The organism is Fusobacteriaceae bacterium (assembly GCA_031272775.1).
Taxonomy (GTDB): domain Bacteria; phylum Fusobacteriota; class Fusobacteriia; order Fusobacteriales; family Fusobacteriaceae; genus JAISST01.
The window spans coordinates 1-57,671 of the sequence record JAISTB010000027.1; the positions used below are offsets into that span (position 1 = coordinate 1).

The 57,671-nt window shown below is 51.9% G+C and carries 53 protein-coding genes (1 of these 53 running past the window's edge); 29 read left to right on the top strand and 24 right to left on the bottom strand.

Going from position 1 to position 57,671, the window contains the following annotated elements; genetic code table 11:
* Nucleotides 1–199: 199 nt before the first annotated feature.
* The 10 genes from LBQ97_06515 (at nt 200) to LBQ97_06560 (ending at nt 10,958) form a co-directional block, all read left to right on the top strand.
* Nucleotides 200–1,753: a sigma 54-interacting transcriptional regulator gene (locus LBQ97_06515; protein ID MDR1832363.1), complete on the top strand. Its 1,554-nt coding sequence runs from the start codon at nt 200–202 to the stop codon at nt 1,751–1,753.
* A 228-nt stretch (nt 1,754–1,981) separates the two neighbouring features.
* Nucleotides 1,982–3,349 carry a DUF1446 domain-containing protein gene (locus LBQ97_06520; GenBank protein MDR1832364.1) on the top strand — a complete coding sequence of 456 codons (1,368 nt, stop codon included), beginning with the start codon at nt 1,982–1,984 and terminating at the stop codon, nt 3,347–3,349.
* 1 nt (nt 3,350) lies between these two features.
* Nucleotides 3,351–3,683 carry a hypothetical protein gene (locus tag LBQ97_06525; GenBank protein ID MDR1832365.1) on the top strand — a complete coding sequence of 111 codons (333 nt, stop codon included), beginning with the start codon at nt 3,351–3,353 and terminating at the stop codon, nt 3,681–3,683.
* An 18-nt stretch (nt 3,684–3,701) separates the two neighbouring features.
* Nucleotides 3,702–4,982 (top strand): hydroxymethylglutaryl-CoA reductase, degradative, encoded by a 1,281-nt coding sequence (locus LBQ97_06530; protein ID MDR1832366.1) that lies wholly within the window; start codon nt 3,702–3,704, stop codon nt 4,980–4,982.
* Nucleotides 4,983–5,066: 84 nt separating this feature from the next.
* Complete coding sequence (locus LBQ97_06535; protein MDR1832367.1) at nt 5,067–5,483, top strand: MaoC family dehydratase; 417 nt, start codon at nt 5,067–5,069, stop codon at nt 5,481–5,483.
* Nucleotides 5,484–5,515: 32 nt separating this feature from the next.
* On the top strand, nt 5,516–6,289 hold the full coding sequence (locus LBQ97_06540) for an enoyl-CoA hydratase/isomerase family protein (GenBank protein MDR1832368.1): 774 nt from the start codon (nt 5,516–5,518) through the stop codon (nt 6,287–6,289).
* 140 nt (nt 6,290–6,429) lie between these two features.
* Nucleotides 6,430–7,914, top strand: coding sequence for a hypothetical protein (locus tag LBQ97_06545; protein ID MDR1832369.1), 1,485 nt, complete (start codon nt 6,430–6,432; stop codon nt 7,912–7,914).
* A gap of 25 nt (nt 7,915–7,939) precedes the next feature.
* Complete coding sequence (locus LBQ97_06550; GenBank protein MDR1832370.1) at nt 7,940–9,139, top strand: CoA transferase; 1,200 nt, start codon at nt 7,940–7,942, stop codon at nt 9,137–9,139.
* A gap of 38 nt (nt 9,140–9,177) precedes the next feature.
* Nucleotides 9,178–10,047 carry a transketolase gene (locus tag LBQ97_06555; GenBank protein ID MDR1832371.1) on the top strand — a complete coding sequence of 290 codons (870 nt, stop codon included), beginning with the start codon at nt 9,178–9,180 and terminating at the stop codon, nt 10,045–10,047.
* A complete protein-coding gene (locus LBQ97_06560; protein ID MDR1832372.1) occupies nt 10,035–10,958 on the top strand; it encodes a transketolase family protein in 924 nt (307 codons plus the stop codon). Before LBQ97_06555 ends, LBQ97_06560 begins: the two co-directional genes overlap by 13 nt.
* Nucleotides 10,959–11,201: 243 nt before the next feature.
* Here the strand turns inward: LBQ97_06560 and LBQ97_06565 are convergent, their stop codons facing one another.
* The 15 genes from LBQ97_06565 to LBQ97_06635 form a co-directional block, all read right to left on the bottom strand.
* A complete protein-coding gene (locus LBQ97_06565; protein ID MDR1832373.1) occupies nt 11,202–13,073 on the bottom strand; it encodes an FAD-binding protein in 1,872 nt (623 codons plus the stop codon).
* A gap of 374 nt (nt 13,074–13,447) precedes the next feature.
* A complete protein-coding gene (locus LBQ97_06570; protein ID MDR1832374.1) occupies nt 13,448–13,642 on the bottom strand; it encodes a hypothetical protein in 195 nt (64 codons plus the stop codon).
* A gap of 52 nt (nt 13,643–13,694) precedes the next feature.
* Nucleotides 13,695–14,945: a peptidase T gene (gene pepT / locus LBQ97_06575; protein ID MDR1832375.1), complete on the bottom strand. Its 1,251-nt coding sequence runs from the start codon at nt 14,943–14,945 to the stop codon at nt 13,695–13,697.
* 83 nt (nt 14,946–15,028) lie between these two features.
* Entirely contained in the window at nt 15,029–15,394 is a 366-nt protein-coding gene (gene acpS / locus LBQ97_06580; GenBank protein MDR1832376.1) for a holo-ACP synthase, read from the bottom strand.
* Between the two features lie 9 nt (nt 15,395–15,403).
* Nucleotides 15,404–16,165: a TatD family hydrolase gene (locus LBQ97_06585; protein ID MDR1832377.1), complete on the bottom strand. Its 762-nt coding sequence runs from the start codon at nt 16,163–16,165 to the stop codon at nt 15,404–15,406.
* Between the two features lies 1 nt (nt 16,166).
* Nucleotides 16,167–17,060 carry an Hsp33 family molecular chaperone HslO gene (gene hslO / locus LBQ97_06590; protein MDR1832378.1) on the bottom strand — a complete coding sequence of 298 codons (894 nt, stop codon included), beginning with the start codon at nt 17,058–17,060 and terminating at the stop codon, nt 16,167–16,169.
* Nucleotides 17,061–17,074: 14 nt separating this feature from the next.
* Entirely contained in the window at nt 17,075–17,611 is a 537-nt protein-coding gene (locus tag LBQ97_06595; protein ID MDR1832379.1) for a helix-hairpin-helix domain-containing protein, read from the bottom strand.
* Nucleotides 17,608–18,288 carry a cysteine hydrolase gene (locus LBQ97_06600; protein MDR1832380.1) on the bottom strand — a complete coding sequence of 227 codons (681 nt, stop codon included), beginning with the start codon at nt 18,286–18,288 and terminating at the stop codon, nt 17,608–17,610. Before LBQ97_06600 ends, LBQ97_06595 begins: the two co-directional genes overlap by 4 nt.
* 53 nt (nt 18,289–18,341) lie before the next feature.
* Complete coding sequence (locus LBQ97_06605; protein ID MDR1832381.1) at nt 18,342–19,292, bottom strand: ABC transporter ATP-binding protein; 951 nt, start codon at nt 19,290–19,292, stop codon at nt 18,342–18,344.
* Nucleotide 19,293: 1 nt separating this feature from the next.
* Entirely contained in the window at nt 19,294–20,298 is a 1,005-nt protein-coding gene (locus LBQ97_06610) for an ABC transporter ATP-binding protein (protein ID MDR1832382.1), read from the bottom strand.
* A gap of 30 nt (nt 20,299–20,328) precedes the next feature.
* Nucleotides 20,329–21,237, bottom strand: coding sequence for an ABC transporter permease (locus tag LBQ97_06615; protein ID MDR1832383.1), 909 nt, complete (start codon nt 21,235–21,237; stop codon nt 20,329–20,331).
* A gap of 17 nt (nt 21,238–21,254) precedes the next feature.
* On the bottom strand, nt 21,255–22,193 hold the full coding sequence (locus tag LBQ97_06620) for an ABC transporter permease (protein ID MDR1832384.1): 939 nt from the start codon (nt 22,191–22,193) through the stop codon (nt 21,255–21,257).
* Nucleotides 22,194–22,196: 3 nt separating this feature from the next.
* Nucleotides 22,197–23,780: an ABC transporter substrate-binding protein gene (locus tag LBQ97_06625; GenBank protein MDR1832385.1), complete on the bottom strand. Its 1,584-nt coding sequence runs from the start codon at nt 23,778–23,780 to the stop codon at nt 22,197–22,199.
* A 198-nt stretch (nt 23,781–23,978) separates the two neighbouring features.
* Nucleotides 23,979–25,409: a coproporphyrinogen III oxidase gene (locus LBQ97_06630; protein ID MDR1832386.1), complete on the bottom strand. Its 1,431-nt coding sequence runs from the start codon at nt 25,407–25,409 to the stop codon at nt 23,979–23,981.
* 3 nt (nt 25,410–25,412) lie between these two features.
* A complete protein-coding gene (locus LBQ97_06635; protein MDR1832387.1) occupies nt 25,413–26,432 on the bottom strand; it encodes a PilT/PilU family type 4a pilus ATPase in 1,020 nt (339 codons plus the stop codon).
* Nucleotides 26,433–26,610: 178 nt separating this feature from the next.
* Here LBQ97_06635 and LBQ97_06640 point away from each other — a divergent pair, with 178 nt between their 5' ends.
* The 4 genes from LBQ97_06640 to LBQ97_06655 all read left to right on the top strand — a co-directional run bounded on the left by LBQ97_06640 (nt 26,611) and on the right by LBQ97_06655 (nt 32,314).
* Entirely contained in the window at nt 26,611–27,795 is a 1,185-nt protein-coding gene (locus LBQ97_06640) for a hypothetical protein (GenBank protein MDR1832388.1), read from the top strand.
* 38 nt (nt 27,796–27,833) lie between these two features.
* On the top strand, nt 27,834–29,447 hold the full coding sequence (locus LBQ97_06645; protein ID MDR1832389.1) for a gamma-glutamyltransferase family protein: 1,614 nt from the start codon (nt 27,834–27,836) through the stop codon (nt 29,445–29,447).
* 377 nt (nt 29,448–29,824) lie between these two features.
* Nucleotides 29,825–31,648 carry a glutamine--fructose-6-phosphate transaminase (isomerizing) gene (glmS, locus tag LBQ97_06650; GenBank protein ID MDR1832390.1) on the top strand — a complete coding sequence of 608 codons (1,824 nt, stop codon included), beginning with the start codon at nt 29,825–29,827 and terminating at the stop codon, nt 31,646–31,648.
* Nucleotides 31,649–31,765: 117 nt separating this feature from the next.
* Entirely contained in the window at nt 31,766–32,314 is a 549-nt protein-coding gene (locus tag LBQ97_06655; protein ID MDR1832391.1) for an NADH peroxidase, read from the top strand.
* A gap of 73 nt (nt 32,315–32,387) precedes the next feature.
* Here the strand turns inward: LBQ97_06655 and LBQ97_06660 are convergent, their stop codons facing one another.
* The 5 genes from LBQ97_06660 to LBQ97_06680 all read right to left on the bottom strand — a co-directional run bounded on the left by LBQ97_06660 (nt 32,388) and on the right by LBQ97_06680 (nt 36,793).
* Nucleotides 32,388–32,984, bottom strand: a complete 597-nt coding sequence (locus LBQ97_06660; protein MDR1832392.1) for a hypothetical protein — start codon at nt 32,982–32,984, stop codon at nt 32,388–32,390.
* Nucleotides 32,985–33,161: 177 nt separating this feature from the next.
* Nucleotides 33,162–34,394, bottom strand: coding sequence for a hypothetical protein (locus LBQ97_06665; protein MDR1832393.1), 1,233 nt, complete (start codon nt 34,392–34,394; stop codon nt 33,162–33,164).
* 214 nt (nt 34,395–34,608) lie between these two features.
* Complete coding sequence (locus LBQ97_06670) at nt 34,609–34,809, bottom strand: transposase (protein MDR1832394.1); 201 nt, start codon at nt 34,807–34,809, stop codon at nt 34,609–34,611.
* A 35-nt stretch (nt 34,810–34,844) separates the two neighbouring features.
* Nucleotides 34,845–35,537 (bottom strand): hypothetical protein, encoded by a 693-nt coding sequence (locus tag LBQ97_06675; protein MDR1832395.1) that lies wholly within the window; start codon nt 35,535–35,537, stop codon nt 34,845–34,847.
* 110 nt (nt 35,538–35,647) lie between these two features.
* Nucleotides 35,648–36,793 (bottom strand): PLP-dependent aspartate aminotransferase family protein, encoded by a 1,146-nt coding sequence (locus tag LBQ97_06680; protein ID MDR1832396.1) that lies wholly within the window; start codon nt 36,791–36,793, stop codon nt 35,648–35,650.
* An 846-nt stretch (nt 36,794–37,639) separates the two neighbouring features.
* Between LBQ97_06680 and nifH the strand changes: the two genes are divergently transcribed.
* The 8 genes from nifH to LBQ97_06720 all read left to right on the top strand — a co-directional run bounded on the left by nifH (nt 37,640) and on the right by LBQ97_06720 (nt 46,499).
* On the top strand, nt 37,640–38,518 hold the full coding sequence (nifH, locus tag LBQ97_06685; GenBank protein ID MDR1832397.1) for a nitrogenase iron protein: 879 nt from the start codon (nt 37,640–37,642) through the stop codon (nt 38,516–38,518).
* Entirely contained in the window at nt 38,515–39,702 is a 1,188-nt protein-coding gene (locus LBQ97_06690) for a radical SAM protein (GenBank protein ID MDR1832398.1), read from the top strand. The genes nifH and LBQ97_06690 overlap by 4 nt, the downstream gene beginning before the upstream one ends.
* A 35-nt stretch (nt 39,703–39,737) precedes the next feature.
* A complete protein-coding gene (cysK, locus tag LBQ97_06695; protein ID MDR1832399.1) occupies nt 39,738–40,667 on the top strand; it encodes a cysteine synthase A in 930 nt (309 codons plus the stop codon).
* Between the two features lie 12 nt (nt 40,668–40,679).
* Nucleotides 40,680–41,999, top strand: a complete 1,320-nt coding sequence (locus LBQ97_06700; GenBank protein MDR1832400.1) for a hypothetical protein — start codon at nt 40,680–40,682, stop codon at nt 41,997–41,999.
* 12 nt (nt 42,000–42,011) lie between these two features.
* A complete protein-coding gene (locus LBQ97_06705; GenBank protein ID MDR1832401.1) occupies nt 42,012–43,529 on the top strand; it encodes a hypothetical protein in 1,518 nt (505 codons plus the stop codon).
* A gap of 23 nt (nt 43,530–43,552) precedes the next feature.
* On the top strand, nt 43,553–44,572 hold the full coding sequence (locus LBQ97_06710) for an ABC transporter substrate-binding protein (protein MDR1832402.1): 1,020 nt from the start codon (nt 43,553–43,555) through the stop codon (nt 44,570–44,572).
* 186 nt (nt 44,573–44,758) lie between these two features.
* Nucleotides 44,759–45,730, top strand: a complete 972-nt coding sequence (locus LBQ97_06715; protein ID MDR1832403.1) for an ABC transporter permease subunit — start codon at nt 44,759–44,761, stop codon at nt 45,728–45,730.
* Nucleotides 45,720–46,499 (top strand): ABC transporter ATP-binding protein, encoded by a 780-nt coding sequence (locus LBQ97_06720; GenBank protein MDR1832404.1) that lies wholly within the window; start codon nt 45,720–45,722, stop codon nt 46,497–46,499. Before LBQ97_06715 ends, LBQ97_06720 begins: the two co-directional genes overlap by 11 nt.
* A gap of 12 nt (nt 46,500–46,511) precedes the next feature.
* On the opposite strand, the gene LBQ97_06725 is transcribed toward LBQ97_06720, so the two are convergent.
* Entirely contained in the window at nt 46,512–47,900 is a 1,389-nt protein-coding gene (locus LBQ97_06725; GenBank protein MDR1832405.1) for a tryptophanase, read from the bottom strand.
* 233 nt (nt 47,901–48,133) lie between these two features.
* On the opposite strand from LBQ97_06725, the gene LBQ97_06730 reads away from it, so the two are divergent.
* The 5 genes from LBQ97_06730 to nusB all read left to right on the top strand — a co-directional run bounded on the left by LBQ97_06730 (nt 48,134) and on the right by nusB (nt 51,716).
* The gene (locus tag LBQ97_06730) at nt 48,134–48,574 is read left to right on the top strand and encodes a hypothetical protein (protein MDR1832406.1); all 441 of its coding nucleotides are present in this window, start codon (nt 48,134–48,136) and stop codon (nt 48,572–48,574) included.
* Nucleotide 48,575: 1 nt separating this feature from the next.
* Nucleotides 48,576–49,925 carry an acetyl-CoA carboxylase biotin carboxylase subunit gene (accC, locus tag LBQ97_06735; GenBank protein MDR1832407.1) on the top strand — a complete coding sequence of 450 codons (1,350 nt, stop codon included), beginning with the start codon at nt 48,576–48,578 and terminating at the stop codon, nt 49,923–49,925.
* 92 nt (nt 49,926–50,017) lie between these two features.
* On the top strand, nt 50,018–50,428 hold the full coding sequence (locus LBQ97_06740; protein MDR1832408.1) for an Asp23/Gls24 family envelope stress response protein: 411 nt from the start codon (nt 50,018–50,020) through the stop codon (nt 50,426–50,428).
* Between the two features lie 49 nt (nt 50,429–50,477).
* Nucleotides 50,478–51,293, top strand: a complete 816-nt coding sequence (amaP, locus tag LBQ97_06745) for an alkaline shock response membrane anchor protein AmaP (GenBank protein ID MDR1832409.1) — start codon at nt 50,478–50,480, stop codon at nt 51,291–51,293.
* Nucleotides 51,294–51,296: 3 nt separating this feature from the next.
* On the top strand, nt 51,297–51,716 hold the full coding sequence (gene nusB, locus LBQ97_06750) for a transcription antitermination factor NusB (protein MDR1832410.1): 420 nt from the start codon (nt 51,297–51,299) through the stop codon (nt 51,714–51,716).
* 16 nt (nt 51,717–51,732) lie between these two features.
* Here the strand turns inward: nusB and LBQ97_06755 are convergent, their stop codons facing one another.
* From LBQ97_06755 to murI, 3 genes are all read right to left on the bottom strand, one after another.
* Nucleotides 51,733–52,728 carry a lactate dehydrogenase gene (locus LBQ97_06755; GenBank protein ID MDR1832411.1) on the bottom strand — a complete coding sequence of 332 codons (996 nt, stop codon included), beginning with the start codon at nt 52,726–52,728 and terminating at the stop codon, nt 51,733–51,735.
* A gap of 122 nt (nt 52,729–52,850) precedes the next feature.
* Nucleotides 52,851–54,185, bottom strand: a complete 1,335-nt coding sequence (gdhA, locus tag LBQ97_06760; protein ID MDR1832412.1) for an NADP-specific glutamate dehydrogenase — start codon at nt 54,183–54,185, stop codon at nt 52,851–52,853.
* A 69-nt stretch (nt 54,186–54,254) separates the two neighbouring features.
* Complete coding sequence (murI, locus tag LBQ97_06765; GenBank protein ID MDR1832413.1) at nt 54,255–55,049, bottom strand: glutamate racemase; 795 nt, start codon at nt 55,047–55,049, stop codon at nt 54,255–54,257.
* 294 nt (nt 55,050–55,343) lie between these two features.
* Here murI and LBQ97_06770 point away from each other — a divergent pair, with 294 nt between their 5' ends.
* Together LBQ97_06770 and metG are read left to right on the top strand one after the other, a co-directional pair.
* A complete protein-coding gene (locus LBQ97_06770) occupies nt 55,344–55,988 on the top strand; it encodes a lysophospholipid acyltransferase family protein (GenBank protein ID MDR1832414.1) in 645 nt (214 codons plus the stop codon).
* 46 nt (nt 55,989–56,034) lie between these two features.
* Nucleotides 56,035–57,671 carry the 5' portion of a methionine--tRNA ligase gene (metG, locus tag LBQ97_06775; GenBank protein ID MDR1832415.1) on the top strand. The gene runs 289 nt beyond the window's last position, so 1,637 of the gene's 1,926 nt are visible here — the first part of the coding sequence; its start codon is at nt 56,035–56,037; its stop codon lies beyond the right edge, outside the window.

Below are 57,671 nucleotides of genomic sequence, written 5' to 3' on the forward strand. Positions count from 1 at the left end.
CGGTGAAAGGGATTGTCGTTTGCGTTTTTTCTTCCCATAGTATAGCGGATTTTTCCGGATTTGTCCATGAATTTATCGCAAATCAAGCGGTTGTTGAAATAAAGTCATGGACATTTCCGCCGGCCTCATGTAAAATATAGATAAATCAAAGGGCGGCCGCCGCGTGACAGCGGAAAAAGCGCGCTAAGAGGGGGAGAATATGAAACTTGCGGAAATCGTACGACCCAAAAAAGATCTTCCTGTCAGAAAATCCAAACTCTGGGGCAACCTCGATATCATGGAGCTCTCGGAGGAGAGCCTCCGCGGCCCCGCCGATGTCGTTTCCGTCCTCAACGACGCCGGGGAGGTTATCGGCGAGATCAACCGCGAGGACCTCATTTATCTCGCAAAACGGAACCAGGTCACAAGATTCGCCAAAGTTCTGGATTACATGGACGAAGGCGTCGTGGCGATCGACGACAAAGGGAGGATTTTTTATCTGAATAACGCCTATTCCCAAATATTGGGTATTCCACGCTACAAAGTCATCGGGAAATATATGCCTCAGATCGAAACCGGAGCGCTTTTGAACAAAGTGCTTGAAACCCATGAGTCCATCTCCAAGGACAAGCAACTGATTTCTTCGATCAACAAATATGTTTCCATGAGAATTTTTCCCCAATTTTCCGGGGGAGCCTTCGCGGGCGCGATTTCCATTTTCAAAGACGTCACGGAACTCAATACGATGAATCACGAAGTCCAGCGGATGAGCGACGTGATCAAGGAAGTCACCCGGAAACTGGACTATCAGGAGGCCTTCAAAAACCTCGGGATTATTACGCAAAACAGCGAATTTATTAAGGTACTGGAAGTCGCCAATATCGCGGCCAAAACCGACGTCACGGTACTGATCCGGGGAGAAAGCGGCGTCGGGAAAGAAGTCATGGCCAAGTTGCTGCATTCCGGAAGCAACCGGAACAATTCCCCGCTGATCACGGTAAATTGCGCCGCGATTCCCGAGCATCTCTTTGAGAGCGAGCTTTTCGGCTATGAAGCCGGCTCCTTTACGGGCGCGAGTAAATCGGGTAAAATCGGGAAATTTCAGCTGGCGGACCAGGGAACGCTTTTCCTCGACGAAATCGGCGACCTGCCGTTACCGATGCAGGCGAAACTCCTGCGCGTCCTGCAGCAGGGGGAGATCGAAAAGATCGGAAGCGCCAACGCGATCCCGGTGGATGTCCGGATCATCACGGCGACGAACAAGCCCCTTGAGGACTTGATGAAAGCGGAGAAATTCAGGGAGGATTTGTTTTTCCGCCTGAACGTCATTTCCCTGAATATTCCGCCGCTGCGTGAGCGAAAAGAGGATATTCCGCTCCTCGCCAATCATTTTCTGGGGATTTACAACAAACGCTACAAAAAATCCCTGACGATCTCCGCCGAAGAATACAGCGACATGATGCAATATGACTGGCCCGGCAATATCCGACAGTTGCAGAATTATCTCGAGAGAAGCGTGATCCTGGGAACCGCGACCATGGGAGACATGATCCTCAAACCCGAAAACGGAGCTACTCCGGATGCGGGTTCGCACGCCGCCCACCCCGTCGACCGCTCGCTTTCGCTCAAAGATCAGCTCAAACGCTGTGAGAAGGAAATTATCGAGCAGACTTTGCGGGAGCAAAACGGCGACCGGCAGAAGACCATAGAAGCGCTGAAAATCAGCAGGCGTACATTCTACCGGCGCTACGGGCAACTGAAGCAGGCGCCATGATTGACACTAATGACAGTTTTGACACTGAAAAATGCCATATTTGGCATTTTTTCTTTTTTTTGCCGCCGATGGAGCGTTTTTCTCTGTGAATTGAACTGCCTGATTTACGGGATTTCGGCCGATATGGCCGACAAAACGCCGATTGGTATAAAAATTGCTTTATCTGAATATAACAGATGTTTCTACCGAAAATAAAGCCAAAGGAAAAGACGGAATCAAGGAGGTCCCATGAAAACAATTCGTATCGGCGGCGGTCAGGGGTTTTGGGGGGACAGCCCGGACGCCGCCATTCATATGGTCCGCGCGGGCGACATTCAGTACCTCGCCTGTGACTATCTGGCGGAGCTGACCCTCTCGATCATGCAGCGGCAAAAGCTGAAAAATCCGAAAGCGGGCTTTGCCAGCGATTTCACCCAGCTGATCCGGGAAATCGGTAAAGAGGCCTATGAAAAAAAGATCCGTATTCTCTCCAACGCCGGCGGCATGAATATTCAGGGCGCCGTCGACGCCCTCCGGAGCATCGCGGAAGGGCAAAACATGCGCGGTTACAAGATCGGCTACGTGACCGGCGACGATCTTCTTGAAAAGCTGCCGGAATTGCTGCGGGAAGGACGGACATTCCCCAATATGGATGACGTCGGGGATTTCGATGAGATCAAGGACAAAATCGTCAACGTCAATGTGTATTACGGCAGGGAGCCGCTGATGGACTGCCTGCGGGAAGGGGCTGATCTGGTCATTACCGGACGCGCCACCGATTCGGCGCTGTTTCTGGCCCCGCTGGCCTATGAATTCGGCTGGGGGGACAAGGATCTGGACGATCTCGCCCGCGGCATCATGGTGGGTCACCTGCTGGAATGCGGCGGGCAGGGCGCCGGCGGCAATTTTGACTACGATTGGCGGTCCGTACCCGCTATGGACAATCTGGGCTTTCCGATAGCCGAAGTGACCGAGGATGACCTGCACATTACCAAAGCGCCGGGTTGCGGGGGATTGATCTCCGAACAATCGGTCAAAGAACAATTTTTGTACGAAGTGCATGATCCCGCCAATTATATTACGCCGGACGTGACCGTGGACATTTCCCGCGCGACGATTGTCAATGACGGCGACAATTCCGTCCGGATCGGCGGCGTCAGGGGAAAGGAAAAGCCCGAAAAACTCAAGATGTGCATCGGCTACCACGCGGGATACAAAGTGGCGACCTACCTGCCCTTTGCCTGGCCGGACGCCTATGAAAAAGCGCGATACGCGGCGGAAATCCTCATGAAGAAAATGAAAAGAAAGAACCTCCGCTACGAGGATATCCGCATTGATTATTTGGGTCTCAACGCCCTTCATCTCGATGTCGCCGAATATGATGAGGAGTTGATCAAGCGGCTGAATGAAGTGGTTCTCCGGATCGCGATCCGCGTGAAAGACAAGGAAGAAGCGAAGAAGCTGATCCCGGAAATCTCACCGCTTCAGCTGAACGGCCCCCCCGGCGCTTCGTTTTTCGGGGGGCGATCCCAAATCCAGGATGTCATCGGCCTGTGGCCCGCGCTGATCGACAGAGACCTCGTCACCCTCACGTCGCATATGCTGGAGGTGAAATGATATGGCTCTCGTCTATTTGAACACGCTGGCCCACGGCCGCTCCGGCGACAAAGGCGACACCAGCAATGTGTGCGTTTACGCGAGGGACCCGAAGGACTATCCCTTGCTGAAACGGGTGCTGACGGCCGAGCGGGTGAAAGAATACTTCGGCGACATGGTCAGGGGAGAAGTGATCCGCTATGAGGTGGAGACGCTGCACGGCTTCAACTTTGTGATGAAACACGCGCTGGGCGGCGGGGCGACCCATTCCCTGCGCCTGGATTCCCTCGGAAAATCCATGGGATCGGCGTTTATGCGAATGAAAATCGATACGGACGATCCGTCCGGAACCTGAATGAGGAGGCAGAAAATCATGAGTACCAGTATCATTCCCGGATTTTATCAGATGACGCCGGCGGAACGGGCGCTGAAAATCGGTGAACTGACCGGCCTTTCCGCGGACGAGCTGCGGCTGATCACGGAAAAAGACGCCTTATCCCTTGATTTGGCCGATCATATGATCGAAAACGTCATCGGGACATATTCGTTACCGATGGGAATCGCGCTCAATTTTCTGATCAACGGAAAAGAAGTTCTGATTCCCATGGTGACCGAAGAGGCCTCGGTCGTGGCTGCGGCATCCAACGCCGCGAAAATGGCAAGGGCGGGCGGCGGGTTTTCCGCATCCTTCACCGGTCCCGTGATGATTGCGCAAGTCCAGATCATCAATGTTCCGGATCCCAACCACGTGAAGAATGTGATTTTGCAAAACAAGGAAACGATCAAAGAAATCTGCAACGCCAAAGATCCGGTTCTTGTGCAATTCGGCGGCGGGTTTCATGATCTCGACGTCCGCGTGATCGACACCATCCGCGGAAAAATGGTCATCGTTCATCTCCTCGTGAACGTGGGCGACGCCATGGGGGCAAATGCCGTCAACACCATGGCCGAGGCCGTGGCGCCTTATCTGGAGGAAAAAACCGGATACAAGGTGGATTTGCGGATTCTATCCAACCTCGCCGTATACCGCCTGGCCCGGGCGAGCGCGGTCTTTACGAAAGCCTCGCTCAGCAAGACCGGGGATCCGGCCGACGGCGCCGATGTCATTGAGAAAATCCTCGACGCCTACGCCTTTGCCGAAGCGGATCCTTTCCGAGCCGCGACCCACAACAAAGGCGTCATGAACGGAATCAGCGCCGCGGTTCTTGCCACGGGAAACGATACGAGAGCGATCGAATCGGGCGCTCACGCCTATGCCGCCTTCAAAGGCCGCTACACGACGTTGACCACCTGGGAAAAAACCGGCGGCGGAGATCTCACCGGGACGATCGAAGTCCCCATGGCCGTGGGCCTGGTCGGCGGCGCAACGAAAACCCATCCGGGCGCGCGGGCGGCGGTAAAAATTCTCGGCGTAAAAACGGCGGCCGAGCTGGCCATGATCTTCGCGGCCGTGGGATTGGCGCAAAACCTGTCGGCCATTCGGGCGCTGGCCACCGACGGCATCCAGAAAGGACACATGAAACTTCATGCCAGAAATATTGCGGCTTCCGTGGGAGCCGCGGGTGAGACGCTGGAAAAAATCGTGTCGCAAATGATCGCGGACAAGAACATCAACGCGGTATACGCGGCGGAACTTTACGCAAAATTCAAGTAAGCGGGTTCTTATCTGACGTCAAAAACCTTCATAACAGAAAAGTCAGGAGACAGGAGATGGAAAATGAAGATAGAATCATATAGTATGAACGAATTAACAATTGGCCAAAGCGCGTCTAAAACCAAAGTATTCAGAGAAGAAGACGTTCTGGTATTTGCGGGTTTTACAGGAGACATGAATCCGGTACATATCAACGAAGAATTCGCAAAAACTACTAAATTCGGGCGCAGGATAGTTCACGGTCCCTACGTATATACACTTGTCGGCAGCGTTTTGGGGCAGCAGCTTCCGGGGGGCGGGTCAGTTTATGTCAGTCAAACGCTGAAATTCAAATTTCCGGTTTTTGTTGGGGATACAATCACCTGTACGCTGACGGTTACGGATAAAAATATAGAACGGAATCGTTTGACTTTGAACACGCTTTTAACCAATCAAGATGGTGTTGTAGTAATCGAAGGCGAGGCTGTGACCATGCCCAGACTTGAAAAAAGCGATTCTTGATAAAAAGTTCCTGACTGAATGAGGAGGCGGACATGGCAGGTAAAGTCAATCTGGTTGTCGAAGGATTCATCGCGCTAATTACGATCAACAATCCTCCGATGAATCCCCTTGACATTGAAGTAATGGATGGAATTCGCAATTCTTTTGAGCATCTGTACCTGGAAGAGGACATCCGCACTGTAATAATCACCGGTAACGGCAAATCTTTTGTGGCCGGTGCGGATATCAAAGAGCTCAAGCGTTGGACGCCCGAATCTTCCATGATACTCAATGGAAAGGGACAGGCGCTGGTCAATTTGATAGAAAATTATCCTTCTCCGGTTATAGCCGCCATTAATGGATACGCATTGGGCGGTGGGCTGGAAATCGCTCTCGGTTGTGACATTCGATTGGCTTCCGAAAAAGCAAAGTTAGGTCTTCCTGAGGCCAAACTCGGTATTATCCCTGGTTACGGAGGGACAGCGCGCCTGTGCCGCGCTGTAGGAATCGGGCAGGCAAAAAAAATGATGTATACGGGTTCGCACATCACGGCCGATGAAGCGTTCGCTATCGGATTGGTGCAAGAAGTTCTTCCTTCCGAAAAGCTTTTAAGCCGCGCGATGGAAATTGCTCATGCGATAGCTGAAAATGCTCCGATAGCAGTTCGCGCCATAAAACGTATCGTCAACATTTGTCGCAACAAATCTGTTGAAGAGAGCCTCGCGGCTGAACTTTATGCTGCTCGGGACTGCTATGCATCTGCAGATAGCGGGATAGGGATTGATGCCTTTATCAACAAAGAGATCCCCAAATTTCACGGTAACTAATACATTATAAGGAGGAAAGTATGATATTGGGAATGCCTGCATTTACATTTTTCATCTTTTGTATTATTTGGCCGGCGCCGGTGATCATCTCGGCAATAATTGCTTTTAAGTCCAAAAAAGGGAAAAAATAGGAGGATTCAATGTTAACCATACAAATTGTAATGATCGTTTACATCGCCATTTGCGCCGGTATCGGCATTTATACTTCCAAGTATCAAACCAATGCCGAAGAGTTTTATGTCGCCGGCAAGCGTCTTGGCCCTGTTGTGCTTGGGCTTGCCATTTCCTCGACCATTATGAGTGGCATGGGTTTTGTCGGATCCATCGGCGGTATTTACCGTGACGGTTACGCACCAATGACAATAATGATTTTTGCGACTGTCGGCACGATGATTTCATACCTTTTGTTGGCGGAACCTTTGCGCAGGGTCTCAGGTAAATTTGGATATATTACATTGGCCGATTTCGCTTACAATCGCTTTGGAAAAAGCGAAGGTACCCGTCTTGTTGTTACACTATCGACAATTATTGCTGTTACCGGTTATATTATGACCAATCTGGCCGCTCTTGGTACTGTAGTTGCTCTTGTCACTGGTTGGAGTTATTTTACGTCTCTCACTGTAGGCGTTATCGTTGTTGGTGTTTATGTTCTTCTTGGCGGTATGCTTGCCGCAGCGCTAACCGATGCTTTTCAGAGCATTTTGATGATGTTTCTTGGCGTCGCTTTTGCCGTTGTCGCGATTTACAATTCCGGTGGTATGACCAGCATGAATGAGGTTCTTGGTCGGGTAAAAGACCTCAACACGTTTATCAGACCCGGGACTGGATACGGATGGATTTATTTTATCGGAACAGCCCTCATGTACGGATTTGGTGTAGGCGGCCAACCACATGTTGTCAATAAATTTTATCAGATTAATAAAAAAAGCCAATGGAAGACATCAATGTTTATAGCCACCCTGTCTTACTTTCTGGTTGGAGCGAGTCATATTGCCGGCCTTGGAGGCCGCGCCGGTACGATACTTGGTAAATTTCCGGATACGCTGGCAAACGTTAACAACATGTCTTCTATTTTTGCCATGCAATATTTTCCGCCAATCGTAGCGGGGATTCTGTTGTCGGCTATAGTCGCCGCCATGATGTCTACCTGTGACTCCCAAGTCGTTACCGTAACTTCGGCACTGTGCCGTGATTTCATTCTTCGATACATCTACAAAAAAAAGTTGTCGGATAAACAGGAGATGCTGGCCACCCGTATTTGTATAGGCGCTATAATTCTTATTTCATATCTGCTTGTTTTCCGCCCACCGACATTGATTATGTGGATGGGGAATGGCGCTTGGGGTATTGGCGCTTCTGTGCTGATTCCGATTCTCGTCCTCGGTTCTCGATGGAAGCGTGGCAACAGGATTGCCGCCATTGTAGCTGGATGGGTAGGTATCGCTGGCTCTTTCGGTCTGGTTGTATTGAGCTCGCTCAAGCTCATTGTTTTGCCGGTTAACGCGGCTGTTATCGGAACAATTTGTTCTACTGTCGTATACATCGTCATGACTTTTGCTTTGCCTGACGAACCCAATGAGCTGGTAACGATTCTCCATGACAAGAGCGAAGTGGATTCTGATTAATCAATACTTTTGAAGGGAGGAACGCATGAATGCCTTAGAGGATTTGACTGTAATTGATCTGACCCGTTTTGCGGCAGGCCCATTTTGTACTTTGCAGTTGGCGGATTTGGGAGCGAAAGTGATCAAAGTGGAATCGAAAGATTCCGCCGATGAAGCACGCAATTTTACTCCCTTTTTGGGAGAAGGAGATGAACGGATCAGCGGATATTTTGTTCAGTATAATAGAAACAAAAAAGGAATTACGCTTAATCTACGGAGTGACGAAGGAAAAAAGTTGCTTTTACGTATGCTGGAAAAAGCGGATGTTCTCGTAGAAAACTATCGTCCAGGCGTGATGAAAAAAATGGGACTCGATTTTGAAACCTTACATAAAATCTATCCGAAACTGATTTTCGTTTCCATCAGTGGTTATGGACAAACGGGTCCATATATTGACCGCCCTGCCTTTGACAATTGCGCGCAGGCCCTCAGCGGTATCTGGTCGACGACCGGATACCCTGACCGGCCGCCCTGCAGGGTCGGTACGATTATCGGTGATTTGGCCGCATCTCTTTATGGTTGCATCGGTGTGCTGGCCGCACTGCATCACGTAAAAAATACCGGCGAAGGACAATACGTTGACGTGTCGCAATTGGATTCGACGCTCTCCTTGACAGAGATGATGGTCGTCAACTATCTCGTAGCAGGGAAGATTACCCGTCCTCTGGGAAATGATCACCCCTTCGTTATGCCTTACAGCGCCTTTAAAGCAAAAGACGGGTATATTTTTGACGGTGGTTATACGGATAAATTTTGGCGATTGCAATGTGAATTTTTCGGCGAACCAGAATTGGCCGATGATCCCGAAATTGATACCATGGTCAAACGACATGTAAGGAGTACCTACGAGCGGCGCGTTAAGCCAAAGCTTGACGAATGGATTGCCCAATACACCATCGCGGAACTTATGGAAGGACTTGGAGATAAAATCCCTATGGCGCCGATATTGGATGTAACCGGCGTAGTGAAAGATCCTCAGATACTATCACGCAATATGATTATCGAAAAAGATTATCCCCAAGGCAAGGTAAGCGGTGTCGGTCAGCCGATCAAGCTCAGTCAAACTCCAGCGGATACTTCAGGGTCGGCGCCTGCTGTCGGCGAGCATAACAGGGAAATTTATCTTGACTGGCTGGGACTGAGTAAAGAGGATCTGCAATCCTTTGAAGAACGCGGTGTTATTTGACTGAAGTAATTTCTACAGGAAAAGTGGGAAGGTAAAACATGCAAAACCTAAAGACAAAGGAAGACTATATTGCATATCTTAAAGAAAAGGCCCGCGAAATACGGATAAAAGGCCTGAAGTTGATTACTGCGGGTAACATTGGTCATCCTGGGGCGACCCTCTCATCAGCGGATTTATTTGCAGCGTTATATTTTAGCGTACTTTCCATAAATCCTGCTAACCCCGCATGGGACGGAAGAGATCGCTTCATTTTGTCTAAGGGGCACGGATGTCCTCCGCTTTATGTTGCTCTTGCCATTAAGGGTTATTACTCTTGGGAAGAACTCCTTTCAACCTATGGAAAACTCCATAGCCGTTTCCAAGGACATCCTGACATGAAAAAGACGCCTGGCGTTGATATGACGACGGGGTCCTTGGGACAAGGTCTGTCCGTGGCGGTTGGGATGGCCCTTGCTGCCCGTCGCGACGGCAAGAAACACAGGGTTTATTGTATGCTTGGCGATGGCGAACTGGACGAAGGCCAGATTTGGGAAGCCGTAATGTCCGCCGCCCATTATAAACTGGACAACATAATTGCTATCGTCGATTACAATAAAATTCAAGCAAAAGGGCCGGTACACGAGATTATGGGACTTGAACCTCTGCCGGCAAAATGGGGATCCTTTGGATGGCAAGTGATAGAAATAGATGGTCACGATATGGAGAACATCCTCGACGCCTTTTATTTGGCCAAAAATCGATATAATAACGGCAAACCGATTGTCATTATAGCCCATACAGTAAAGGGGAAGGGTGTGTCTTTCATGGAGAATACTCCAGAATGGCATACACACGCCCCCAGCAAAGAACAGTTGGAAGCCGCGCTTGTCGAACTATCCGCATACGGAGATTATAGATGGAAGAATTGAGAGAAGTATTTGCTAGAGAATTGATCGAGTTGGGAAAAGAATTTCCCAATCTGTATGTCATTGATGCTGACCTCAAAACATCTACCCGGACTGTTTTATTTGAAGATGCCTATCCAAGGCGATTTATTCAGGCTGGAATTGCCGAACAAAATATGGTTGGCATTGCCGCTGGACTCGCTCTCGAGGGTAAAATTCCTATCGTATGTACTTTCGCCAACTTTCTAGCGTCAAGAGCTCTTGATCAGGTTTATACATCAGTCGCGTATCCAGGCATCAATGTCAAATTTGCCGGAGCTTATAGCGGCATTTTGACGGGCAAACTCGGGGCAACGCACCAAGCCATTGAAGATCTCGCAGTCATGAGGGGAATTCCGGGTTTGAGAATTGCCGCCCCCGCTGATAGTTGGGAATTACGATCGGTTATGCGTAAATCTGTCGAATATAATGGACCGGTCTATTTTCGTGTTGACAAAAACAAACCAGAACTGGAATTTACCATGGGCTTTCCTTTTGAATGGGGCAAAGGTCATGAAATTTTGCATGGAACCACGGCAACCTTAATCGGAACCGGCATCGCTTCCCGTTGGGCATTTGAAGCGGCAAGCGCTCTGCATGAAGAGGGAATAAATGTTCGTTTCTTGCACATGCCCTCGATCAAACCTTTTGATGATGAGTTGGTACTTAAAGCGGCAAAAGAAACAGGAATATTGATAACCATCGAAAACCACAGCATTATCGGTGGTCTTGGCGGCGCAGTATGCGAAGTGGCGTGCCGCGAGCAGCCAGCGAAGGTAGTGCGTTTGGGGGTCAAAGATATGTTTTGCGAAACCGGTTCGGACGTGGAATTGCAGGAAGAGTATAACCTTACAGCGAAGGATATCACAAAAACAGTTAAAAGTCTTTTAAAATGAATTTCGGAAAATCAACGGATTTATACTTGATTTAAGTGAGTCAATCCAGACCTTATTTATTGTGATGTTTCGATAGTCCATTTGCGCTATCATTTAATCCTCCGGCTTCCCCGGTCATTTGCTGATCGGGGAAGCTTTTTTCATCAAGACTAACGAAAAATTTTGAAAAAACCACAAGCCAAAATGGGGCAGTCAGTTTGATGGGCGACCCGGGGATTTGCTTAACTGATAGAAAATGACAACTTATTTTGCCTTATTGACGGCATCCTGAACTGCTTCCATGATCCCTTTACTTGTTATTGAAGCTCCAGCGATAACATCAACTTGATTGCTTTGAGCGGCAATAATGCGTTTTGGAATTTCCACGAGAGCTCTGTCGGCTATGCCAACAGTTTCGCTGTTGCTTACGACTTCGATTGCTCCTATTCTGCCGGAAGAATAGGTTATTTTTACGACTATTTCTCCGCCAATTCCAGTTCCTCTTCCGATGTATTCATCTTTTTGGGTATCGATCACTTGAACTACAGGTCTAAGGTCCACAGGTTTCTTTCCTGCCAGAGCACTGTCTGCCGGTGTATCATTTTTAGGCGTCGCTGCGTTTTTTCCGGCTTCGCGCCCTGTAAAAGCACATTCGCCCAAATTACCGCCGCCATTATAGATGTCTGTGTAAAAAGAGCCGAATTCACCTGCACTGTAAAGGTGGGGGATGGGATTACCCCAAACGTCTAAAACTTCGCATTTTGCATTCCGTTTAGCGCCACCTTGAGTATTTGTGAGGCTTGCCTGTAGCGGAAACGCATAATAAGGCGCTGTGGCAATCGGTTTCAGGTATTTAGAATCAACATGGAAATCCGGATCATAACCATCAGTGCAGTAATTATTGTAATCTTGCACAGTTTTTTCCAGTTTTTCTGCTGGGATACTCATTTTCTCCGCTAGCTCTTTTATTGTATTGGCTTTGATGACCCAGCCCTTCGCTAGTTCTTCCTTAAATCCGGAGCTCCAAGTGAAATAAGGAACTACACCGCTTGATCGTGCTGTTTCATCAAATATACACCAAGCGTTTTTCGGGACGAGGAGGCTGAAAAAGGTGCCGGATTTATTGACATGTCCGTGGCGGGGGGCCACGGTTTCACTCATAAAACGCGTTCCATCGGTTCCAACATTGATTGTATTGACACTTGTAAAACCTGTTGCAGAGCGAGATTTGACTGGGACAGTAAAATAATAGCCAGCCGCGACTTTCGTCTCTGGTACAATGAAATTTACATCTGGACCCGCGAGAGCGCTCATGTGCCAGAGATCAGCTCCAACGTCTATTGCCATTTTAACGCCATCACCAGTATTGTATCTCGCGGCTTTGGAAAAGGCGTTTTGAAGTTGAGCGTAATTTTCAAGCATTTCATCATTGTTTTCAAAACCGCCCATTGCCATGACGACGCCATTTTTTGCGCGAACATTGTAAGATTTGCCTTTGTTTTCAATTTTTACTCCGTGAACAATGCCGGTATTTTTATCTTGTATCAATCGGGACACAGGAGTGGAGTACCACACATCTATTTTATCAGCGCGGTCAACAACGTTTTTTCTTAAGAACTGCCAGAAAGATGAAGTCCACCAACCATCTATCGTATAACCTCCCATGCCCTTACCGCCAAACTCGGGAAATTCAATATAATCAAACCACACAAGTCTGGCGGGGTCAACTCCAAGTTTGATGAGCCAGTCTTTGTTTGCCATGAGGCCATCTACAATAAATTCAAGAACTTCGTCACTTTGGTTATTGTAATCCGATCTGAGCGCTTTATAGTAAGCAAGGGCGCTTTCCCTATCGGTCGGCGAAAGAATAAATTGACCGGCGTATTTTGTATTGCCACCTTCTTCTCCAAGCGGAGCCTTTTCCAAGATGAGAACTTTGGCGCCGAGATCAGCGGCAGTGATCGCCGTGACCGCACCAGCGCCTCCAAAACCAATAACAACCACATCATATTCGGCGTCCCATGGTAACGAACTTATAAAATTATCTTTGTTTGGAGCGGCGAAGGTGACAATCGCTAAGAATGTGAAAACAACCGATAACGTCCAGATGTTTTTAAAGATTTTGCAAATTTTCATACGACATCCCTCCTTGAAATAATGACTGCAAGATTCAAAGAAAAACCATAATTCCGCCAATAGCATATTACTATATATATGGCTTGATGTCAATATGGGCTTTTCGAAATTAGATTGAAAAAAAGTCATACGGTGAGTATCGAAAGTCGAATCATGATTGATAGAATGCACGCTTCATGATATAAAAAAAGGTTCAGTTCATCGTAGGGAAGCATTTTGTTGTGTATATTGAAAGGTGAAACGTCTTCAGAAAATTTCTTATCCAGCTGCGGCGGTGTGGCGACCACAGATAAATCCCCCTCAAAACGTAACCTTGAATCCCCGTAATAATTTTCCCCGACTGCGGCGCCGATTGAATCCTGATGGTTGACTGCTCAGTGGATGCCCGTCATCAAGTTGAAGGGCGCGATGGGCCCGTCGGAGCCGAAGCACAGCGGAATGCCATTTCTCAACATGGTTTTGTAGAGAGAGGCGTAAGAAGCGAGCTCCTCACCGACCTTTTCCGCAAGGCCCGAGGCGTTGTGCCGCAAGTTGTCCGGCTGCACAAGAACCGGAACGCGCCCTGCCACAAGCCTTCGCAGCTGATCGGGGAAGCTTTACGCCCATGCACAAAGCCGGATTTTACTTTCCAGCCGCCACATTCTCAATAATCCGTATAATCAGCGCCTTGGCCCGCTCCATGGCTTCCACGGTAATAAACTCATACTTCCCGTGATAGTTGTCGCCGCCGGTGAAGATATTGGGACAGGGCAGCCCCATATAGGAAAGCGTCGCCCCGTCTGTACCGCCGCGAATGGGTCGGATCAGGGGCGTTATCCCGACTTCTTCCATGGAGCGTTTGGCGAGCTCGACAATCTCCATGACGGGTTCGATTTTTTCCCGCATATTGAAGTAAGAATCCTTGAGTTCCAGCGTAATTTTCGCGTCTTTGTATTTTTGCGCCATATAGTTTACGGCCGCTGTGATCAGGGCCTTTTTTTCTTCGAATTTTGTCTTGTCATGATCCCGGATAATATAGCGGATTTGGGTATTTTCCACAGTCCCCGTGAATTTCATCATCAGGAAAAAGCCCTCGTAACCTTCGGTGTATTCGGGTCTTTGAGCGACAGGCAGCATGGCGTGGAGTTCCATGGCGATCATCATGGAATTGATCATCTTGTTTTTCGAGCGGCCCGGATGAATATCCCGTCCCACGATATCAATGACCGCCGAGGCCGCGTTGAAGTTTTCGTATTCAAGTTCGCCCGGCTCGCCGCCGTCCATGGTATAGGCGAATTGGCAACCGAAACCCGCCACGTCAAAGCGGTGGATGCCCGTCCCGATTTCCTCGTCGGGCGTAAAGGCGACCCGGACCTTGCCATGCTTGATTTCGGGATGTTCTTTCAGATATTTGACGGCCTCGATGATTTCCACGACCCCCGCCTTGTCGTCGGCCCCCAAAAGCGTAGTCCCGTCGGTGACAACAAGGGTCTGGCCTGATCTTTCGGGGAGTTTCGGGAAATCTTTGGGCGAGAGCACGATGTTTTCCTTTTCGTTGAGGACGACGTCCTTCCCGTCATAGTTTTCAATGACCCGGGGCTTGACGCCCAATCCGTTGAAGGTATGGACCGTATCCATATGGGCGATGAAACCGATGGTCGGAACGCCTTCGACGTTTCCTTCAAGAGTCCCTGTCACAAAACCGTTTTCGTCGACCTTTACCTCGGAAAGGCCTGTTTCCTTCAAGTCTGCGGCCAGTACCGCAGCCATCTCCAGCTGATATTTGGTGCTGGGGCAGGTTCCGCTTTCGGGGTCCGCCGGGGAATCAATCTTCACATAGCGCAAAAAGCGCTCCAGCAATTCTTTGTCGTAACTTGTGTTTTTCGTTGTCATCAGTCCTCCTGCATATAGTATACTAATATTGTATTTAATAATTCGATTGCTTAAAAATGGTATTTATCTCAGGCCGACCTGTTTCATTCCATCCAGGCGACGGCCGTCGCCACGGCGTATTCCTTCAAATGGGAGATCGTAACCTCGATCCGGATCCCGGGATAAAGCTCCGGTATGGGGCCGTGTAGCAAAACATAGGGCTTCCCCCGGCGGTCGTTCAGGATCTCGATGTCGTTCCAGCCGAATCCGCTGACGCCGGTTCCCAGCGCCTTGGCCACCGCTTCCTTCCCCGCGAATCTGCCCGCGTAGCCTTCATATTTCGTCTTCCGCGCTTCCATGACCGCAATCTCATTTTCCGTAAAGACACGCTTTTGAAAGCGCTCTTTCTGCACGGCCTTTTCGATGCGAGAGACCTCGATGATATCGTTTCCGATGCCGACAAGTTTCATTTTTCCTCCCTAGCCCTTGATCCCGTAGACGGCCCTGGCGTTTTCGTTGGTGATCCGCACGACGTCCTCATAGTCCATTTCCTTGATCCGGGCGATCTCTCGGGCCACGTATTCCGTGTACAGAGGCTCGTTGCGCTTCCCCCGGAAGGGAGCGGGCGTCAGAAAGGGGCAGTCCGTCTCGAGGACGAGCCGGTCAATCGGAGTCTTTTCGACGACTTCCCGCAGGTTTTTCGAATTGGGGAACGTGAGCACGCCGCCGATCCCGAAAGTAAAGTTTTTCAAGCGCGGGATTTCCGCGACGGAACCCGGGTAACAGTGCATGATGCCCCTTGTTTCCGGATAATCCGAAAGTACCCGGAGCGTATCCTCCATGGCTTCCCGGGTGTGGATCACGACAGGTTTTTTAACCTTTTCCGCGAGACTGAGCAGCTCCGCGAACACCTCCCGCTGGACTTCGGCGGGTTCCGTCATCCAGTGATAGTCGAGACCGATTTCTCCCAGAGCCACCACCTTCGGATGGGCGCAGAGTTTTTCAAGCTCCACTTCCCACTCATAGCAAAAGCCCGTGATGTCCGAGGGATGAATCCCCACGGCGGCGTAGACAAAGGGGTATTTTTCCGCAAGCCGGACGCTCTCCCGGGAGCTTTTCACATCGCAGCCAATGTTGACCACAAAGTCCATATTTTCTTTGATCCGCTCAAGCACTTCCGTCCGGTCCCGCCGGAACTCCCGCATGTCCAAATGGACATGGGTATCGGTCAATCCGCCCATATTATTCCTCCAAAAATGTTTTGAAATCATCCGCCCTGTAGAAATACTTCGTCTTGCAAAATTGGCAGACCACTTCCAGTTTTTCTTCTTTTTCCTCGCGGAAAATTTTGCGGAGTTCTTCTTTTCCGAGGGCCTCTATGCCTTTGAGGAAGCGCTCCCTGCTGCAATTGCAGCGGTATTCCGCCGTTTTTTCCTCGAGGATATCAAAATCCTCCACGCGCCTTTTCGGCTCGCTGCCCATATCATCGTAGAGGAGCTCCGCGATATCCCGGAGGGACATGCCGCCCTCAAGGAGTTCGGTAATCTCAAGGATCGCGTCAATTTTTTGTTCAAGCGCGGTAATAAAGCGCTCCTCCGCGCCCGGGAGCAGTTGCACGAGATAGCCGCCCGCCGTAAGAATCTTTCCTTCGGGCGAAAGATGCACGCTGACGCTGATGACGGTGGGCGTCTGTTCCGAAGTGAAGTAATAATAGGCGAGATCCTTGGCGATCCCGCCCGAGACGAGTTCCGATATGCCCACATAGGGCTCTTTGAGCCCGAGGTCTTTGATGACCCGGAGATAACCTTTCCCGATCAGGGCTGGAACATTGTACCTGCCGTCTTCCTGCCGGGGAAGATCGGCCCCGGGATCGGACACAAAACCCTTGACGGCCCCCGCGGCGTCGGCCGTTACGGTAATCGCCCGCAATGGTCCGTCGCTTTCGGTCTTTAAGGTCATGAGCTCGCTCCCTTTCAGATAGCTCGCCATCATAACGCCCGCCGTGAGCATCCGGCCGAAGGCGTCAAGTGTTGTGGGCGCGCATTCATGGATATCCTGCGCCCTTGTAATGATATCGCTCGTGTCACAGATCACAAATTTCGCGTTTTTGCTGATGCCTCTCAATAATTTTCCCAAGTGTTCCTCCAATCTTACGGAACCGCGTCGTAGACGACAAGTTCCTTGTATGTCTCATAACGGGGCTTACTCAGGATTTCCATCAGATCGAGGTTGTTCCGGATCCGCCCGTGTTTTCCGATCCAGGCGGACAGGGCGGCGATTTCCTTTTTCGTAAACCCGTAATAGGACAGGGTCGTTTCATTTGCGCGATTGATGTTGAAGCGTTTTTTCCGTACGGGCGTCCCTACCCTGAAGACCGCGGAAATTTTCTCATAGGCGGCGGGGCCGATCCCCTTGATCCGCTTCAATTCCATGACGGACTCAAAGCCTCCGGTGGTTTCCCGGTAGCTCACAATGCCGCGAACCGCGCTGATGGGGATTTTCTTCGCGCTCATCTCTTCTTTGGACGCCGTATTGAGGTCCATTTTTTCTTCTTTTCCCCTTTGGGGCTGCGTCTTCATATTCTTGCTTTCGATGATCTTGTAGGGCCCTTCCTGTCCGGGGGAAAGGGACGCGCAGATCCCCCACAGCAGCAGAACGCACAACATGCCTGTTTTTTGCGTTTTCATTTTTCGATTTCCTTGATGGCCTCGGCCGCGGTAATCGCGCGGGCATAGACGCCCAGAATATTTTCCATGGTGTTCGTATAGTGCTTCGGCGTGGAAGCGCTGACGGCGTCGGACACGACAAAGGTCAGATAACCGAGGTCGGCCAGATTGCGCACGGTGGTCTCAACGCACTGGTTGAGGTGAAAGCCCGTGACGAGAACGTTTTTGGTCCGCAGGTTTCTCAAAACCGTATCCAGATCGGAGCCCGTCACCGCGCCCGAGCAGGTCTTCGTAATGACGATCTCGCCCTCTTTGGGCGCCGTTTCCGGTATCCATTGGCCCCAGTAACTGCCCTTGGGAACGAGAAATCCCGAAAGCCGGTGGGCGAAGGACGTCTCCCGGGCGTCGTTGGAGCGGGATTCGATTTTCACATGGATCGCCGTCATGCCGAGCCTGCGGAAAGCGTCGAGCAAAAGGGCGGCCTGGCGCACCGCCGCGTTCAATTCTTCGTCGTAGGCTTTGAGGGCTTCCCGCGCTTCGGTCTCGTCAAAGCCTTTTTCAATCGCGCCGTGCAGGATGTGCTCTCCGGTCGCTAGACGCTGCATGTCGATCAAGAGCAGAACCGTATCGTCTTTTTGGAAAGAAACGGGGGGAAAGGGTTTGCTTTTCGGAATCAAATCCGTAAGGGTAATTGCCATAAATTCACTCCTTTATTGTTTATCGGTCGGTTATGTCGCCGGGATTCGGCCGCCTACGCGCCGGGGTACAGGGAGCAGGCCACAAAGTGCCCGTTTCCCTGATCCGTCAGTTTCTGCTCTTCCTTGCATCGGTCGCAGGCATGGTCACAGCGGGGCGCGAAGCGGCAGCCCGGTTTGGGGTCTATGGGATTGGAAACCTCGCCACGGATCACTTGCCTACTCATTTTGACGTCGAGGCTGGGGATCGGGATCGAGGCCAGAAGCGCCTTGGAGTAGGGATGAAGGGGATTTTTGAACAATTCCTTTGTCGTGCATTTTTCAATGCACTGCCCCATGTACATGACGGCGATTTCTTTGGAAATATGCTTGACTACGCTCAAATCATGGGTGATGAAAAGATAGGTCAGGCCCAGGCCGTCTTGCAGATCCATGAGCAAATTGAGAATCTGCGCCTGAATGGAGGCGTCAAGGGCGCTGACCGGCTCGTCGCAGACGACAAATTTCGGGTTGATGGCGAGAGCCCTAGCCACGCCGATCCGTTGTCGCCGGCCCCCGTCCAGTTCATGGGGATAGCTGTTGGCGAAACGCCGGGCCAAGCCCACCATATCCATGAGACGATATATCCGCTCCGCCATCTCCTGATGGGCGGCGTAGACATGATTGACCACGAGGGGCTCGGAGATCAGTTCAAATACCGACATCCGCGGATTCAGACTCGAATAGGAATCCTGAAAAATCATCTGCATTTCCCTGTGGAGATCCTTTCTTTCCTGCTTCGTAAAGCTGAGGATATCCTTTCCCTCGAAAAAGACCTTTCCCGCCGTGGGTTCCAGAAGCCGGATGACAAGGCGGCCCAAGGTCGATTTGCCGCAGCTGCTTTCGCCGACGAGCCCGAGATTCCTCCCCGGATAGATTTCAAGATTGATGTCGTCGACCGCGTGCAAGACGCCGTCGTTGACTTTGAAGTATTTTTTGAGATGTTCCGTTCTGATCAATGGCGCCATATCAATCCTTTTCTTCCATGAATTCTTTTTGTGAGAACAAATGGCAGCAAATTTTGTGCCCCTTTTCCTCCCAGACGGCGGGCGTCGTCGTTTCGCAAATTTTTCGGCTGTGCTTGCAGCGCGGGTGGAATTTGCAGCCCTCGGGCAAATCCGTGGGATTGGGCATCAGGCCCTCTATGGGGGAAAGTCTTGCGGTTTCCACCTCAAGGTTGGGAATGGAGCCGAACAGACCCACGGTATAGGGATGATGGTTTTCCCCTTTGAAAATATCCGCGGCGGCGCCTTGTTCGATGATCTCGCCGGCGTACATGACGGCGACCTTGTCGCAGGTCTGGGCGACGACGCCCAAATCATGCGTGATCATAATCATCGAGGTCCCCATTTTTTCTTTGAGCTCGTTAATCATGGCCAGAACCTGAGCTTGTATCGTCACGTCGAGAGCCGTCGTGGGCTCATCGGCAATGATCAGCTCGGGATTACAGGCCAGCGCGATGGCGATCACGACCCTTTGCTTCATGCCCCCGGAAAACTGGTGGGGATATTCCGATTTTCGGACCGGCGGTATGCCCACGAGGGAAAGGAGTTCGTCCACCCGTGCTTCCAGGTCTTTTTTCCCTTTGCGGTCCAGATTGTGAATCTCCAGCGACTCCATAATCTGATTGCCGACCAGTTTGACGGGATTCAGGCTCGTCATGGGGTCTTGAAAGACCATGGCGATGGATCCTCCCCGGATCGCGCGCATTTCCTTTTCGCTTTTTTTCAATAAATCGTCGCCTTTGAAGCGAATTTCCCCCTCGAGGATCCGTCCGGTCCTCTCGGGAAGCAGGCGCAGAATGGAGAGCGCGCACGTGGTTTTTCCCGCCCCCGTCTCGCCCACGAGTCCGATGGTCTCGCCGGAATTCACGGAAAAACTGATTCCGTTTACGGCGCAAACCGGTTTTTGGTCCGTCTTGTAGATGACCCTGAGATTTTTCACTTCCAGTAAATTTGCCGTTTCCCGGCTCATAACGGTATTCTCCTTCACGCTTCGGGTCACCTAATCCTTCAATCTGGGATCGAGGGCGTCCCGTAAGCCGTCGCCCATGAGGTTGAGCGCCATACAGCACAGTACGATGGCCATTCCCGGGAAGATCACGAGTCTCGGACAATTCATCATGTAATCCTTGCCCTCGCTGAGCATGGCTCCCCATTCGGGCTTCGGCGGCTGTATGCCCATGCCCACGTAACTCAACGCCGCCGCCCAGATGATTCTCGTGCCCACGGACATTGTCGCCTGGACAATGATCGTACCGATGGCGTTGGGCAGCACGTGCTTTGTCACGATGTACCAGTCCGACGAGCCGCAGCAGCGGGCCGCCTCCACAAAATCGCTCTCGACCATGGTCAGGATCGAGGAGCGGATAATCCGGACATATATGGGAATGGATCCGATGACAAGCGCCAGCAGCAGGTTGCCGAGACCGGGTCCCAGGGCCGCCACAATGGCCAAGGCCAGCAGCATAAAAGGGATGCAGAGTATCGTATCCATGACGGACATGATGATCGTATCCACTTTTCCCCGGTAGAGACCCGCCACGGCGGCGAGGATGCTCCCGAGAGCGACGCCCACGACGACGCTGACGATCCCCATCAGGAGCGAATACCGCGTCGCGTGGACAATTCTCGCGAAAATGTCGCGTCCATAGGTGTCCGTGCCGAAAATGTGCTGCCAGCTCATGGGCGCCATGCGGTTCATGATATTTTGCTCGTAGACGAGGGCCCTGGGGGCGATGACGTCGGCAAATATGGTGAAAATCACAAAAACGCCGAACAGCGCCATACCGAACAGCGCGGATTTGTTCCGCTTGAAGCGTCTCCAGGTGTCGGCGTTCAGATAGGAATTTCGTTTTTTGTAAATGACAGGCGCCTCAGGATGTGAGGCCCCGTCGCCGCTTGTTATGGGCATGACCCTTTCCTCCGGAATCAATTTTTCTTCCCCCGGTATCTCGCCCGGATCCGCGGATCGATAAAGGCGTAGAGAATATCCACCAGCAAAAGCACCAGCATATAGCAGATGCAGAAGATGACGGCGCAGCCGGTAACCATGGGGACGTCCTTGTGGTTAATGGAATCGAGAATCAGCATCCCGACGCCGTTTATTGAAAAAACCCGCTCGACCACAATGGCGCCGCCCAGGATGAAGCCGAAATCGACGCCGATCATGGTGATCACCGGAAGCAAGGCGTTGGTCAGCGCGTGGCTGATGACGACCTTTGTCTCGATCTGCCCCTTGCTCCTGGCCATCCGGATATAGTCCTGCCGGATGACTTCGAGCATGGACGTCCGCGTCAGGCGCATGGTCCGCGCGCTCTGGGGAATCGCCTGCGTAAAGGCGGGGAGAATGAAATGAATGATGGTCCCCGCGCCGTAAGACGGCAACAGGCGCAGTTTCAGCGCGAAAATCAGGATCAGCATGAGTCCCAGCCAAAAGGCCGGGATGCACGCGAAAAACATGGCGGTAACGACGCCTGCCGTATCGAGAATACTGTACTGCTTGACGGCGCTGACAACGCCGATGGGGAGCGAAATGGCCACGCCGATGGCCATGGAATACACGGCCAGAACGGCCGTCGTCGGAAAGCGGACCAGAACTTCCGTAAAAACCGGTCGGTTTGTGACGTAACTTCTCCCCATATTTCCCTGGATCAGCTGAATCAGATAGCGGAAATAACGAAAAATAAAGGGAACGTCATATCCGAGTTCATGATTCAGCTGCTCGATCTGCTCCGGCGTGGCGTCCTGCCCCAATATGGTCATGGCGGGAGAGCCGGGGGTGAGATTCATCAGAAAAAACACAATGAAAACCACCACCAGCAGCGTGGGAATAATGGCGAAGAGTTTTTTCAGCACATACCTGGTCATTGCTTAATCCGCCCATTTGAAATGATAATATTTGTCGTACTGGGAAAGTCCCTTGTCAATGGTCAGTTCTTTGGAATAGGCCCGCGTGGATTTGCCGACGAAAAGCGGCACGTTGACCACGACGCTGTCCCAATATTTGCCGGCTTCCAGATAGGCCGCCTTTCTGGCTTCGGGATCCACCACGGATTTGGCCGCGAGGATCAGGGCGTCGAGCTTTTCGTCCTTATAGCGGGCGTAATTGCCGGACATGCCGTATTTGCTTGAAAGGGAATTGCTGAAGGAAATATCGCAGTCTTTGCCGCCGTAGTTGTTGAAGCTCACGGCCAGGACATAGTCGCCCCTGCCGCAGACCGCGTCTACGAAAGCGCTGTTTTCCATCTGCCGGATATCGGCCGTGAGCCCGATCTTGGACAAATCCGCCTGCAGCTTCGTGGCGACTTTGATGTAGGGCTCAAAGTTCAGCGTGGCAATCGTTACGCTCTGCCCTTTCTTCCCCAGTTCCTCAATTTCTTTGGCGGCTTCTTCGGGATTGTAGGACCAGGGCCAGAAGCCTGTTCCGGGGAATCCCGCGAAGTCAGGCCCGCCGGGAGAATCGACGATGGTGCCGTTTTTGGCGTCTTCCAAAGCGACAATCAGCATTTCCTCGCGGTTGATGCCCTTGGCCACGGCCTGGCGGACACGGACGTCGGAGAAGAGCTCATTTTCCGTATTGAAGACCACATAGTTGAAGCGGTTGGAATTGGCGTACTCCAGCGTCAGCTTCGGCGAGGATTCTATGGCCTGGGTGCTGTTGAAGGGAATATCGCCTAGGTAAAGGTGCAATTCCCCTGTCTGCAGCGCGATCACGGCGGCATTGACGTCGGTAATGACTTTCAGCCTGATTTTTTTGATGTTCGGCGCGCCGTTCCAATAGTCCTCGAAGGCCTCGAAACGCAGATAGTCCCCGGGAACCCATTCGACGAGCTTGTAGGGGCCGCTGCCCATGACTTTGTCGGGGGCCGTGCCGTAGTCTTTGCCCGCGGCCGTCGTAAACTTCTCCTGAAGGATAAATACATAGGTCAGATACTCAATCAGCGCCACATTGGCGTTTTTCAGCACAAATTTGAACGTGTAGTCATCGCTGACTTCCACGTGATCCACGTCGGCAAGGGCCGTCGTCTGCACGCCCGAGGAGACTTTCGCCCGCTCCACGGTGTACTTCACGTCGGACGCTTTGACTTCGGTTCCGTCCCACCATTTGATGCCTTTGCGCAGGGTCACCGCGCATTCCGTGGCGTCGTCGGACATTTTGTAGCTTTCCGCCATGTTCGGGATGTAGTTGCCGTCGCCGTCTTTGGCGATCAGAGTGTCATAGGTTTGCAGGTTGAGCCCGGTTCTCGCGTAAATCGTCGAGTGGTTCATGCTGTCGGCGGTACTGGGGAGGCTCGGAAGGGCCACGACCATTTCACGGTCGGCGTTATTCTTCGCGGGAGTCTCTTCTTTTTTTGCGGCAGCCGGCTTTTCGGTTTTCGCGGTATCCGAGCCGCAGGATGAAAGCGTGAAAAGCAGAGCGGCGGCGAGTGTCAGGGTAATCAAGAACTTCCTCATTGGGTTTCCTCCAGATTGATTTGTTGGGATAAGGATGAATTAAGGTAAATTTGTTTTATTTTAATTCTTTTTTCACAATTTTGCAAGCAATTTACAAATTCGACGGAAAAAAACGTTTACAGATCTGTTTTAATACAATATGTTCTGAATATAACCGCAATCATATAAAATTATACAAAATGTCCATTTTATTGGTCTTTATTCGAACCCTCTTGTCGATCCCGTCGCCGCTTTCCATTGCCGCAATTTTTCCAATTTTTCCGCGAGCCGCTCGTCCAATTCCCGGATATAGAGGGCCGGCTCCTTGGGATTGATGAGCCTTTTCACGACGTCCCGACCGCCGCTGTCTTTCGTGATCAATTTTGTGACCGCGCCGCCGCCCAGACCCACCGTGACTTGGTTTTCCTCGATCATTTCCACGTTGAAACGAGATTCGAGGCCTTCTTTGGCATAACCGACATTTTCCCCCCATTCCATGAGGTTCTTCTGCCGGTAGAGATAATAGGGCATCAAATCCATCTCTGCCGTCAGGCGCGCGATTTCATCGGAAATTCGGTCTTTATCGAGGGGGATCCGCCCCTTTTCCCCGAAAAAGAGCCGCGAGTGGCGCTTGAAAGCCAGCGAGTGAATCGTGAGATTGTCGGGATCGTATTTTTTGAGCTCTTTCAGCGTAAAAAGCACCTGTTCCGTGGTCTCGCCGGGAAGCCCGATGATGATATCCATGTTGAGCAGAAAGCCCAGCGCCTTGGCCGCTTCGTACATTTGATCAAAATGACGCCGGTCAAAGGGACGGTTGATCCGCCGGAGCGTCTCCTCATTGAAGCTCTGGGGATTGAGGCTGATCCGCCTGACGCCGCGGACCTTCATCAGGGCAAGTTTTTCCCGGGTCAGACTGTCTTCCCGGCCCGCCTCAAACGTATACTCCAGCAAATTTTCCAGGGGAACGGATTTTTCGATTTGGCCCAGCAGGGCCTCAAGATCGCTCTCCTCAAGGATGCTCGGCGTCCCGCCGCCGATGTAGAGCGATTCCAGCGTAAAATGATGTTTTTTCAAAAAAGCGCCCGCGGCGTCGATTTCCCTGTGCAGGGATTCGAGAAAATCCCGGTAGTAGCGCCCGACGCCTCCGCCGATTTCATAGGAGGCGAAGGAACAATAGACGCAGCGGGTCCGGCAATAGGGGATTCCGATATACATGTTGACGGCGTCCCGGTTCAGAAGCGCCAGTTCCCTTTTGAGGACCTGATGCAGGAGGTCCGTCTTTTCCGGACTGACGTCGTAGAACGCGCGAAAAATTTCCCGGGTTTCTGAAAAAGTAAAGCCTTTTTCCCAATACCGCCGGAGGACCTTTGTGGGCCTGACGCCCATGAGACTTCCCCAGGACAGACTTTTTCCGTAAAGCCTGAGCAAGAGGGTCTTGACCATGGCGGTCTTTTGCTCATCGGCCGGGTCGCCGAGGGCCCGCCAGGAATAAGCCGCTTCCCTGCCGCCGGCCCTTAGCCCGACCCGGATTTCTCCGTCCCTTTCTTCCGTCGTAACCTGCAATACCGCCGTCAGCGCCTCGGGGACGAGTACCCGGGCGAATTCCTCCACGCTTCTGGGGTTTAAGGCAAAATCCGCGTGTATTTCCATCATTCAAGGCATCCTTTTTTTGTACTGAATTTCGTCGATTTTTCCCGTCTTATAGAGCGCTTCAAGAGATTTCCGCATGGAAACCATCCCGTTCTTCTGCCCGCTCTCCAAAAGAGAGGGAATCTGGTTTGTCCGGCCTTGCAGGATATAACTGGCGACGGCCGGCGTGTTTCTGAGAATTTCACAGGCGAGGACAGGGCTTCCCGAAACGCCCGGGATTAACTGTTGATTGACGACGGCTTTCAGCACGGACGCCACTTGCAGGCGAATCTGGCTTTGCTTTTCTTTCGGGAAAACGTCAATAATCCGATCCACGGCCTCAACGGCCCCCGTCGTATGGAGCGTCCCCAGAACGAGATGCCCGGTCTCCGCCACGGTGATGGCGGCTTCGATACTCTCCAAATCGCGCATTTCCCCGACGAGAATGACGTCCGGGTCCTGTCGCAGGGCCGATCGCAACGCCGCCTGGAACGACGCCGTGTCCCGTCCGATTTCCCGCTGCCGGATCAGGGATTTGTCCCCGTTGAAGACATATTCGACGGGATCCTCAATCGTGATGATATTGAGGGCCCGCGTGTGGTTCAAGGTCTCGACCAGGGCCGCCAGCGTGGTGCTCTTGCCGCTTCCCGTTGCGCCGGTTACGAGGACGAGGCCGCTTTCGAGCGCGAGAAGTTCTTCCGCCGCCCCGGGCAGCCCCAGTTCCGCCATAGGCGGGATAAACTTCCGGATGATCCGGATCGATACGGCAAAGGTTTCCATTTGCCGGTGGATATTGACCCGATAGCGGTTTTGCACGGGGTCTTTCCAGGCAAAGTCCCTTTCCCTCAAGTCGTCCGGAAGAGGGCCTTCACCCCCCGGGAGCAATTCCGCAAGGATGTCTTCGAGGTCGCGGGCCTCAAGTCTGTGGTTTCCTTCCCGCAGCAATTGGCCGTTTACCCGGAATACCGGAATTTCCCCCTGCACGAGATGCAGATCCGACGCGCCCAGGGCCCTGCCCTTTGCCAGAAGTTCAGCCAGTTTCATGTTCGTTCCCCCTTCCCGGACAAATTCCGGATTTTTGAACTGACCTTATTATAGCACATTTTCAACCCTCAGGCAATAAAACATGCGATACCCTCAACAAATCGTTGACAAGATCACAAAAATGTAGTATTATTGCACTTATCAAACAGTCTGTATAACACGAAGGAGGATCAAAATCATGTCAAAACCTGCACTGATGTTTCTTTACTTTACGATTACGGTGGGATTCTTCGCGATCGGGGACCTTTGCGGCGTGATCACGAAAGCCAAGCTTTCATCCGTATTTGTGGCAATGGCGCTTTTCCTGATTTCTTTCATGGCAAAATTCATCCCGGCGGATATGATCAAACAGGCCGGACTTACCGATGCCGCGGCCTGGAGCTCTCCGCTGATCATCTTTCACATGGGGACCATGATCAACGTGAAGGAATTGATCAATGAATGGCGAACCGTGGTTATGTCCGTCATCTCCATGCTTGTGGCGGTAATCGCCGTTTTTGCCGTGGCGCCCATTGTCGGAAAAGACGCGGCCATCGTCTCCATCCCGATCATCAACGGCGGGATCATCGCGACCCAGATCATGACGAAGGGCGCAATGGATCACGGACTGACTGTGATCGCCGCGCTGGGGACCCTCGTTTACGCCGTTCAGAAATTTGTGGGTACGCCGCCCGCTTCCTATTTCGGCATGAAGGAAGGCCAGAAAATCCTGACGGCCTACCGGGAAGGCAAGATCAAGGCCGAACAGGACAAAAAAGAAGAAGTGAAGGCCGAACCGAAAAACACCTTCGCGAAAAAATACGACAAATACTTTACCACATTTGTATGTATCGCGATCTCGGGTATCGTCGCCATCCTGACTCGGGTCATCCAGGACAAGACCGGTCTCAACGCCAGTATTTCTGCGCTGATCTTTGGAACCCTGGCCTCCTACGTCGGCATCGTGCCCAACGCGATTATGGACAAGGCGAAAGTTTCGGGCTTCCTGTCCTTCGCGGTATTCGCGAGCCTCATTCCCTCGCTGGCCAACATCAAATTCGCGGACCTCAAGACGCTGGGCTTCCAGATCGTCATCATCTTCGCGGCCTTTGTGATCGGCATCTTCATTTTCTGCTATCTGTTGCCGACCTGGAAAATCGTCGGTTCCCGGGATCTCGCCATGGGAATTTCCATGGCCCAGCTTTTGGGCTTCCCGGCGACCTTCCTGATTTCCAACGAAATCGCCGTGGCCCTGACCGATGACGAAGAGGAGAAAAAAGTGATCCTGAAGCGGATCATTCCGGCTTATGTGGTGGCGGGACTCGCTTCGGTGACGACGCTTTCCATCGTGACCGCGGGAATCTTCGTGGGCTTCTTCAACTAGGGAAATGACGCGGCCTGCGCCGCGAAGGGGGTAATATCGTGTTCACATTTGACAATACCATCTATCCGTACCCGTCCCGCAGAAACGTCGTACACGCGAAAAACGGGCTAGTGGCCACCGGTTCTCCGCTGGCCGCCCAGGCGGGGCTGGAAATCCTGAAAAAAGGGGGAAACGCCATTGACGCCGCCGTCGCTACGGCCGCGGCCCTCACCGTCGTCGAACCGACCAGCAACGGCATCGGGGGAGACGCCTTTGCCATTTTCAACATCAAAGACAAAATCTACGGCCTCAATTCCAGCGGACCCTCGCCGAAGCTCCTTGAGGCGCAAAAACTTTGGGATAAAGGGCTTAAAACCATGCCGCAGTACGGACTCATTCCGGTCAACGTGCCGGGCGTCCCCAAGGCCTGGGCCGAACTCGTGAAAAAATTCGGCAAACTGAAGCTTTCGGAAGTCGTGGCGCCAGCGGTAAAACTGGCCCGGGAAGGCTACGCCGTTCCCGTGAATGTGGGAAAACTCTGGAAAAAAGCCGTTCCCAACTACAAGAAGGAGCTGGAAAAAGCGGAGGAATTCAAGCACTGGTTTGAGACATTCGCCCCCGAAGGCAAAGCGCCTGAGATCGGCGACGTCGTACGGCTGCCGGATCACGCCGATACCATCGAGAAAATCGGAGCGACGGACGCCGACGCCTTTTACCGGGGGGAATACGCCGACAAGATTGACGCTTTCTTCAAAAAATACGGCGCTTATCTGCGAAAGGAAGACCTGGAGGCCTATGAGGCCGAATGGGTCGAACCCATCAAGACCACCTACCACGGTTACGACGTGTACGAAATCCCGCCCAACGGCCACGGAATCAGCGTTCTCATGACGCTCAACATCTTAGAGCCCTACCATTTTGAGGCGAGGGAAACGATTCAGGCTTACCACACGATGATCGAAGCGATGAAACTGGCCTTTGTGGATGTGCAAAAATACGTCACGGATCCCCGTTACATGAAAGTGACGGTGGAACAGCTGCTCTCGCGGGCTTATGCCGACGAGCGGCGGAAACTGATCGGAGATAAAGCCGTTCTGCCGACGCCGGGCGATCCCATCGGCGGAGGGACCGTATATCTCGCCACGGCCGACAGCGAAGGCAACATGGTTTCCTATATTCAGAGCAATTACTACGGCTTCGGCTCGGGAATTGTCATTCCCGGGACGGGAATTTCCCTTCACGACCGGGGCTACAACTTCAATCTCGATCCCGACAGTCCCAATTGCGCGGGTCCCGCCAAGAAACCCTATCATACGATTATCCCGGGCTTTCTCGCCAAAGACGGCAAGCCCGTCGGGCCCTTCGGCGTTATGGGCGGATTTATGCAACCCCAGGGGCATGTGCAGGTCGTGACAAACACAATCGATTTCCTGATGAATCCGCAGGCCGCACTGGACGCCTGGCGCTGGCAGTGGATCGGGGCGAAGAACATCGAGCTGGAGCACGGCGTAGACGAGCACATCGCCTATGCCCTCACGGCCAAAGGGCACGACATCAAGGTTGTCCATGACACGATCTCCATGGGCCGGGGCGAAATCATCTGGAAAATGGAAAACGGCGTCTATGCCGCCGGTACGGAACCCCGCACAGACGGGCATATCGCGTTGTATTGAGCAATTCAAACCCGCACGCTTCAAAAGCTCCCTTGCCGAAAGGGGGCTTTTGTCGCGGGTTATATGAGCGAATCACAAGTTTTTATTGCTATTTCAGGAAAACTGTGCTATGATAACGTGAGGAGATTGATATCATATAGCGCCGGATCTCCCGGTTGACCAAACAGCCGGACGAGATGACGAGGACTGGAATGATCGAAGCTTTCGGCGGGTATTCCAGAGGTGGTTACAACCGTTACCGACAAAACGGGGGAGCGATCCCCCGGACAAAGCAGTAACCGTAACAAATCTCCCGACACGGGAAAAAAGGAAAAAACGCGGTTGGCGCCGTTTTTCTCTTTGCTCTCCCGAAAAAATGTTCAGAGGAGGTTTTTATTATGTGCGGAATTATCGGTTACGCGGGTGGCGCCGACAAGGCGGTGGAAGTGATCCTCGAGGGGCTGACAAAGCTGGAATACCGCGGTTATGACTCGGCGGGGATCGCGATTATCGAAAACGGAAAGCTCTTTGTGGAAAAAAAGAGCGGCAGGCTGGAAAATCTCAAAAGCGTCATGACGACGGACAAGGCGTCCCATCTGGGCATAGGGCACACGCGCTGGGCGACCCATGGCGTCCCGACGGACATCAACGCCCATCCCCACATGAGCTGGAATCACAAAGTAGCCGTTGTCCATAACGGCATCATTGAAAACTACGCGACATTGAAAGAACAGCTGAAGGCGGAAGGCGTCGGATTCACCTCGGATACGGATACGGAAGTGATCGCCCATCTCTACGCCAAGCTCTTTGACGGGGATCCCGTCTCCACCATGGTCGCTCTGAAAAAGAAGATCCGGGGAACGTACGCCCTGGGGATCGTCAACAGCGACGACCCCGAGCGGATTGTCTGCGCCCGGAAGGAAGGGCCGCTGATCATCGGCATCAGCGAAGGGAAAAATTTCATCGCCTCCGATGTGCCCGCGATCCTGAAGTATACCCGGGATGTGATCTTTCTCGACGACGACGAGATCGCGATCGTTGAAAAGGACAAAGTTTCGGTCTATGACGCGGAGGGAAAGCCCCTCGTCAAGAAAATCCAAAAAATCGAGTGGGATATGGACCAGGCGTCCAAAGCCGGCTATCCCCACTTTATGCTGAAAGAGATCGAGGAGGAGCCCGCCGTCGTGGAAAAGACCCTCGGCATCTACGTCAACCCCAAGGGAGACGTGGATTTCGGCGAAACTTTCAGTAAGATTGATTTTGAAAAAATCGAACAAATCGATATTGTCGCCTGTGGAACCGCCTATTACGCGGGATTGCAGGGCGAATACTTTTTGAAGAAAAACGCGGGCCTGAAGGCTTCGGTGGAAATCGCGTCGGAATTCCGCTACAGCGACCCCTTTGTTGATGAGAAGCACCTTGTGATCTTTATCAGCCAGTCGGGGGAGACGCTGGATTCCATTATGGCCCTCAAAACGGCCCGGGAAAAAGGCGCGAAAACCCTTGCCATCGCCAATGTCCTGGGTTCCACCATTACCCGGGAAGCGGACATGGCCCTCTACACGCTGGCGGGACCGGAGATTTCCGTCGCCTCCACAAAGGCCTACATTGCCCAGGTGACCATGCTTTATCTGCTGTCCCTCTATGTGGGACTCCGGAGAAAGACCCTCAGCAGGGAGCGCTATGACCAAATGCTGGACAAGATTTACGTCTTGAGTGAAATGATCGGCAACGTATTTTTCCAGAAGGAAAAGATAAAGAATCTGGCCGCCGAAATCAAGGACAAGGCCCACGCCTTTTACATCGGCCGCGGCATCGACGAGAAAATCGCCCGGGAAGGTTCGCTCAAAATGAAGGAAATCAGCTATGTCCACGCGGAATCCTTCCCCGGAGGGGAGCTCAAACACGGGACCATCGCCCTGATCGAAGAGGGAACCCCTGTGGTCGTCATCGCGACCCAGCGGGACATGCTGGAGAAAATGATTTCCAACGCGCGGGAAGTCAAGGCGAGAGGCGCTTTTGTGATTGTCCTCACGAAAAAAAGTTATAAAGAAATGGAAGAAGTGGCGGACCGGATCGTCTATATCGACGATATCGACGATATGCTGGCGCCGCTGCTCGCTGTCGTACCGCTCCAGCTGCTCGCCTATTACACGGCCTGCGCCCGGGGACTCGATGTGGATAAACCGCGGAACCTTGCTAAATCAGTGACTGTGGAGTAAGTAAGATGAGCAATTTTGTCAAAAAAAGTCTTGACAATTATTCCCAAGGGTGATATAGTATTAATAGGATATTTGTAATGATTACAAATTGACAAAATTGATCTTAGGAGGAATATGATGGCTAAATATGTTTGTTCAATCTGCGGATACGTACACGAAGGCGACGCGGCCCCCGAGGCTTGTCCCCAGTGTAAGGCGCCCGCTTCAAAATTTACATTACAAGGTGAAGGTATGTCTTGGGCCTGCGAACATGTCGTAGGCGTTGCGCAAGGCGTTTCGCAGGATATCCTCGATGATCTGCGGATGAATTTCAACGGAGAATGCGCCGAAGTCGGCATGTATCTGGCCATGTCCAGAGTCGCCTACCGGGAAGGATATCCGGAAATCGGGATGTACTGGGAGACAGCCGCTTATGAAGAAGCCAACCACGCTTCCCGCTTTGCGGAACTTCTGGGCGAAGTCGTAACGGATTCCACGAAAAAGAACCTCGAACTGCGGGTCGCGGCTGAAAACGGCGCTACAGCCGGAAAGTTCGACCTGGCCAAACGGGCCAAAGCCGCCAATCTTGACGCCATCCATGACACCGTTCATGAAATGGCCAAGGATGAGGCGAGACACGGCCGGGCTTTCGCGGGCTTACTGGAAAGATATTTCGGAAAGAAATAAAGCACACAATAAAACCGCTCGCTGTCGGAAGGCAGGGGCGGTTTTTTCTTTTGCCCGGAAAGGCTCATTCTTTCTAGGCCTGTGCGAGATCGGGAATCGGGTCCGTCTCGTGCTCCTTTTCCCATCTGGCGCGTTGGGCGAGGATCAGGGCGATGATTTCATTGTAATCTTCTTTTGGCAGAAGAGTCCCAAAACCAATATCTTCATCGTCGTATACAATGTGTATTGCTCTGAGATTATCTGAATTATCAAAATAATCTAGCCGCCAACTAAACAAGACAAAGGGATTTATATCTTGCCTACGAAAATACCTTGGGAACAATTTCGATTCAAGACAGACAATTTTGTCCCGTTCATATTCTTTATAATAAAAATGCATCTTTTCATTATTGGGAATACTAATGGTTTCATATCGCAGGAAAAAAGGAAACGGATATCGTGTTATAGTTATTTTTTCGCCTTTTATGACCATTCTTTCGAATGCATTTTCGGAAAATCTGTCGCAAAGATACAATGTTATAAATATTATTACCGTTATAATGCTATGAAAAAATACAAAAATGACAAACCACAAAATAAGCATCATTGAGAGAGGATAATATATATTCCAATTGTACACATTAAGTGTTATGCTATCTTCATTTTTAATTATTCGGATGTTTTTTTCCATGTCGTCATCTTCTTATTTTCCAGATTGAACAGGGGTTTTAAAATTTAATGAGCTGAGATTGCAAATCCCCCAGCGTATGATTCAGACAATACATAATAAGCTGTTTTTTCTTTTGTGTTAAAGATCAAAGCCGCGTCTATTGTTTTTGTCATGTTTATGCCGACTTCTATATTCTGCTTATTGTGAAGTCGAGTCAACTGTGTGGGCTTCCGGACCTTCCGGTTCGGGCGCAATCACGTCTTCCGGATGCTCTTTGTCCCATTTGGCGCGTTGGGCCAGGATCAAGGCAAGGATTTCGTCGTAGTCTTCTTTGACCATTAAGACACCAAAGGCATACTCTTTGCCGTCAACATTGAAATGCATTCCTTTAATTTGACTTGGTTGAAAGATGCAACGAGGCCATACCCTCTTTTCAAGGCGAGAAAAAATACTTGGAAATAGCCAGTCCAAAAAACGAAACTCATATTCTCGGTCTGAATTTTTCCATTGATAAACATTATTAAACCATAGTTTAAGAGATTGGTTATTGTTCAGAACGGTTTTTCGGAATTGCTTCTCAAAAATTGGATCTTGCAAGCTCAAAATTATTTTGTTATCAGTCAAGATCAGTTTTTCACACGCAAGATATGATAATCTTGATATTACGGATAAAATAAAGAGGCCGGTTAACACGAATAGGATAAAGATCTTTCCGATAGTGGTATTTGAAATTTTTGGGAAAAGCCGTAAACCAAAGAACGCCACAAACAAGCATGCTATCGAGATAAATGGCATTGAACCGTTTTCATCATTGTTATACGTAACAACGGTTTCATCTCCGATGGTGCAAATATCGCAATTTTCCCCCGCAATATAGCGAAGGTTTTTCTCTTTAAGTAGTTGTTTTATCAGCGATACTGCTTTTTCTGCTGTTTTAAAGTCAAGAAAACATCCCCAATGGATTATTTCCGGCTTTGGGCTGATATTAAAACCGTCGAAAACTCCGTAATCTAAGGTTTCAATTTTGAGTTTTCTCAATCTTGTATAGTTATACCTTGTGTGTTTTTTCAAACAGCTGGCTGTGCTTGGATCTCGGACGTATATTTTTTTAATATCTTGTAAAGAGAAATGCCGTTCATATTGTATCTTCTCGCGACGTTTGTATTGCACTTTGACTTTTGTTCCATCGATTTCCATGGTTTCGTTTTGAAAAAGATGTCTGCTGATAGAGTAGAAATACAAGAGAATCGCTATCACAACTGAGTAGGCAAAAGAGTATTGTTTTATATGAAAAATGATGATGAGACTTATGGAAACTATTCCCAGCAACACGCCACAAATAAGATAATGGGGATAGTATTTTTCCATATTATTCACGAGGATCAGCTTATTATTTTCGGTTTTGATTTCAAATGTATTTAATCTGACCACGGAACCTCCGATAACAGTTCTTTGCTACTCATGAAGCCTCTTTTGGCTCCTTCAATAATTTCTTTTTTGGTTATTCTTCCTCGATTAAACCTTGCGCAGCATAGCTGGCAGTCTTTGAATCGAAAAATCCTTTGATCTTTTCGGGAAGTCGTTGCACGGATTTCAAGTGTGAATGCACTTTATGCTCTAGTTTTTCCTCGGAATTTGGACTTGATCACTTGCCAATTCCTCGCTTCAAATCACTGTTGAGGAGTTCGTCTGGATTGTATTCTGGAGCATACGGCGGCAAGTAAAATACTTCGATCTCTGCCTTGAGCTTTTCGAGCCACTTTGGGACCTTTGTAGAATGGTGGACACGCAAATTGTCCAGAATCAAGAACACTTTTTTCTTACTATCGTGAACCAAGCGACGCATAAAATCAATCTCATTGCCGACTTAGATGTTTTTGCCTATTGTGAAGGCGAGTCAACAGCATGGGTTTCAGCCTCTTCCGGTTCGGGCGCAATCGCGTCTTCCGGGTGCTCTTTCTCCCATTTGGCGCGTTGGGCGAGGATCAAGGCAAGGATTTCGTCGTAGTCAGGCTTGGTGAGCATGGCGCCGAAAGAATATATTTTTCCATTAAATTTGAGGTGCATTCCACGTACATCACTTGGGACGAAAAGAAAACGTGGATTTATTCCGTAAAGTGTGCCTGGGATGAATTTTCCAAATATTTTTGGAAAAAATCTGTGAAGAATGCTTATTGTGTAAAGTTTATCAATTACTTTATAGCGTAGCTCTTCAAATGGTTCGCCGTTGTATACTGTTTGTAAATATTTGTTATTTGGGATGGCGATCGAATATAACCTTAACAAAAATGGAGCAAAGTAGTATTGTATTTCAATTCTGTTTTCAGATATTATCATTTTTTCAAAGGCATTGTAAGACAATTGTTCTATTATCTTTACGATTATTCCTATTTTTATAAGAAAAATTATATCTTCCTTAAAATAAATGTAAATTGGATCGGAGCACAGTATACTCAATATTTCAAAAACAACGAAGATCAAACCAAAAATCAAAATCAATTCAAAACCGTTAATATTGAAAATTTTCAATTCAACTTCGTCTTCTTGAGCAATAACTCTTATGTTCTTTTCCATCCTCCTCCCCCTCCCCTTATTATTGCAATAAATTCCCCAAATGTCAAGTTTTTGCTTGAATCGCCCGCCTCCGCCTCGACCTATTCCTTGGCATCCCTGCCCGCAAAACCTCATTCCCCCAAAGCCTGCGCAAGATCGGCGATCAGATCCGCCTCGTGCTCGATTCCCGCCGAGAGACGCAGGGTCGTCTCTAGGATCCCGTTTCGCTCCCTGTCCTCAGGCGGCACATCGGCGTGGGTCTGGGTCGAGGGGTAAGTGATCAGGGACTCGACGCCCCCGAGGCTTTCGGCAAAATGCAGCAATTTTACGCTTTTGAGAACACGGAGCGCCGTTTCCTTCGTGTCGGTCTGGAACGTCAGCATGCTCCCGAAGCCCCGGGCCTGCTTCAGATGGACTTCCGCTTCCGTGAAGTCCGGCAATCCCGGATAATAGACCTTTGTCACCCTCGGGTGGCCGCTCAAAAAGCGCGCGATGGCAAGCGCGTTTTTTTGGCTGGCTTCCATCCGCAAGCCCAGCGTCTTGACGCCGCGCAGAACAAGCCAGCTGTCAAAGGGCGCGAGACAGGAACCGATGGTTTTGCTCAAAAAGCGCAGGCGTTCGGCGAGTGCGGCGTCTTTCACAACGAGAAAGCCCGAGAGCGTGTCGTTGTGTCCGCCGAGGAATTTCGTGCCGCTGTGCAAAACGATATCCGCCCCCAGATCCAGCGGATTCTGGAACCAGGGCGAGAGAAAGGTATTGTCCACCACAAAAAGGAGTTTGCGCTCCCGGGCGACATCCGCCGTCTTTTGGATATCGATGATGTTCATCATGGGGTTGGAGGGCGTTTCGATAAAAATAGCGGCGGTTTCCTGCCGGACGAGTCCCGCCAATTCTCCCGGCGCGCCGTTCCAGTACGTCACGGTCAACCCGTTTTTTTCGCTGATATGCTGAAAATAGCGAATCATGCCGCCGTAGAGATCGCAGGAACTGATGATGTGATCCCCGGGTTTCAGCAATTCCAGCATGACGGCAACCGCCGCCATGCCGCTGGAAAACGCCAGGGCGTCGGTCCCGTTTTCCAATGACGCCACAACCCGCTCCAGTTGCTCACGGGTTGGGTTTTGCTGGCGGCTGTAGTCGTAGCCCGTGCTTTCCCCGACGCCCGGGTGGGCAAAGGTCGCCGTCTGGTAGATCGGGTAGCTGATGGCGCCGGTATTGTCGTATTTCAAGGTTTCATGGCGGTTATTGACGCACTTCGTCGCGAGATGGTCCGACACAACAGCACCCCCCGCGTTCGTTTTTCGATTTCTTTACCATTTTTTCTTTCATTTTCATGTTTCCTCCTTTTAACCATTTCATAAAAAAAATACTCCGGAAAACTCCAAAGTATTTACGCGTAAACCTCTTTACATTTTGCTGATTTGGCCCGGGTTCAGGCCGTCGCGGCGTACTTTTTCATTTTCTCCGATGGTTCGCAATCAAATAAGGGCGCATGGTCGCCATGCGCATCGCCATCATTGTCATTGTGAACATCAGGGAAAAGAGTATTGTCATGCTGTACGCTCCGTTAAAGATGATTAACAGAAATCATACAGGAATTCCGAAAATTAGTCAAATATATTTCATATATTTTATAAATATACCTGATATATGATTGTGATCTCATGGAATGTCCAGATTCTGAAAAACAACCTAAAATGCCTGGGTTTAAAGGCAGCAACACGATCTTGACCAAAAAAATAAAAAATATTTCTTGACAAAACGAAAAAGGAATGTTACAATGCCTGAAAATCCTGCTCGAAAGACGCAAGAATTTTCGCACAGTAGCGCGAAAAAGTCCGGAGGAAGAACTATGATACGCAATTTTTCGGGAAAAGCCCCCTTTACTATGGCCATGTGTTGTCGCATGTGTTGTTGCAAAAACAACACTTTTTGTCATAGGGCAGACGGCGTTCCGAAAAATATGACGATGCGACCACGGCGGATTCCTTCCGGTTAATCAAAACGGAAGGAAATCACGCTGTTTCACAGGAATCATAAGCGTTTGGAAGTCGAGGCGATTGAGGCCGAATCCAGGCGCTTTTTATTTTTCACCAATCCCATTCACACAAGGAGAATCGCAAATGCCCAAAAAAATAAAGCAGATCGCCATTTACGGAAAAGGCGGCATCGGAAAATCCACGACCACCAGCAATATTTCGGCGGCCCTCTCCCTCCTGGGGTACAAGGTCATGCAGTTCGGCTGTGACCCCAAGGCGGACAGCACCAACACGCTCAGAAAGGGGACCTACATTCCCACGGTCCTCGATACGCTCCGGGAAAAAGGAAAGGTCGATGTCCATGACGTCATTTACGAGGGCTTCAACGGCATCTACTGCGTCGAAGCGGGAGGACCGGCGCCGGGAGTCGGTTGCGCGGGGCGCGGCATCATCACGGCCGTGGAATTGTTCAAGCAACAGCGCGTCTTTGACGAACTGGACCTCGACTTCGTCATTTACGACGTTTTGGGGGACGTGGTCTGCGGCGGCTTCGCGGTCCCCATTCGGGAAGGCATCGCGCAGCATGTGTTTACGGTCTCCAGCGGGGATTTTATGTCCATATACGCAAGCAACAATCTGTTCAAAGGCATCAAAAAATACAGCAACAGCGGCGGGGCGCTTCTCGGGGGAATTATCGCCAATTCCATCAATGAAAGCTATTCACGGGAGATCATCGACGACTTTGCCGCGCGGACAAAGACGCAAATCGTCCAGTATGTGCCGCGCTCCATTACCGTGACCCAGGCGGAGCTCAAGGGCAGGACCGTCATCGAATCGGCCCCCGCCAGTGAGCAAGCCGGGATCTATCGGACCCTCGCGAAAAAAATCGCGGACCACGAGGAGAGCAAAACCCCTTCGCCCCTGGGCGTCGACGAACTCCGGCAGTGGGCCGCCTCCTGGAGCGACAAGTTGCTGCAAATACAGAATATTGTGGAAAACGAGGAGGGGGTGGCGGCCATATGAGACTGGCTTTCGCTTCAAACGACGGGATTTTCGTATCACAACATTTCGGCCACGCGCAGCGGTTCGCCATCGTAGATATTGATGAAACCGCCTATACCTGGCGATTTGTGGAAAAAAGGGAAAACATCAGTCCCTGCGTCATGGGGGAGCATGATCCGGAAAAATTGGAGCGGAGCGTTGCGCTTCTTTCGGACTGCAGGGTCTTGTTCGCGGCGAAAGTCGGCAATTACGCCAAATCGCGCCTGCAGCTGGAGGGAATCCAAGTGCTGGAAAAGCCCGGCGTCATCGAAGATCTGATCGCGGGATATCTGAACTATCTGAAAAGGCCCGTATGGGGAGGAATCAAGGGCGAAAAGCGAAGGGACGCGATCGAAGATCACCCCTGCTTTTCGGAAAAGGCCCACAACAAAAACGGACGGCTTCATTTGCCGGTCAGTCCCGCCTGCAACATCCAGTGCCGCTTTTGCACGAGAAAACAAAACGTCACGGAACAAAGACCCGGGGTGGCGGCGGGAATCCTCGATCCTTCGGAAGCGGCCGATACGGTGAAAAGAGCTCTGGAACTCTGTCCTTCCATTACGGTCGTGGGAATCGCGGGGCCGGGCGATACGCTGGCGACGCCCCACGCCGTCGAGGCTTTCCGGCAGGTGCACGCGGCATATCCGGGCCTCATCAAGTGCCTGAGTACGAACGGGCTCGAGTTGCCGGGAAAGGCGAAAGAATTGTGGGATGTGGGCGTGAGGACCGTGACGGTTACCGTCAATGCCGTGGATCCTGAAATTTTAACGAAAATCGTCTCGTGGATCAAGGACGGCCGCGATCTGATCGGAGCCCAGCTGCAGGGGATCCGGGAATGCGCCGCTATGGGGATTGTCGTCAAGGTCAATACCGTCTTGATCCCCGGTGTGAACGATCATCATGTGGCGGATATCGCTCTGGTTGTAAAATCGGCGGGCGCAAGCAGACACAATATTCTCCCCTTGATTCCGCAGCATGAATTTGCCGGTTGGCCTGCGCCGACCTGTCAAGAGATCGAACTGGCGCGCCGGGAAGCGGGAGAATACCTTGAGCAGTTCCGACACTGCAAACATTGCCGAGCCGACGCCTGCGGCATCCCGGGCGTCAGCGACCTTTCAAATGAGCTCTACCGGGGAAGGGAACTCGAAACCTTTTCCCACGGATGATATACAATCACATTGAGAAAGGAGAATGAAAAAATATGAATGTTGCACAGAGTTTAACGGATTTGATCGGCAATACGCCGCTGCTCAAACCCAACAATTACCTCAAAGAGAAACAGCTTGACGCCGAAATCTTCTTGAAATTGGAGTATTTCAATCCGCTGGGCAGCGTCAAGGACCGCATCGCCTACGCCATGATCAGAGACGCCGAGGAAAGCGGAAAATTACAAAAAGGCGCCGTGATCATCGAGCCCACCAGCGGAAACACAGGGATCGGCATCGCCTTTGTGGCGGCGGCCCGCGGATACAAGGTCATCCTGACCATGCCCGACACCATGAGCGTCGAGCGCAGATCCCTCGTACAGGCCCTGGGCGCGGAAGTTGTCCTGACGCCGGGCGCAAAAGGCATGAGCGGGGCCGTGCGCCAGGCCGAGGCGTTGAACGCCCAAATCAAAGGGAGCGTTATTTTGCAGCAGTTTGAAAACCCTGCCAACCCGGCCGTCCATCATAAGACAACGGCGGAGGAAATCTGGCGGGACACCGAGGGGAAGGTCGATCTCTTTGTGGCGGGCGTCGGAACCGGCGGAACCGTGGCCGGCGTCGGGAAAAACCTCAAAGAAAAAAATCCCGACGTGAAAATCATCGCCGTGGAGCCCTTTGAATCGCCGGTCCTTTCTGGAGGACAGCCGGGTCCCCACAAGATACAGGGCATCGGGGCCGGTTTTGTGCCGAAGGTCTATGACAAAGACATTGTTGACGAAGTCTATCAGGTCCGCTCCGAGGAAGCCATCGAAACCGCCAGGGATCTCGGCCGGATCGAGGGACTCCTTGTGGGGATTTCGTCGGGGGCGGCGACTTTTGCGGCGCTGACTCTGGCCAAACGGGAAGAAAACAGAGGAAAACATATTGTGGCGATACTGCCGGACACAGGGGAACGTTACCTGTCCACGGTCCTGTATCAGCTGTAGGGGGAGGAGATCATGTCAGATTTTGTCGAACGGCCGCGCAGCAGTTGTCCTTTGGGCGGGGCTCTTGCCACCCTCGCCAATCTGCCCGACATCGTGCCGATCATCCACGCGGCGGGAGGTTGCGGCGGTAACTTGACGGCGTCCATCGCTTTCGGCGCGGGCTACCTCGGGGACGGCTACTGTACGGGCAGAACATCGCCCACGACGGCCGTCAGTGAAACGGAAGTGGTTTTCGGCGGGAACGAGCGCCTGGAGGAACAGATCCGCACGACGCTTGAACTCATGGAGGGAAAGCTCTATGTGGTCGCCACGGGATGTATGACCGAAATGATCGGTGATGATACCGATGGCGTCGTCAGGGAATTTCAGGCGGAGGGAAAGCCAGTCGTCGCCATCAGTACGCCCAGTTTTCGCGGAGACAGCTACCACGGCTATGAAATCGCCCTCGACGGGATTTTCAACAAATTTCTCCCGAAGGCGAAAAAGAAAAATCCAAAATTAGTCAACATTTTCGGCCTTGTGCCGGGCTACGATCCTTTTTTCCGGGGGGACCTCGAGGAAATTGAGCGGCTTTTGACCGCGGTCGGGCTTTCGGTCAACACGTTTTTTACGCCCGGACAGACCTTTGAAAATATCGCCTCGGCCCCTTCGGCCGCACTCAACATCGTCTTTTCCAGAGTCTGGGGAAGGGATTTCGCCGGGAAATTTGAAGAAAAGCACGATACGCCTCATCTCATCGCGGATCTGCCCGTAGGTCCCGAAGCGACCGACGCGTTTCTGCTGCAAATTGCGGATAAATTAGGTCTTGATTTGCAAAAAGTCCAAAAGATCATCGAAAAAGAAAACTCGACATTTTACGGATATTTTGAACGGGGCGCGGATATTTTCTGCGACGGCGATCTGAAGCATTACGCGGCTACGGTCACCAACGCCACCTATGCCCTTCCTCTGACCCGCTTTCTGACCCGGGAGCTCGGCTGGGTCGTGACGGACAGCTTTGTCACCGACAAGCTTACGGATACGCAAAAAAGCGTATTGAACGACGGGGAATTCCCGCTGCAGTTTCTGCAGGGCGCCCAGGAAATCGCCCGGGCCCTGAACAACAATCATCCCAACGGCAGAGGGCAACGCTATTTTGACGACCTGTCCCCGCTGTATATCCTCGGAAGTACGTTGGAAAAGCGAACAGCCGCGGCCCGTGGCGCCAGATCGTTATCATTGAGTTTTCCGGTATATGATCGGTTTATCACGGACAGAGGCTACGCGGGATATCGGGGCGGATTACATCTTTTTGAGGATTTGGTCGGACAGATCATGTCCGTCAAGTCATAAGGAGGCGAAAACATGGGAAATTATGACGCGAAAGTCCCCCCGATCCGGGAAGCGCGCCTGAAAGCGGGAGATACCTTCGGCGGCGCCCTTTGCGAGCTGATGGACTGCTGTCGGGAAGGCTGCCTGATCCAGAAAAACAGAAGTTTCTGGCAAGCGGGCTCCTGTCAGATGAACGGCGCCATGATGATGGCGGGAACCTTGGAAAAAACCGTGATCGTGAATCACTCACCGGGCGGATGCAGCGCCCAGCTGCATTTTCTGTCTTTCCAGGCCGCAAAAGGCATGGGCAGACGGGGGAAACCGAACCTTTCCGTACCATGGCTGTCCACAAACCTGACGGAATCGGACGTCATCGGCGGCGGAGAGAAAAAACTCCTGGAGACCATCGAATACGCCGACAAGACCTTTCGGCCCGAGCTGATTTTCGTCGTTCTCACCTGCGCCCCCAGCATCATCGGGGACGATCTGGACGAGGTGGTCCAGACGGCCCGGGGGAGGGTCAACGCGGAAATCGTGAGCCTGCATTGTCCGGGCTTCAAAAGTCGAATTTTCGCCTCGGCCTACGACACTTTCTATCACGGTTTGCTGAAGACGCTGTCTTTTTCGCCGAAACCCTGGCTTGATTACCGTCCCATTGATGAAAACGCCCCCGACGCCGAGCTGCGCTACGCGGCTTGGGCCTGGCAGAAAGCGCATACGGTCAATGTCTGGAACGCCACAAGCATCGGATCCGACGACGAAGCCGAAGTCGCAAGGCTCTTGGGGGCTTTGGGGCTCACGACGCGCATCTACGCCGAATACGCCTCCAGGGACGAGTTGCGGAAAGTCTCGGAAGCGGCCCTCAATATCAGCATGTGCGACGTCCACGACGATTATATTCTGAAATATCTCGAAGAGGAATTCGGTACGCCCTACGTCATCGCGGGGATGCCCATCGGATTCAGGCACACCCGGGAATGGCTTCTTGCCATAGCGGCGCATTTTCATCTGGAACGGCAGGCGGAAGCCCTGGCCGATTATGAGGAAAAAATCGCGAAGGACGCCATCGCTCCCTATGCCGAAAAAATCAAGGGAAAGCGCGTTTTGATCTACGGCGGCGCGGTCCGGGCGGGCGTGGAGGCCACGGTCATGGCCGAATTGGGCCTCGAAATCCTCGGTATCCGCACCTACCATTACGACGAGGGCGCCGACGCCGTTTTCAAGGACGTGGAGCGGCTTTCGCCGGAAGCCACGATTTCCGTGAGCACCCAGCTCTTTGAAATGACGCACCAGATCAAAACGTTGAAACCCGATCTCGTCCTCTCTCATAACGGCACTCAGGGCTATATGGCCAAGCTGGGCGTCGTATCGGTGCAACTTTTCGATATGGACAAAGTCTTCTTCGGTTATACGGGGATCTTTCAAATCCTGCGCCGCATCGTCTTTGAGTTTAAAAATACGTCCTACCGCGACAGGTTGTCGAAGCGCATTCGGCTGCCATACAAACAGGCTTATTTTGAAGGGAACACCTTTCAATATATCAAAAACTAAAAATTTTCAAGGAGGTTTGATCTATGCATGTATCAAGAAAAGGCATTTTCAAGTGGATTCTGACGTTCGTTTTGCTGTTTTCGCTTACGGTGACTTCCGTCATGGGAAATGCCGCGAAAAAAAATTGGGGCAAAATCGATATCGTCGGAAAGAGTGGATCCCTGTGCGCGTCCCCGACCTACATCGCCTATGAAAACGGCTATTTTGCCGAGGAAGGTTTTGACGTGACGCTGATCACGGCCGACGGAGAAACCCGCAAAGTGGGTTTGAACAACGGCACATTGCCCCTCACCAACACGGATTTCCAGTTTTTGCCGCCTATTGAACAGGGCTTGAAATTCAGCGTTGTGGACGGCCTTCACTACGGTTGTATCTCCATCGTGGTCCGGGGCGATTCGCCGATCAAAAGCGTGGCCGATCTAAAAGGAAAGAAAATCGGCGTCGACGAACTCGGCAGTTCTCCCTTCCAGGTGACCGCTTCTTGGCTGGCGTTGAACGATATCAACGTCAAGGGGGACGTGGAAATCGTGCCCTTCGGCTCCGACGGCAATCTGCAGATCCAGGCGCTGAAAAACGGCGAAATCGACGCGGCGGCCCTCTGGGATCCCTTCGGAACCGTGGCCGAACAGCGGGAAGGATTCAGAAAACTCTTCGATCTCGGAACCCATCCGGATTTTGCCGGAAAATACTGCTGCTTCCTTTTTGCCTCGGATAAAGTGCTCGAGGAGGAACCCGAAAAGATCGCGTCTCTTCTCCGGGCCTATCACAAGGCTCAGGATTGGATCGCGAAAAATCCCGAAGCGGCGGCGAAAATTGTCATCGACAAAAAATATGTTTCCACCGGCAACTATGAGTTGGCCACGACGCTGCTCAAGAGTTACCAGTACCCGACCTATGAGGATAGAAAGGCCGGAAAGACGACCCTTGAGCAGGACCTTGACTATTTTGTAACGATTCTCTCGAAGATCGGCTTCCTGAAGACGCAGGATCCCGGCGGATTCGCCAAGAAAATTTACCGGAAAGTGGACACGAGGGACTATTAAATTTGCGCGCGGAGACTTGTTTTATCTTATTCGCAGAAATACCCTGTGCGTGGCGGCCCCTCCGGGGCCGCCACGCACAAAAAAGAACTTGGTCGGTCGCGGGCCGCAGGCCCGCCACCGACCCGGAAACGGGACGGAATTTACTGCCTCCCTGTCGGAAATTAAAGACTTGAAAGAGGTTATGGCATGAAAAAAAACAAAAATAGTTATCGTTTACGAATAGGCTTGACCATTTTGGGTTTCGCGCTGGCGGAAATCACAAGTTTTGTCCTGCCGACGATACAGGAGGACGTGGACGACCGGGTCTACCGCGCCGTACTCGCGGGGCTCATCATATTTTTCGTCGCGAGCGGAATCCGTGCGGGATTTACACCCATGAGGCGGGCGCGATATGAAAAACGCGCCCCCTTTCGCTTTGTCCTCGGCCTGATCCTCGCGGCCTGGGATATTTTGAGCGCGAAAACAGGCATTTTTCCGCTCCCGTTTTTTCCGAGTCCGTCCAAAATCCTCTCGGTCTTTCTGACGGACAGGGATTTTATGATCCAGAACTTGTTTTTCTCATTGAAACTCTATTTTTCGGGATTTTTGAGCGGCGTCCTCATGGGGGTGGGAACGGGAATTCTGATCGGCTGGTTCCCGAAAGTAAACTATTGGGTCATGCCTGTCATGCGGATTACCGGGGTTATCCCCGCCGTAGCCTGGATCCCGGTGGCCCTGACCATCTTCCGCTCCGGCTTTGTGACAGGCTCCTTTCTCATTGCCATGTGCGCGTGGTTTCCGATCGGATTCCAAACCGCAAGCGGCATGCAACGGACGGAAAAAATCTATTTTGAGGCGGCAAAAACCATCGGCGGGGGGAGTCTGTACCAATTGTTCAACGTCGCGCTTCCCAACGCCATGCCCGCCGTGTTTACGGGAATCAGCACCGCCAACGGCCTCGCCTTCACGACGCTCGTCATCAGCGAAATGCTGGGGGCAAAAGGGGGGCTCGGGTATTATATCAACTGGGCCAAGGCCTGGGCGGAATATTATAAAGTCTACGCGGCGATTATCGTAATGGCCGTCATGTTCTCCCTGATCTTAAAAGGGATAAATTTGATCAAAGATCGTGTACTCATTTGGCAAAAGGGATTGGTGAACGCAATCGATGAATCTTAACGCAATTGACATTCGTAACGTGTCCCAGCGCTTTACCGGCGTCGCCGGAGAAGAAGTGAACGTCCTGCGGGACATCAATTTACAGATCCGGAAAGGGGAATTTCTCTCGATCATCGGCCCCAGCGGCTGCGGAAAAACGACGTTGCTGCGGCTGATCGCGGGCCTGGCTTCGCCCCTCGGCGGAACGCTCACGGAAGGAGACGCGCCCATTACGGGACCTTCGCCCGATCGCGGCTATGTCTTTCAGCAAAACGGGCTTTTTCCCTGGCTGACTGTGGAGAAAAACATCGCGGCGGGGCTCAAAGCGCGCAAAGTATACGCCAAAGAAAAGCGCCACGTTAAAAAATATATAGAATTAGTAGGTCTTTCAGGCTTTGAGGGAGCATACCCGCATCAGATCAGCGGCGGCATGGCGCAACGGGCGGCCATTGCCAGATCGCTCATCAACGAACCGACGGTTCTTCTGTTGGACGAACCTCTGGGGGCCCTCGACAGCTTCACGCGAATGAATCTGCAGGAAGAATTGCTGCGCCTTTGGCGCGACAAAGGAAATACCATGATCATGGTCACCCACGACATCGACGAAGCCGTTTATCTGAGCAATCGCATCGTGGTTATGACCCCGCGGCCGGGGCAAATCGCCAAAATCATCGACGTCCCCATGGGATATCCGAGAAACCGGGCGTCTGCGGATTTTACGCGGCTGCGGACGCAAATCCTGACTTTTTTGAACTATGCCCACGAGACACAGCCGGAGTACGCGCTGTGAGGGAGGTCCCTCTCATTCGATCGGTTCCAGATGCGCCTGGAAATGTCTCAGAATAGGCGGTTCCCAAGTGATTTTGTACCCCCGCTTGATGGCGGCGGCTCTCTTTTTGATTTCGATCAGGGCGTCGGCGATAACGTCCATATGGGCCTGAGTATAGACCCGGCGGGGAATGGCTAGCCGACTGAATTCAAAGTCCGCGCGGAGCTGTTTTCCCGTATCGGGATCGTTTCCGAGCATATAGGAGCCGATTTCGCTCGTTCGGATCCCCGCTTCCTTGTAGAGCTCGACGCCCAGGGTCTGTCCCGGAAATTCATACCAGGGAATGTGGGGAAACAGTTTAGCCGCGTCCACAAATACGCCGTGACCGCCAGGGGGCGATTGATACTCAATTCCGGCGTCATCGAGACGGGAGGCGAGATATTCGACCTGACCGATCCGGTATTTCAGAAAATCTTCGTCGAGTCCCTCGTAGAGGCCCGTGGCCAATGTCTCCAAATCCCTTCCGTTCAGCCCGCCGTAGGTATAAAAACCCTCGTAGGAAATGCAGGCGGCCTTGATCTTCAGGATCAGATCGGGATCGTCTTTCCGGATGCCGATCAAGCCGCCCATATTGACGATCGTATCTTTCTTGGCGGACATCGTAAAGGCGTCGGCGTAGCCGAAAAATTCCCGGACGATTTCCTTGATGCTTTTTTCCTGATAACCGGCCTCGTCCCTTTTGATAAAATAGGCGTTTTCCGCGTACCGGGCGGCGTCGATATCGAGAAGAATGCGGTATTTTTTGCAGATTTCCGCGACTTCCCGCATATTCTTCATGGAGACGGGCTGCCCGCCGGCTGAATTATTCGTTATGGTCATAACGACGATCGCCACATTTTCAGGACCTTTTTCGAGGATGGTCTTCTCCAGAAGGGCCACGTCCATATTCCCTTTGAACGGCGCCCGCCTGGAGGGAATTTTTGCTTCCTGAACGACGCAGTCTATGCAGCGGCCTCCCGCCAGCTCCACATGGGCCCGGGTCGTATCGAAGAACATATTGGAGATCGCGAATTTCCCCTTGGTCAGCAGAACCGGGAACAGAACTTTTTCCGCGGCCCTCCCCTGATGCACAGGCTGGATATAGTCATAGCCGAAGATGTCCCTGGCGGCGTCCATCAGCCGAAAATAGCTGGACGCGCCGGCATAGGCCTCGTCACCCAGCATGAGGGCCGACCATTGATGGGAACTCATGGCGTTTGTCCCCGAATCCGTCAAGAGGTCGATATATACGTCTTTTCCCTCGATATTGAACAAATTGTAATGCGCTTTCCGGATTTTCTCTTCCCTTTCCTCCCGCGTCAGCATCTTGATGGGCTCCACCATTTTGATCCGAAACGGCTCAGCCACGTATTTTCTTGCCATTATGCCCTCCTTTGTAAAAAATATGTTCCGATTTTGCGGATTTTATTCCATAACAAACCCTTCAATACTAAAATACAACACTTTTTTCGATTTGTCTACCGCTTTATGAAAGAAATACGCGGAAAATTTGTCCCGCCAAAAAAATCTTAACCTTTCCTCGAATTCGTGGTATAATACTCCATATGCAAAGGGCTTGCAATTTTTCATTTGCCGGAAAAAAGAAAGGGAGAAAAATGGAAAAAAAAGAGAAACGGGACCTCATTGAGGATCTCATGGAAATCATGCGGGACAAGAACCTGACGGAACTCTCCTATACCGGGGGTAATCTTTCGGTCACGCTCAAGGGAAGCGGGATTCCTCCGAAGGAAAAAGCCGCCGCGCCCGCCAAAAAAGAAACAACCACGGAAAAAGACAAGGGAAATCCGGACATGGGCGCGAAAGTCGTCCGCTCCGAAAATATCGGTCTCTTTTTTTATGAGACGCCCGAAATGCCTTCGCGGATCGCGGTCGGTAAGACCATCGAAGCCGGAGACGCCATCGGCTACATCATCACGCTGGGCGTCAAAAATACCGTCAAGTCCGAATACGCGGGAACCATCGCCGAGATCTGCGTCGCCAACGGCGCGCCCGTAGACTACGGACGGATCCTGCTCCGGATCCGGGAGGGGGAGTAATATGTTTCGCAAAATATTGATCGCCAACAGGGGCGAAATCGCGGTCAGGATCATCCGCGCCGCCAAAGAGTTGGGAATCGCCACGGTGGCCGTCTATTCCGAAGCCGACCGGGACAGCCTCCATGTGCGCTACGCCGATGAAGCCATCTGCCTCGGCGGCATGTCGGGCCAGGATTCCTACCTCAAGATCCCCAGCATCATGTCGGCCGCCGAGATCACCGGCGCCGACGCCATCCATCCGGGCTACGGATTTCTCTCGGAAAATACGCAATTCGCGGAAATTTGCGATATGTACCACATCGCTTTTATCGGGCCGAGAGCCGAATGTATCGCCAAAATGGGCGACAAAGCCACCGCCCGCGCCACGGCCATCGCCTGCGGCGTTCCGGTAACGCCCGGGACGGGGATCGTGAAAACCCCCGCCGAGGCGGAAAAACTGATTGAGGAAAAAATCGGCTGGCCCGTTATGATCAAGGCCACGGCCGGAGGCGGCGGCAAAGGCATGCGGATCGCCTGGAACGCCGAAGAGCTGGAACCCGCCATGTTGGCGGCCCAGGGCGAGGCCGGCGCCGCTTTCGGAAACCCCGACGTCTATATCGAAAAATATCTCGCCAATCCGCGCCATATCGAGATCCAAATCCTGGGCGACAGCCACGGGAACGTGATCTACCTCGGCGAACGGGATTGTTCGATCCAGCGGCGGCATCAGAAGCTGATCGAGGAGGCCCCGGCCTTTTCGCTCCCCGCCGATATGCGCAACAAAATGGGCATGGCGGCCGTGGCGCTGGCTAAAGCCATCCGCTATGATTCTGCGGGGACGCTGGAGTTCCTCGTGGACCATGACCGGGACTTCTACTTTATGGAGATGAATACGCGGGTCCAGGTGGAGCATACGGTGACGGAAATGATCACAGGCCTTGACATCATCAAGCTCCAGATCCAGATCGCGGCCGGGGCGAGGCTCAACATCAACCAGAGCGATATTGTCCTGACCGGGCACGCCATCGAGTGCAGGATCAACGCCGAAGATCCGGAAAACGACTTTCTCCCCTCGCCGGGCGTGCTGGAAAAATTCATCCTGCCGGGCGGAAACGGCGTCCGGGTCGACACCCACTCCTACCAGGGCTATGAGATCTCCCCCTGGTACGACTCCATGATCGGAAAGCTCATCACCTACGGCGTGGACCGCGACGAGGCCATCGCCAAGATGCGGCGGGCTCTCGGGGAATTTGTGATCGAGGGCATCGAGACCACGATCCCCTTCCATCTGGACGTCCTCAACAATGATCTCTACCTCGCGGGAAAAACTTCGACCAATTTCATTGAAGAAAATTTTTCCGCAAAAAGTTAAATCTTACTTGCCAGAATATCGTTTTATGCTGTATAATGGAGAAAAGACAGAAAAATCTCTGAACACGCGGAAAGAATCTACGGAGGTGTAGTATGAGCGAACTGGGAAATATCAAAATCGCGGATGACGTGGTGAAAACCATTGCCGCCAAGGCCGCGGGCGACGTCAAGGGCGTCTATAAACTGGCGGGCGGCGGTCTCGAAGAAGTCGGCATGAAATTTTTGGGCAAAAAGCGCCAGACAAACGGGATCAAAGTGGAAATCGGGGAAAAGGACTGCAAGGTCGAGGTCTTTATCATCGTGGAATACGGCCATCCCATTTCCGTCGTCGCCAAAGAGGTTCAGCAGGCGGTATTGGGGGCCATCTCCGACCTCTGCGGGCTCAATGTGGCCGAAGTCAACGTCTACGTCCAGGACGTCAAGATCAAAAGTGACGACGAACCCAAAGAAGAAGCCATTACAAACGAATCATCCAATCCGGAGGAAACAGGCGGGGAAGACTGAGCGCGACCTCTGCCCATGTGCGCCGGACAACTATTGAGGAGGCTGTTTTATGATAAGGAAACTGATCTATTTTATCGCATGGGTTGGGATTTTCATCTTATCCCTGCTGGGACTGCTCTGGTCGGTCTCCCCCCATATTCTGCAAAGCGTTTTGGGCAAATTTGTCGCGATCACGCCCCGTTGTACGCGGATTTTCATCTTCGCCGCATCCGTCCTCTATTTTTTCCTTGCCCTGTGGCGGATCCGAATCCGGAGCAAAAAAGAAGACAACTACGAGATCAGGACCACCGACGGCGTTGTGACCGTATCGCCCCAGATCATCACGGATTACGTGCGGGACTCGCTGCGGCAGGATGAGGACATCAAAAATCTCAAGGTGGAAACGATCCGGAACGACAGAAAATTCAACATCAAGATCAAGACCGAACTGGCCACCAACGGCAACGTGGCCGAAAAATCCATTCATATCCAGAACAAAATCAAGCGGGAAGTGGCTGACAAGATCGGCATCAATATCGGCGAAGTGGAAGTGAAGATCGCCAAATTTATCAATAAATCGGCCAAGGAACCGGCCGTCGTCAATGAAATTACCGAACGGCCCGCCTATGAGCGCGACGCGGACAGAAACGAAAGAGCCGAAAAGCCCGAACCCGCGCCGGAACCGGTAAAGGAAACGGCGCCGCCTCAGGAAGACGTCGCGGAGAGCGGACCCGAAGAAATCCCCGAAGAGCCGAAAAAAGAAAGACGGTCATTTTTCGGTTTGTTCAGGAAAAAACCCAAAGAAGAGAAAGAAGAGCCTGTGGAAGAACCCGTGGACGAAACGATCAATCCGGATCTGCCCACCGAGGAAACAGACGGGGAATAAGCTATGAGGAGAAGCAAACTCAGGGAAACCGTGTTTCACCTGCTATTTGAAAACGAACTCCTTGAAGGGGACGAGCTTTTGACGCTGGAAGCCTTCAGGAAGCGAATGGAAGCCCAGGCCGGAGAAAAAGCGCCGCCATTTGGAGAAAAGGACATGGTCTTTCTCGAAAGCTATCTGGGCGGCATAAAAGCGCGGAAAAAAGAGATCCGCGAGACCATCGACCAAAACATGACCGGCTGGGTCTTTGACCGGATCGGCTTTGTGGAGCGGGCGCTTTTTCTCTGCTCTGTCTACGAGCTCTTGCAAAAGGAAATCCCCTACGAGATTGTCGTCGACGAGGCCGTAGAGCTTGCAAAGCGCTACGGCGATGAAAAGACGCCCGATTTCATTAACGGGGTGCTCGCCCGGATCATTAACAAGTAAAAACGGAGCGATTTCCCTATTTGATTTTGTTTTTGCAGTCTCCGGTCGTCTCGTATTCGATGAAGTTCTCAAAGGAAAGCTCCACCATATTCTTCACGGCCTCGTCGGTATAGGCGCCCGCGTGGGGGGTAATGAGAACCCGGGGGTAGAGGGCCACGAGCTTTTCCCAGGATTCCCTCGGGAGAGGCCCGCCTTTGAAGTCTTTGAAGAAGATCTCGGACTCGTCCTCGAGGACATCGAGGGCCAGACCAGCGATATGTCCCGATTCCACGGCCTCAATCAAGGCGTCAAGATCCTGCAATTCGCCTCTTCCGGCATTGACCAGGATCGCGCCTTTTTTCATTTTCGCGATAAATTCTTTTGTGACAACCCGCCCGTTTTCCTTGATATAGGGCGCGTGAATGGAAATGATGTCGCTCACCGCAAGGAGCTCGTCCAATTCCACCTCCCTCAGGATGTGGTCGACGCCTTCTTTTTTGAAGAGGTCCTGCCCCACAACCGTGGCCCCGAAGCCCTTGAAGAGTTGCGCCACGACCATGCCGATCCGGCCGAGGCCGATGACGCCCACCGTGCAGTTGCGGATCTCCTTGGAGAACATATAGGAATCCACGACAAAATTCTTCCGGGAAGAACGCTCCACCATGTAGGCCGTGTGCCGGGCCAGCATCAGCGCCAGATTGACAGCCAGCTCCGCGATGGCGTTGGGCGAATACACCGGCGCGTAGGCCAGCTTGAAGCCCAGTTTTTTGGCGTAGGGAATATCGATGTGATCCACGCCCACGGAACGGGTGAATACGTAGCGAATCCCCAACTCTTTGTAGATATTGAGATTCTGTCCATTGACGAAACAATTGCCGCGGACAAGCACCCCGTCAAAGCCCTTGGCCATACGGGCCGTCTCCTCGGTATTGAGGTACTCCTTGACGCATTCGATCTCCAGATTGTATTTTTTCGCGGCTGCCAGGAAAAACGGCAACTCGACTTCACGCACACCATAACACAGTATTTTTATGATGTCCACCTCCTCGGAACGTTTTTATATAAACCTTCAGGAAAGATACGCGAATACCTTTCCTGAAAGTTTTCAGCTTATTCACCTTACGGTAAAAATGTTAAAAATGATGTATAGTGAGATCAGTAATTGCCTTGTTTGAGCATGGCGTCGGCCACTTTCATGAAGCCGGCGATGTTGGCCCCCTGAACGAGGGACACCTTGTATTTGTCGCACATTTCCTTACAGTGCCGGAAAATGTCTCTCATGATGCCGTGGAGTTTTTCCTCGACCTCGGCCTCGGTCCAGCTGTAGCGGATGCTGTCCTGGGACATCTCGAGGGCCGAAACCGCCACGCCGCCCGCGTTGGCTGCCTTGGAAGGACCTACGTCCACGCCGTTTTTCTCGAGATATTCGAGAGCTTCCGCCGTACAGGGCATGTTGGAGCCTTCACAGACGAGGGCCGCGCCGTTTGCCAGAAGGGTTTTGGCGTCTTCAAGGTCGAGCTCATTCTGGGTCGCGCAGGGAACGGCGATGTCGACTTTCTGTTCCCAGGGGCGTTTTTTCGCAATAAAGCGGACGCCGAATTTCTTCGCGAAATTTTCGATCGGGAGATTTCCCGCCCGGACTTCGAGCATGTAGTCCACTTTGGCCTTGTCGAGCCCATCGGGGAAAAAGACATAGCCCGTGGGATCGGACAGCGTCAGGACTTTCGCGCCCAGTTCCGTCATTTTCTTTGCCGCGCCCCAGGCGACGTTGCCGCAGCCGGAAATGGCGACGGTCTTTCCTTTGAGTTCCTGCCCTCTGTCTTTGAGCATTTCCTGCAGAAAATACGTGATGCCGTAGCCCGTGGCTTCGGGCCTGATTTTGCTCCCGCCGAAGGACAGGTCCTTGCCGGTGATGACGCCGTTTTCATAGCAGCCCCGGATTCTTCTGTACTGACCGAAAAGATAGCCGATTTCCTTGCCCGACACGCCCAGATCCCCGGCGGGGACGTCCCGGTCGGGTCCGATATGGCGGTAGAGCTCCGTCATAAAGCTAACGCAAAAGCGCTTGATTTCATTGTCCGATTTGCCGATGGGGTCAAAGTCCGAGCCCCCTTTGCCGCCGCCGATGGGAAGACCCGTCAGCGAATTTTTGAATGTCTGCTCAAAGGCGAGGAATTTCATTGTCCCCAGTCTCACCGCGGGATGAAAGCGCAGGCCGCCCTTGTAAGGGCCGATGGCGCCGTTGAACTGCACGCGGTAGCCCGTATTCACATGGATCTGCCCCTTGTCGTCTTCCCAGGGAACCCGGAACACGATGGCCCGCTCCGGCTCCACGAGGCGCTCAAGAAGCGCGTTTTTTCGATACAATTCCTCATTTTCCGCTATGACCTGCTCCAGAGATTCCAGCACCTCTTTGGCGGTCTGGTGGAATTCTTTTTCCTCGGGAAATTTCTTGACCAAATTTTCATAGACTTCTTTGATGTAACTCATGCTACCTCCTTTTGCAACTGCGGTAAAGACCCATAAAAATAAGTTTGTTCAATTTATCTCATTGAATATTCAATTGACTTTTTTTCCCGTGGGCGCCGGTATGGATACGCCCAGAAAACGGTCGGCGATCTTTCGAAAAGCCTCGGTATCCCCGCTGACATAATATTCTACGACGCCTTGCGTCTCTTTGGGATTGGCGAGGCGGAGTTCCCGCAGGATCTCTTGCAGGGCAAAGGCCGTCTCTTTGGCCGGATCCACGATAATGCCGTGAAACAGCGACGCGATATCCTCCCGGATAATCGGATAATGCGTACAACCGAGGACAAGCGTATCGGTCCCGGAGGGGAGATTTTTCACATGCTTCGCGATGATCTCCCGCCGGTCGGAAAACATCTCCCAGCCGCTTTCGATCATGGGGACGAATTCCCGGCAGCCTTCCTGGAACACTCGGGCCGAGGGATCGATTGCCTTGATCTTTTGGGCGTAAATATCGGATTTTGCCGTAAAGGGCGTCGAAAATACGCCGATTTTTTTTGATTTTGTGGCCCCAAGGGCCCCTCTCGCGCCCGGACTCACGACATCCACCGTGGGGATGCCGTAGCGCTCCCGTATATCGTCATAAGCCGCCGCTACCGCCGTATTGCAGGCGATCACGATGACTTTGCAGTTTTTTTCAATAAGGAAATCCATGATGCCGAAGCAGAGACGGCGGATGTCTTCCCCTTCGCGCTCGCCGTAGGGGGCGTTTCCGCTGTCGCCGTAATAAATGACGTCCTCGTTGGGCAGGAGCTTCACGACTTCTTTGAGTACGCTGAGACCGCCGACCCCGGAATCAAAGAGACCGATGGGTCTTTTTTCCGACATTTCACGCTCACTTCCGAATGAATGATAAGACATGTTCCAAAATCGAAGTATATGTCATTATTTCGTATAATCTGTTCGGAACCTTCCCTTATCTATAGTATACTACATTTTTGCAAAGAATGGAAATTCATATTTGAAATTATTTTTTGTCCGATCATATATGAAATATATCTTAATCGTATAAAATCGATATGATTCATTTTTCCGTCAAAAAAAGAAAAAACCGGATTTTCCGGTGGCATCGAAACGAAATTTGTGCTATAATATTTCAGAGTTCTTATTTTGGAGCCGCTTATGAATGAAAAAAGAAAGTACCGGGTGATCGGTGGAATTTTGTTTTGTATTCTGAAAATTCTTGCCCTGACCCTCAGAATGAAAATTATCGACGAATCGTCGGCGGACCTCAACGAAAGGGGCTATATCGTCTCCTTTTGGCACAGGAGGCTCCTGATCCCGGTTCTCGCTACCCGCGCCCGCTTTGCGCGGCGCGCCGTTCTCGTGAGTCCTTCCAAAGACGGGGAGCTGATCTCGGTGGCCCTTGAGAAGATGGGCTTTGTCACGATCCGGGGCTCTTCGGGGGAAAATTCCGTCTACGGCCTCATGGGGCTCATGCGACACATCAAAAGGGGATACAGCATAGGGACCCCCCTGGACGGGCCCAGAGGTCCGGCTGAATCGGCCAAACCGGGGCTCCTCTATATCGCGGAAAAGACCGGTAGCCCCGTTCTCCCGCTGGGCGGCGCCTACAAAAGAAAACTGACGCTGAAAAAGACCTGGGACCGCTTCCAGATTCCGCTACCCTTTAGCAAGGCGGTCTGTATCATCGGGAGACCCATTCTCCCCGCAGATGAGGCCGATCTCGAAGCGCTGACCCTCAGGACCCAGGAGGCCATCACGGCCTTGGACGCCCGGGCGGAGCGGTATTTGGCGGAAAATTGAATCAATCGAATAGAATATCTGTGAAGAATCAAGGAGGATATACGGAATGAGCAAAAGTTTTTTTATCACAACGCCGATTTACTACGTCAACGGCGACCCCCATGTGGGGACCGCCTACACCACCATCGCCTGCGACACGCTGGCGAGATACAAGAAAATCATGGGTTATGACGTCCGCTTCCTGACGGGGACCGACGAACACGGGCAAAAGGTCGAAGAGACCGCGAAAGAAAAGGGCTATACGCCCATCGAGTGGTGCGATATTATGGTGCCGCGTTTCAAGGCCATGTGGAAGCTTCTCAACATCGACTATGACGACTTTATCCGGACCACGGAGGAACGCCATATCAAGTCCGTGCAAAAGATCATGAATCTCGTCTGGGAAAAAGGCGACATCTATCTCGGCGAATACGAGGGGAAATACTGCGTATCCTGCGAGACCTTCGTCCCGGAAAACCAGATTGTCGGCGACGACTGCTGCCCCAGCTGCGGCAAAAAACTCCGGCTCATCAAGGAAGAATCCTATTTTTTCCGTATGTCCAAATATCAGGAACGGCTGCTCCAATACATCGACGAGCACCCGGACTTCATCCTGCCCCGCTCCAAGCGGAACGAAGTCATCCAGTTTGTCAAACAGGGCCTGCAGGATCTGTCCATCTCCCGAAATACCTTTACCTGGGGGATCCCGATTACCTTCGCGCCCGGACACATCACCTACGTCTGGTTTGACGCCCTCGTGAACTACATCACGGCCGTCGGCTATGAAAACAATCCGGAAATGTTCAAAAAATACTGGACAATCGGCCAGCATTGCAACATGGTCGGCAAGGACATCATCCGCTTCCACGCGATCATCTGGCCCTGCATCCTCTTCGCGGCCGGAGAGGAGCCGCCCACAAGCGTCATCGCCCACGGCTGGTGGACCTCCGAAGGGGAGAAGATGTCCAAGTCCCGGGGCAATGTCGTCGATCCCTATGAAGAGACGAAAATCTACGGCGTCGACGCTTTCCGCTATTACATGCTCAGGGAAGTGCAGTTCGGAAACGACGGCGATTATTCCACAGACAGCATTATTACACGATTCAACGCCGAACTCTCCAATGATCTGGGCAATCTCCTGAACCGGAGCCTCGGCATGTACCACAAATATTTCGGCGGCGTCGTGGCCCAGGGCGGCCCCGCGGCGCCCATTGAAGAGGAAATTTACGCCCTCTGGGACGAATGCCTACAGGAATATGAGGAAAACATGGATATCGCCCAGTTTTCCAAGGCCCTCGAAAGCATCTGGCGCTTTATCGGTCGCCTGAATAAATATATCGACGAGACCGCGCCCTGGATTTTGGCGAAAGACGCCGCCCAAAAAGAACGGCTGGCTACGGTCATGAACACCCTCGTCAACGCTCTGTACAAGATCGCTCTTGTCATTTACCCCTTTATGCCCGAAACCGGCCAGAAAATCCGGCGCCAGCTGGGCGTCGCGGCCGACATCAAAGCCGATCGCGTCGAAAACCTCAAGGGCTGGGCGCTCCTTGCGACCGGTCATCAATTGGGCAAGCCCGAACCGATTTTCCCGCGCCTTGACCGGGAAGAGGTCTGGAAGCTCAAAAAATCCAAAGAATTCAACCCGGATCTTGTGATCGACAATGCGATCGATATCGACGACTTCAAGAAAGTGGAGCTCCG

Coding starts and splice junctions, on each gene's coding strand:
- nifH (MDR1832397.1), top strand. CDS start 37,640: ATGCCCAAAAAAATAAAGCAGATCGCCATTTACGGAAAAGGCGGCATC.
- nusB (MDR1832410.1), top strand. CDS start 51,297: ATGAGGAGAAGCAAACTCAGGGAAACCGTGTTTCACCTGCTATTTGAA.
- LBQ97_06630 (MDR1832386.1), bottom strand. CDS start 25,409: ATGGAAATACACGCGGATTTTGCCTTAAACCCCAGAAGCGTGGAGGAA.
- LBQ97_06700 (MDR1832400.1), top strand. CDS start 40,680: ATGTCAGATTTTGTCGAACGGCCGCGCAGCAGTTGTCCTTTGGGCGGG.
- cysK (MDR1832399.1), top strand. CDS start 39,738: ATGAATGTTGCACAGAGTTTAACGGATTTGATCGGCAATACGCCGCTG.
- acpS (MDR1832376.1), bottom strand. CDS start 15,394: ATGAAACTTGTCGGCATCGGAAACGATATCATCGAGGTCTCTCGCATC.
- LBQ97_06585 (MDR1832377.1), bottom strand. CDS start 16,165: ATGGGCGGATTGACCGATACCCATGTCCATTTGGACATGCGGGAGTTC.
- LBQ97_06610 (MDR1832382.1), bottom strand. CDS start 20,298: ATGAGCCGGGAAACGGCAAATTTACTGGAAGTGAAAAATCTCAGGGTC.
- LBQ97_06605 (MDR1832381.1), bottom strand. CDS start 19,292: ATGGCGCCATTGATCAGAACGGAACATCTCAAAAAATACTTCAAAGTC.
- LBQ97_06560 (MDR1832372.1), top strand. CDS start 10,035: ATGGAAGAATTGAGAGAAGTATTTGCTAGAGAATTGATCGAGTTGGGA.
- LBQ97_06520 (MDR1832364.1), top strand. CDS start 1,982: ATGAAAACAATTCGTATCGGCGGCGGTCAGGGGTTTTGGGGGGACAGC.
- LBQ97_06565 (MDR1832373.1), bottom strand. CDS start 13,073: ATGAAAATTTGCAAAATCTTTAAAAACATCTGGACGTTATCGGTTGTT.
- LBQ97_06770 (MDR1832414.1), top strand. CDS start 55,344: ATGAATGAAAAAAGAAAGTACCGGGTGATCGGTGGAATTTTGTTTTGT.
- LBQ97_06740 (MDR1832408.1), top strand. CDS start 50,018: ATGAGCGAACTGGGAAATATCAAAATCGCGGATGACGTGGTGAAAACC.
- LBQ97_06595 (MDR1832379.1), bottom strand. CDS start 17,611: ATGAAAACGCAAAAAACAGGCATGTTGTGCGTTCTGCTGCTGTGGGGG.
- LBQ97_06550 (MDR1832370.1), top strand. CDS start 7,940: ATGAATGCCTTAGAGGATTTGACTGTAATTGATCTGACCCGTTTTGCG.
- amaP (MDR1832409.1), top strand. CDS start 50,478: ATGATAAGGAAACTGATCTATTTTATCGCATGGGTTGGGATTTTCATC.
- pepT (MDR1832375.1), bottom strand. CDS start 14,945: ATGACAACGAAAAACACAAGTTACGACAAAGAATTGCTGGAGCGCTTT.
- LBQ97_06535 (MDR1832367.1), top strand. CDS start 5,067: ATGAACGAATTAACAATTGGCCAAAGCGCGTCTAAAACCAAAGTATTC.
- LBQ97_06555 (MDR1832371.1), top strand. CDS start 9,178: ATGCAAAACCTAAAGACAAAGGAAGACTATATTGCATATCTTAAAGAA.
- LBQ97_06720 (MDR1832404.1), top strand. CDS start 45,720: ATGAATCTTAACGCAATTGACATTCGTAACGTGTCCCAGCGCTTTACC.
- LBQ97_06620 (MDR1832384.1), bottom strand. CDS start 22,193: ATGACCAGGTATGTGCTGAAAAAACTCTTCGCCATTATTCCCACGCTG.
- LBQ97_06730 (MDR1832406.1), top strand. CDS start 48,134: ATGGAAAAAAAAGAGAAACGGGACCTCATTGAGGATCTCATGGAAATC.
- LBQ97_06525 (MDR1832365.1), top strand. CDS start 3,351: ATGGCTCTCGTCTATTTGAACACGCTGGCCCACGGCCGCTCCGGCGAC.
- LBQ97_06660 (MDR1832392.1), bottom strand. CDS start 32,984: ATGGAAAAAAACATCCGAATAATTAAAAATGAAGATAGCATAACACTT.
- LBQ97_06600 (MDR1832380.1), bottom strand. CDS start 18,288: ATGGCAATTACCCTTACGGATTTGATTCCGAAAAGCAAACCCTTTCCC.
- LBQ97_06725 (MDR1832405.1), bottom strand. CDS start 47,900: ATGGCAAGAAAATACGTGGCTGAGCCGTTTCGGATCAAAATGGTGGAG.
- LBQ97_06540 (MDR1832368.1), top strand. CDS start 5,516: ATGGCAGGTAAAGTCAATCTGGTTGTCGAAGGATTCATCGCGCTAATT.
- LBQ97_06715 (MDR1832403.1), top strand. CDS start 44,759: ATGAAAAAAAACAAAAATAGTTATCGTTTACGAATAGGCTTGACCATT.
- LBQ97_06710 (MDR1832402.1), top strand. CDS start 43,553: ATGCATGTATCAAGAAAAGGCATTTTCAAGTGGATTCTGACGTTCGTT.
- glmS (MDR1832390.1), top strand. CDS start 29,825: ATGTGCGGAATTATCGGTTACGCGGGTGGCGCCGACAAGGCGGTGGAA.
- LBQ97_06655 (MDR1832391.1), top strand. CDS start 31,766: ATGGCTAAATATGTTTGTTCAATCTGCGGATACGTACACGAAGGCGAC.
- accC (MDR1832407.1), top strand. CDS start 48,576: ATGTTTCGCAAAATATTGATCGCCAACAGGGGCGAAATCGCGGTCAGG.
- LBQ97_06640 (MDR1832388.1), top strand. CDS start 26,611: ATGTCAAAACCTGCACTGATGTTTCTTTACTTTACGATTACGGTGGGA.
- LBQ97_06675 (MDR1832395.1), bottom strand. CDS start 35,537: ATGGAAAAGAACATAAGAGTTATTGCTCAAGAAGACGAAGTTGAATTG.
- LBQ97_06670 (MDR1832394.1), bottom strand. CDS start 34,809: ATGCGTCGCTTGGTTCACGATAGTAAGAAAAAAGTGTTCTTGATTCTG.
- LBQ97_06530 (MDR1832366.1), top strand. CDS start 3,702: ATGAGTACCAGTATCATTCCCGGATTTTATCAGATGACGCCGGCGGAA.
- LBQ97_06625 (MDR1832385.1), bottom strand. CDS start 23,780: ATGAGGAAGTTCTTGATTACCCTGACACTCGCCGCCGCTCTGCTTTTC.
- LBQ97_06545 (MDR1832369.1), top strand. CDS start 6,430: ATGTTAACCATACAAATTGTAATGATCGTTTACATCGCCATTTGCGCC.
- LBQ97_06515 (MDR1832363.1), top strand. CDS start 200: ATGAAACTTGCGGAAATCGTACGACCCAAAAAAGATCTTCCTGTCAGA.
- LBQ97_06635 (MDR1832387.1), bottom strand. CDS start 26,432: ATGAAACTGGCTGAACTTCTGGCAAAGGGCAGGGCCCTGGGCGCGTCG.
- murI (MDR1832413.1), bottom strand. CDS start 55,049: ATGTCGGAAAAAAGACCCATCGGTCTCTTTGATTCCGGGGTCGGCGGT.
- LBQ97_06615 (MDR1832383.1), bottom strand. CDS start 21,237: ATGCCCATAACAAGCGGCGACGGGGCCTCACATCCTGAGGCGCCTGTC.
- LBQ97_06690 (MDR1832398.1), top strand. CDS start 38,515: ATGAGACTGGCTTTCGCTTCAAACGACGGGATTTTCGTATCACAACAT.
- gdhA (MDR1832412.1), bottom strand. CDS start 54,185: ATGAGTTACATCAAAGAAGTCTATGAAAATTTGGTCAAGAAATTTCCC.
- LBQ97_06705 (MDR1832401.1), top strand. CDS start 42,012: ATGGGAAATTATGACGCGAAAGTCCCCCCGATCCGGGAAGCGCGCCTG.